Below are 46,157 nucleotides of genomic sequence, written 5' to 3'. Positions count from 1 at the left end.
CAGGCAGGTGTCTCGGCACAATTTGCCGATTGCGGTATCCACGCGTTGCATATGGCCAGTTTTGTGACCGGTCAGGAAGTGACGAAACTCTCGGCTGACACGGTGTCCTGCATTGATGTGCGCACGCTTGAAGACGACGCGATGGTGAATTTCCGCATGGATGGCGGCGCTGTGGGGCGGCTTTGGACCAGTTCCATCGCGATTGGACGGCAACACGGATTGGGTATTCAGGTCTTTGGTGAAACCGGCGGTCTGCGCTGGAGCCAGGAACAGCCCAACCAGCTTTATTACATGCCGCTGGGCCAACGCCTGCAGGTGATTGAACGCGGCGAGGCGAACCTGTCGCCCGAGGCTGATCGCACCAGCCGCGTGACCATCGGCCACGCCGAAGGTATGCCGCTCGCCTTTGCCAATATCTATGCCGATCTCGCCGAAGCGATCCGTGCGCGCAAGGAAGGCCGCATGATGGATCCGGCGGCGAACCTCTATCCGCGCGCCGAGGATGGATTGCGGTCTATGGCGGCGGTCTATGCTGTCGCGGAATCGGGCAAAGCGGACGGCGCGTGGCTGGATGCGCGCCCACCGATGTTCCGGTAAGGTGGATTGAAATCCACCTTACGGCAAGTGGCGCAAAGTGCCCCGTTCCACAATCGAACAATCAAACAGCCGCGCTTCTGGGGTGCGGCTGTTGTCATCCAGAATGGCCTCGATGAGGTCAATTGAGGCCGCGATAATCTGCGCAAAGGGGTTGTGGATCGTGGTCAGGTTGATGTTCGCCCACCCTGCCATTTCCATATCATTCAGCCCGATAATCCCGATATCCTCTGGCACGCGCAGCCCCGCCGACTGGGTCGCCGAGAGCGCCCCGATCGAGAGCACATCATCGCCACAGAAATAGACCTCGGCCGGTGAGCCTGCCGCCAGCAGACGCAGCATTTCCGCCCGCCCCGCGTCAAAAGAATAGTTGCTGGCATAGCTGACCGAGAGATCAAGACCAGAGGCTTCGATCACCTCCGCAAACCCTGCAAAACGGTCCTGCGTCGAGGTCGCAGTCGCAGGTCCGCCCAGAAAGGCCACCCGTTGATAGCCGCGCGCGATCAATGTCTTTGCAGCCAATCGCCCTGCGGCGATATTGTCGATCCCCAGCACGTTCACCTGCGGGTTCGCTGTATGGCGCCCAAAGGAATGGACCACCGGCACACCCGCATCCTTGAACCCTTCAGCAAAACTCGCAGGCAGGGTGGATGAGGCCACGATCACCCCGTCCACCGAATAGGCCCGCAGCATGCGGATCGAGGCCTCGGGGCTGACCTCATCAGTGAGATTAACCAGCAAAGGACGCAAGCCCCGCGCTTGCAGGCCTTTGGTGAACAGATCAAAAACCTGAAGGAAAACTGGATTGTGGAAATTGTTTGCCACCAGTCCGATCATTTTGGTCCGGCCCGTGGTCAGCGAAGACGCCAGCGCATTGGGGCTATAGCCCAAAATCGCCGCTGCCTGTTCCACCTTCGCGCGCGTCTTGTCCGACACAGAAGCGCCCGCGGTAAAGGTGCGCGACACAGCCGAGCGCGACACGCCCGCAAGCATCGCGACGTCTTTGAGCGTGATTGCCCCTCTAGCGGCCGCCCTTGGCATCTTTCTCCGCTTCTGCGGCAACTGCCGCCCAATCCGTCGTCGCGAATTTCCAGATCGCGATCCCGCCAAGCGCCACAAACAACAGTGCCCAGAGCGGCGCGCCATTGGCGAATTCAACCATGGCCCAAAGCAGTGGCAGAACAACGGTCACAACCCTGCGCCACAAAGGCAAAAAGAACGGGACCCCGAGATCAAAGAAACCGGGTTTAGGGCGATCACGCGGCACGCGCAGGCCCCCGCGTGGTTTTCACGCAAGTCGCTTCCCGCGTCGGGCGCAAAGCCTGCTGCATCAGATCTTGTGTGTTGTATATCAGGTACATGAGACGCGGCTTTCCCCCAAGCTGCGCGATACTGTAACTTCAAACATAAGAAATGCAACCGGTTGCACAGTCATGCATCAAGCATCGGGAGCGAATTTCTGATTGTGCTGCCACACCCCTGTGCAGCATAACACTTGCATGCATTTGACACGTCCTCGTATCTTTGGCCTGATTGCCGTGATCGCCACGCTTCTGGCGTTAGCAGGCTCTGTGTCATTTCCGGCGCTTGAGCGGCATTACATGCGCCAACAAGCCGAGACAGACGCCGTCCCGCTGCAACTGGCCGTCGAGGGCCTGCGTGCCGCTGTCGACAGATATGCCCCCCTGCCCGCTTTGATCGCTGAACGCAGCCTATTGATTGACCTGCTCAATCGTCCGGATGACGCAGCACTTGTGGCGGCCGTGAACGAGGACCTGCGCCAAACGGCGGCCACTGTACGGGCCAGCGACGTCTATCTGATGGATATCTCGGGCCTCACCATCGCGGCTGCAAGCTATCGCGAAAGGGGCAGCTTTCTGGGACGTAACTTCAACTACCAGACCTATTTTAACCAAGCGCTCAACGGCGCTTTGTCCAGCTTTTCGGTTTACGGCACGACCACAGGTGAACGTGGCTATTTCTACGCAGCCCCCGTCGAGGACGGCGAACGCATCGTCGGTGTTCTGGCGGTCAAATTCAACATCTCTGCCTTTGAAAGCATCTGGCGGGGTGCAAATAGCGAGTTTATGATCGCCGACCGCAATGACTTTGTTTTCATGGCCTCGCGCCCTGATTGGCATTTTCGTGCGATGCGCCCGCTCAGCGACGCCACCTTGCGACTGATTGCGCAAAACCTGCAATATCCTATCGACCGGATCGAACTTTTGCCGATCACAGTGCAGCCCCTTGATGAGGGTGCCCGTCTGGTCACAATCGAAGGCACGACGCGTGAAACCTATATTCTGACGTCGCAGCACCTTTCTGATCTTGACTGGACGATGTCCTCGCTCTCCCCTCCCGGTCCTGCCACGCTGGCTGCTTTGCGCACATTGTTGATTGCAGGCCTGACAGGGCTTTTGCTTCTCGGCGCTCTGCTTGCCTATCTTCTCAAACAAGCGCGCCAGACCGAGGCCTTTGCGCGGGAAACCGAAGCCAAGCGCCTGCTAGAGGCCGCTGTCGCAGAACGCACCACCGATCTTGAAGCCGCCTTGGGTGATCTGCGCCAAACCCAGACCGATCTTATTCAGGCGGGCAAGCTTTCCGCGCTGGGGCAAATGTCGGCTGCGCTCAGCCATGAATTCAACCAGCCGCTGGCGGCGGTGAAAGCCTATGCCGACAACGCGGGCGCATTCCTTGCGCGCGGTCAGGTTGCCGAGGCAACAGACAATATCACGCGTATCTCGAAAATGGCGGACCGGATGGCCACGATCTCGGCGCATTTGCGCAATTTTGCCCGCCGTCCGCAGCAGGCAACCGGTCCCTTGCTCTTGAATGCGGTCGTGCAGGATGCACTGGCGGTGATCGAGATGCGGCTGGCGTCAGAGGGTGGCGAAATCGCCTATACGCCGCCCAAATCAGAAATCTGGGTCATTGGCGGGCACGTACGCTTGCAGCAGGTCATCGTCAATCTGATCAACAACGCGCTCGACGCGATGGAGGGTCAACCCAAACGGGTCGTGGACTTGCGCATCGACAACACCAGCCTGCAGGTCCGCGACACCGGCCCGGGGATCGAACATGACGCGATCGCCAATATCTTTGATCCTTTCTTTACCACCAAAGCCCCCGGCAAGGGGCTCGGGCTCGGCCTGTCGATCTCCTTTAATATCGTGAGCGATTTTGGCGGAACACTCAGTGCCGCGAACCATCCTGACGGGGGCGCGATCTTTACGGTCACATTGCAACCGGCAACCCCTATGGAAGTGGCCGCGCAATGAAGCAGACCGTGATATTTGTCGACGACGAGGAAGAGTTGCGTCACGCGACCAGCCAAACGCTAATGCTGGCCGATATTCCAGCGGTTGTTCTTGATAAGGCGGAACTGGCACTGGCGCAGATCAGCCGTGGCTTTGAAGGGGTGTTGGTGACAGATATCCGCATGCCGGATCAGGACGGGCTTTGGCTGATGCGCAAGGTACTTGAGCTTGATCCAGAATTTCCGGTGATCCTGATCACCGGCCACGGCGATGTGAACCTTGCAGTGCAGTCGATGCGCGAAGGGGCCTATGATTTCATCGAAAAGCCCTTTGCGCCCTCAAGGCTGGTCTCAACGATCCACCGCGCGCTGGAAAAGCGGCGACTGACCATTGAGAACCGCGCGCTCAAACGCGAGGTTGGCGGGCGGGACAAGCTAGAGGCGCGCTTGATCGGGCGCTCGGATGCGATGGTGGCATTGCGCAAACAGATCCGCACGATTGCCGCCACCGACGCCGATGTGCTGGTCACAGGTGCCACAGGGGTGGGTAAGGATATGACCGCTCATGCGTTGCATGATCTGTCTGCCCGTGGCCCGCACCCTTTCGTGCATATCAACTGCGCCGCCCTGCCCGTCGATCTGGTGGAAAGCGAGCTTTTCGGGCATGAGGCCGGGGCCTTTCCCGGGGCAATGCGCGCACGCTTCGGGAAATTCGAGTTTGCCCGCAAAGGCACTATCTTTCTTGATGAGATCGACAGTCTGCCCGTCAGTGTACAGGCGAAACTGCTCCATGCCATTCAGGCACGCCAAATCACGCGGCTGGGGGCGAATGATCCTGTCGATCTTGATATCCGCATCGTTGCGGCCGCCAAAACAGACCTCTCCGAGGCCGTCGCTGCGGGCAATTTCCGCGCGGACCTGCTTTACCGGCTGAATGTTGTCACGCTCCATGTGCCAACGCTGGATCAGCGGCGTGATGATATCCCGTCACTCTTTCTCAATCTCGCGGCCCAAGCTGCGGCGCGGTATTCAAAACACGCCCCTGATGTCCCCGCGGACGTCTTGGCGCGGATGGCAACGCAGGACTGGCCGGGCAATGTACGTGAATTGCGCAATGCTGCGGATCGCTTTGTGCTGGGGCTTGATCCGACCGCGACAACCGCACCTGAAATGGAAACGCAATCGCTCGCCCAGAAGATGGCCGATCACGAGCGTGCGCTGATCATGGCCACCCTGACCGCGCAAGGCGGCAGCCTTAAACAGACCTATGAGGCGCTGGGGCTGTCGCGTAAAGCCCTCTACGAGAAGATGCAGAAATATGGCCTGTCCAAGGCCGACGCAGACCAAGGCGACTGAAATGCACCCGTTTCGACACATGCCTTAGGCCGTTTGTCCCCTTGGCGACCCATCCATTTTGATAATTTTTAACTGTTATCGCAAACATACCCACTGAAACCTTGTATTGGCCGCGCCAGACGGTGGAAGTGCTCGCCATGCGATCTACTTGCGCGCAACGTGCTTGAGATCACGGCCTGGTCATGGAGAGATCAGGATTAATTTGTGGAGGAAAACCCTATGAAACTAGCAGCGCTTATCGCGACAACTGCTTTGACAGCAACTTCAGCTTTTGCCGATGCACACGAGGACCGGACAGGTTGGCCAGAGAGCTTTACCGTCGGCACAGCATCCCAGGGCGGTACATTCTTTGCCTATGGTTCCGGCTGGGCGAACCTGGTGGCCGAAGAACTGGGCATCACAGGTGGCGGTGAAGTCACCGGCGGCCCAATGCAGAACATGGCGCTTGTACACACAGGCGACGCACAGTTCGGCATGACAACAATGGGTCCAGCGGCTGAATCCATCGCCGGTACCAACCCGATTGCACCTGGTCTGCAAATGACCAACGCCTGTGCGATGTTCCCGATGTACCAGACACCGTTCTCGGTGACGACACTTGCCTCATCCGGCATCTCATCCATCTCGGAAATCCCTGATGGCGCACGTATCGGCTTTGGCCCTGCCGGTTCAACATCCGACACATACTTCCCGCTCATGATGGAAGAACTGGGCGTGAACTTTGAGCGCCGCAACGGTGGTTGGGGCGACCTTGGTGGCCAGTTGCAGGATGGTCTGCTGGACGTGATCGCCTTTGCGGCCGGTGTCCCTGTACCTGCTGTTTCCCAGCTGGAAGTACAAACTGACGTGAACATCATCGAGTTCACCGAAGAAGAGCAGGCAGCAATCATGGCCGCCTTCCCTGTGTCGGCATTTGAAATCGGCGCTGACACATACACAACGCTGGAAGCACCGGCACGTTCGGTTTCCATGTGGAACTTTGCGATTGCAAACTGTGAGCTGCCAGCATCCTTTGTCAAAGCAGCCGTGGATGTCGTTATGTCCGACAACGAGCGTATGGTGAACATCCACCGTGCCGCCCGTTCCACACTGCCAGAGAACTGGGACAAGAACGCAGGCGTTCTGCCATGGCACCCAGGTGCAGCCGAGTGGTTCATCGAGAACGCTGGCGCAGACATCCCTGCCGATCAGATCTTCGGCAACTAAGCCGTGATCACCACGGGGCTGCTTTTTCAAGCAGCCCCGTGACACGCAATTCATTCGATAAATTGATGCAGGCTCGATGTCCGTCAGGGCAACCGATCAGCATGCGAGGACCACATAATGACGACCGACCAAACACTTGACGATCAATCGGATGGCCCCGTTCTGGCCGAAGGGGTCGACGAAGAACCGGTTGAGCATAACCGGCGGATATTTACGGGACGCACATATCTGGTTGTCGCGGCTATCTCGGCCTTCTATGCGCTGTTTCATATGGCCGCTTTGAATGGCTGGTCGATCAATGCCTGGACCGGAATCGATATCCCTCTCCTGCCCGTTTTCCCGATGGAGACATGGAATTTTCGCATCGTCCACGTGGCGGGTGCGTTGATCCTCGGCTTCACGCTTTATTCCGCGCGCGCCTTCCCTGATGAGGACGCCGATACGCATAGCCCGCTGGATTATCTTGCTTATCTGGCTTTGCTCCCTGCCCTTTACGCCTGCTGGACCGCGCTTGGGTTCGCAGCGGACATCCAGGGTGGTGTCATGTGGAACGGCATTGATGAAGGCATCCGCAATGCGGAAATCTATCACTATGGTTATCCGCTGATCGCGGCGACTGCTGCCGGTATCGTTCTGGGGTGGGTCCGTCCACGCGTGCGCGGCACCATCGCCCCTGCCGATCTGGTGCTGAGTGTCTGCGGCATCGCCGTCGCGATGTATCTGATCACGATCTTTGGGACCTTGATGCGCAACTCGACCGGTACGCCTTTCGCACCCATCGGTATGAGTATTGCTGCGGTTGCAGGCACCGCGCTGATTATGGAACTGACCCGTCGTGTGGCCGGTATGGCGCTGATCATCATCTCTGGCGTCTTTCTGGTCTACGTCTTTGTGGGCGACCTGCTGCCGGGGTTCCTGAACGCCCCCGATATCACGTGGCAGCGCTTCTTTAGCCAGGTTTACACCGACGCGGGTATCCTTGGGCCAACGACGGCTGTGTCCTCGACCTATATCATTCTGTTCATCATCTTTGCAGCCTTTCTGCAGGCGTCCAAAGTGGGCGACTATTTTGTGAATTTCGCCTTCGCTGTGGCTGGCCGCGCACGCGGTGGCCCTGCGAAAGTGGCGATCTTTGCCTCTGGCTTGATGGGAATGATCAACGGCACCTCTGCGGGGAACGTCGTGGCGACAGGCTCGCTCACCATCCCGTTGATGAAAAAGGTCGGTTACAAACCAACCACCGCAGGCGCAGTTGAGGCTGCCGCTTCGACCGGCGGCCAGATCATGCCACCGATCATGGGAGCCGGTGCCTTCATCATGGCCGAGATTACGGGTATTCCTTACACCGATATCGCGGTCGCCGCGATCATCCCCGCGATCCTGTACTTCGTGTCCATCTACTTCATGGTTGATTTCGAAGCCGCAAAGCTGGGCATGCGCGGGATGCGCGAAGATGAGTTGCCGAAACTGAAGCAGATGGTTCGTCGAGTATTCCTGTTTTTGCCGATCATCATTCTCATCGTCGCGCTCTTCATGGGCTACTCGGTGATCCGCGCAGGGACGCTCGCAACAGCCTCGGCCGCTGTGGTCAGCTGGTTCACACCTTACCGCATGGGTCTGCGCTCGGTCACCAAGGCGTTCGAGTTGGCAGGCGTCATGTCGATCCAGATCATCGCAGTCTGTGCCTGTGCCGGTATCATTGTGGGTGTGATCTCACTCACAGGTGTTGGCGCGCGCTTCTCGTCGGTGCTGTTGAACATCGCCGAAGCGAACCAGTTGCTGGCACTGTTCTTTGCGATGTGCATCGCGATCCTGCTGGGGATGGGGATGCCGACAACCGCGGCCTATGCTGTCGCCGCCTCTGTTGTGGCACCGGGTCTGGTGCAACTGGGTATCCCGATGCTGACCGCGCATTTCTTTGTGTTCTACTTTGCGGTTGTCTCTGCGATCACGCCGCCTGTGGCCTTGGCCAGTTATGCCGCTGCCGGTATTTCGGGGGCGAACCCGATGGCAACATCCGTGGCGTCGTTCAAAATCGGAATCTCGGCCTTCATCGTGCCTTTCATGTTCTTCTACAACGGGGCAATCCTGATGGACGGCACATGGGTGGAAGTGATCCGCGCAGGCATTACGGCGGTCTTCGGGGTGTTCCTGCTGTCCTCGGGTGTCCAAGGCTGGTGGGTTGGCAACCGCGCGGCAGCGCCGATCCGGTTTGGCCTGCTGATCGCCGCACTTTGCATGATTGCGGGTGGCTGGCTGACAGACCTGATCGGCATAGGTGGCGCTGTTGCCCTGTACCTGATGGCCAAAGTCTCGCAGCCCAAGGTCGCGGCATAAGCTGACAAAGCTCATGACTACAAAGAGGGAGCGGCGCAAATGTCCCGCTCCCTTTTTTTATTTTTGCAACAGACCTTTAAACATGTTTGTGAAGGCATACATGGACACCACCAATGAAGAACGGGAGCGTCCCATGTCCGCCAGAACACGCCACGCTGCGATCACAGCGATCCGTTCAAACAATGGCCATTACACTTGCGCGACAAATAAAACGTCCGGCGCGCATCGCGTAAAGAAATGACCACAGATCTGGAAATCCGCTTTGATTGAACTCGGCACCTACGAGCTTTTTGTCCTTGCCGCTGGCGCCATGGCATTCGGCATTTATCTCTTGATCAAAGGTGGTGACTGGACGGTTGATGCCGCGGTGTTTGTCGCCGAACGCACGGGTCTTTCGCCGCTTTTTATCGGGGCGACAATCATCTCTTTCGGCACCTCGGTGCCCGAACTTTTCACCTCTGTCATGGCCAACCTGCAAGGCTATCCCGGCATCGCGCTTGGCAATGTCCTTGGGTCGAACGTCGCGAATATCCTGTTGGTCCTAGGGGCCACCGCTTTCGTGTTCCAAGTCACGGCAAAGGCACGGGATTTGCGCAAAGACCTTGGCATGATGCTCGTGGCGACGACGATTATGGCATATGGCATGCTCACGGGCGGCTTTAGTCAAATCTTCGGCCTGATCATGTTCACCATTCTCGCCGCCTTTGTGTTCTACCAGTACAAAACCGACAGCATCCCGCTGCAAGAAGATGACGACGACGATGACGACACCCCCGGCATCACCACGATGAAAGGCGCTATTGTCATTCTTCTGGCGGGTCTTGCAGCCCTTGGTGTCGGCTCGGAATTGCTGGTCAAAGGGGCCGTGCAAACGGGGTCTGCCATTGGCGTGCCCGAAGCGATTATCGGTCTGACTGTCGTGGCTTTTGGCACATCCCTGCCCGAGCTTTCGACCTGTATCGCCGCCGCGCGCAAGCAATCGGTCGGCCTTATTCTTGGCAATATCATCGGCTCGAACACCTTTAACATCCTGTCGATCATCGGCCTGACTGCCATAATCGCACCATTGGATGTCGATCCGGTTCTGCTTGGGGCGGATCTTTGGATCACAGTGGCAGTTACTGTTCTCTTCACGCTGTGGATGCTGACAATCGGCCGTTTGAACCGCACCACCGGTATCATCATGATGGTGGCCTATGTGATCTTTGTCGCAGCACAATATCTGACGCCATAACGAAGAAAGCCCCATATCATGAGCAACGCAGAAATCGGTCTGATCGGACTTGGCACGATGGGTGCGGCCCTCGCACTCAACATTGCCGACAAGGGGTTTGACATCGCCGTCTGGAACCGGACGACGGAAACGACCCGCGCGTTTCATGACGGCGCCGGTGAACTTGCAGACCGCATCACGCCGACCGAAACGCTGGAAGATCTCGTCCGCGCGCTCAAATCACCGCGCGCGATCATCCTGATGGTGCCTGCCGGTGCGCCGGTCGATGACCAGATCAAGGCCCTACGCCCGCTGCTTGATGACGACGATATGATCATCGACGCAGGCAACGCGAATTTCCACGATACAAACCGCCGTATGCAGGAAGCAGGCGACCTGCCCTTCCTTGGCATCGGGGTGTCGGGGGGCGAGGAAGGTGCACGTTTCGGACCTTCCATCATGGGTGGCGGTAAGAAGGAACATTGGGACCGTGTCGCGCATATTCTGCAAGCGATTTCCGCCAAGCATAAAGGCAAACCCTGTGCCACATGGATGGGCGAAGATGGTGCCGGACATTTTGTCAAAGCCGTCCACAACGGGATCGAATACGCCGACATGCAGATGATCGCCGAGGTTTACGGCATTATGCGTGACGGATTGGGCATGGATAACGCAGCCATCGCAGAGACTTTCGCCCAATGGGACAAAGGCCCCCTGCGCAGTTACCTGATTGAAATTTCCGGCAAAGTGGCCGCTGCGGTGGACCCAGAGACAGGCAAACCCATGCTGGATATCATCGTCGATGCGGCGGGCCAGAAAGGCACAGGCCGCTGGACCGTGATCGAGGCGCAGCATCTCGCGGCCGCGATCCCTGCGATTGAAGCGGCCGTTGTGGCGCGCAACCTGTCATCACAACTGGATGAACGCGCCGCGGGCGAGGCGCTTTTTGGTGCCGCTCCGCACCATATCGCCCATGATGTGCTGTCATTGGACACGCTTGAAGAGGCGCTGATTGCCGGCAAGATCCTGTGCTATGCACAAGGGTTTGGCATGATTGAAAAGGCGTCAGACACCTATGGCTGGGCGCTCCCCCTGCCCGCCATAGCCGAGGTTTGGCGCGCGGGCTGCATCATCCGCTCTGATATGCTGGATGATATGGCAACGGCGCTGCGCGATAACCCCGAACGCAATCTGATGATGGCCTCCGGTTTTGCGGACCGGCTCAAGCACACCCACAACGCCTTGCGTGCTGTGGTCGCACAAGCAGCCCTGCACGGGATGGCAGCTCCCGCACTGTCATCGGGTCTGGCCTATTTCGATGCCATGCGGACAGCACGCGGCACGGCAAACATGATCCAGGGTCAGCGGGACTTCTTTGGCGCGCATGGTTTTGCCCGCATTGATGGCGGTGAAGGGCATCACGGCCCTTGGGGGACTTAACCCAAAGCGTACCCTGCCCCGCGCACCGTACGCACCGGATCAGCGCCACCATTTTGCGTCAGCACTTTGCGCAAACGGCCAACATGCACATCTACGGTACGGGCATCGACATAGATATCGCGGCCCCAGACCCGATCAAGCAGCATATCGCGCGACCACACGCGCCGTGGCTTTTCCATAAACGTCGCAAGCAGGCGAAATTCGGTGGGGCCCAGCTTCAACGTCACGTCGTTGCGCGTCACGCGGTGCGTTTCCGTATCCAGCACGATATCATCATAGGATAGAACCTGCCCCACAGTTGCAGGACGCACCCGGCGCAGCTGCGCACGTACGCGCGCCATGAGTTCGGACACGGAATAGGGTTTGACGACATAGTCGTCAGCACCCGTTTCCAGCCCGCGCACTTTGTCCACCTCTTCGGCACGCGCCGAAAGCATGATAATCGGGATTGCGCGGGTCTCATGGCTGATCTTCAGCCGCCGGCAGACCTCGATTCCGGACAGGTTGGGCATCATCCAGTCCAGAACAATCACATCCGGCGCATCTTCGGCGACACAAAGCAGACCTTCTTCACCGTTTTCCGCGCGGGTCACCCGATACCCTTCTGCTTCCAGATTATATCCTAAAACCTCCCGCTGTGCGGCTTCATCTTCAACAACCAAAACATGGGGAAGCTGGGTCATAGGCCTAGCCCTGATCCGTCACATAGGCTGTCTTGTCACTCTTGGGCCGCGCCTCATCAGGCATCTCGCCGGTGACCAGATAGATCACCTGTTCGGCCATGTTTGTGGTCAGATCGCCCATACGTTCGATGTTTTTTGCCATAAAGTGCAGGTGCATACAGGGTGTGATGTTGCGCGGGTCTTCCATCATGAATGTCAGGAATTCGCGGAACAGCGCGTTATACATCTGATCGACTTCCTGATCACGCTGGCGCACGTCTTCGGCCAGTTCCGCGTCTCCGCGCAAATAGGCATCCAACGTGTCCTTGAGCATCTGCTCGACCTCGCGCGCCATGCGCCGCAGGGCCGCGTCAGAGCCATTGACCGAGTTCATTTCGACGAGCACGCTTGTACGCTTGGCGATATTCTTGGCATAATCACCGATCCGCTCAAGCGATGCCGCCAGACGCAGGACTGTAAGAACAGAACGCAAATCTTTGGAAACAGGGGCGCGCAAGGCAATCGTGCGCGCGGCCTCGTCATTGATCTGGATCTCCAGCGCATCAATGCGCTTGTCGCCTTCGCGCACCTCTTCGGCCAGTTCCGTATCACGGTCCGCAAGGGATTTGACAGCCTTGAGGATCGCCTCTTCAACCAGTCCACCCATCTGCATGATCAGCGTGGTTATCCCTTCCAGATCACGGTCATAGGCGGACGAAATATGTTCGTTCATAGCTGTGTCTCCTTACCCGATCCTGCCGGAAATATAGCTTTCCGTCCGCGGGTCCTGCGGGTTGGTGAAAATCTTGTCGGTATCATCGTATTCGACCAGGTTGCCGAGGTGGAAAAACGCGGTTTTCTGGCTCACGCGGGCGGCCTGTTGCATCGAGTGGGTGACGATGACCACCGAGTAGCTCTTGCGCAGCTCGTCGATCAACTCTTCAATTTGCGCTGTGGCAATCGGGTCAAGCGCTGAACATGGCTCGTCCATCAGCAAAACCTCGGGCGCTGTGGCGATGGCGCGCGCAATGCACAGGCGTTGTTGCTGGCCACCTGACAGGCCGGTGCCGGGCTTATCAAGCCGGTCCTTTACCTCTTCCCAAAGGGCGGCCTTGCGCAGGGATTTTTCGACAATCTCGTCCAGCTCGGCCTTGTTGCGGGCCATACCGTGGATTTTCGGTCCATAAGCCACGTTATCGTAGATCGATTTCGGGAAAGGGTTCGGCTTTTGAAATACCATGCCAACCTTCGCACGCAGCTGTACGGGATCAATGCGCGCGTCATAGATGTCTTCGCCGTCAATCAGGATATCGCCCGTAACGCGCGCTGAATCGATTGTGTCGTTCATGCGGTTGATACAGCGCAGAAACGTCGATTTACCGCACCCGGACGGCCCGATAAAGGCGGTGACAGTATTGTCGCCTATCTCGACACTGACATCTTTGATGGCATGTGTTTCGCCGTAGTAGACGTTTACGCCGCGGGCGCTGATTTTTGCATCTTGCATCGTGCTCATCTTTCGGTCCACTGGTATCGTGTCTTTCATATCCGGGCTCCTACCAACGGCGCGCGGAAGTGCGGCGCAGGATGATTGCGGTGATATTCATGGTCAGCAGGAAGATCAAAAGAACAATAATCCCGCCCCATGCTTTTTCAAAGAACGCTTCGTCATAGCTTGCAACCCAGCTATAGATTTGGGGCGGGAATGCCAAGTTCGGATCAAAAAAGCCAGTAACCAACCCGTCAGGGTATGCGCGCGCGACACAACCAACCATACCGATGAAGACATCCGCCTTTGGATCAAGCCCTTCGGCGACAGGGCGGACATCCGACATGCTCAGTCCAAGCGCAGCAGAGACAACAGCAGACAACGCAGCATAGACGCCATAATCATTTGGAAACGCACGCAGATTACGGCGGTCACCTTCGGCAGCGGCTCTAGCGCGGGCGCGTACTGCAAAAAAACCGCGCGCGCCCAGCCCCGACATGACCATCAGGATCAGTGTGTCCGACATTGATTGCCCCTTTTGCCGCGTTTCATCGGAAAGCCCTCGCAAGGCCTAGAAGACCGGACAAATGCAACAACCGCATAACAAGAGAAAATGTTTGGCCCCGGCACAGAGCCGGTTGGCTCTTTGTTCATGGTCACATTTTGCATGACAGTTTTCGGCGTCACAGCCAGACAGGGCCAACACCTTCGCAAAAGCGCTTCAGGCCTGCAGAAGACCCACCGGTTTCACCAACCAGTGCAGGGAAGCAGACGCGAGAGCCGCCTGACCAACGCGCGCCGTCCATGCCACCTTCCCGAAGCTTGGGTGACACTTGTGAAAAGCGTTACGACATCCGTGCCGTTGGCAGAAAAACTGACACGGTGGTCCCCTCTCCAAGCTGGCTCTCGATCGTCATGCGCCCGCGATGCCGGTTGATGATGTGTTTAACAATCGCGAGCCCGAGGCCAGTCCCGCCCACTTCGCGCGACCTGTGATTATCGACACGATAGAAGCGTTCCGTCAATCGCGCCAGATGATGTTCGGCAATGCCATCACCCTTGTCTGTCACGGTGATCTGCACCGCCTCTGCGCGCAGGCGTTGGTGCAACGTGCGCGGCATAAGCGATACTTTTACTTCTTTACCGGTCGCACCGTATTTGATCGCGTTTTCCACCAGATTGGTAAACACCTGCACCAACTGCCCCGCATCACCCGGCACGGTTTCTTCGCTTGCAACAAGATCCAAGGCAACCGTGACACCCGCCGCCGATGCTTGCGGCTCCAACCCCTTGATCACCGACGCCAGCAGCGCGCCCAGTTCCACCTCTTCGCGCGGGCGTACGCGCTCGTCCTCTTCCACGCGCGTCAGTGACATCAGATCATCAACCAGCCTGCGCATCCGGTTTGCCTCATGCGCCATGATGTCCAGAAACCGCGTCCGTGCGACCGGATCATCCTTTGCCGCACAGTTCAGTGTTTCTATAAAGCCCAGCAAGGCTGTCAGCGGCGTGCGCAGCTCATGGCTCACGTTGGCCACAAAATCCCGGCGCATCTGACCCGCCTCCTCCGAGGCTGTCTGATCCTCGAATGTCAGAACGATATCGGTTTGTGCCAAAGCAACGCTCACTCTGTAAATCACATCCTTGGACCCTGACCGTCCGGTATAGCGGACAAAAGCGCCCACCCCGGTCCGCCGTGTCTCGGCGATGGCGGCAAGGATCGCCGGCTGGCGTAGCGCGGTGATATAGTGTTTGCCCAAAAGATCAGGCCCGAGAATCGAATCGACCGTGGCATTTGACGCGCGCACACGTTCATCGTGGCCAATAACCAGTACCGGCATTGGAAAGGCTTGGATTACGGAAACAATCTGGTCTTGCGTCATGACAGGTTCCTACGCTCTTTCTTTATATTCTAAAAGCATGGGGCAAAATGCCTCATAAGAAGGCGATACTGCATTTCAATCCTTAGTTGAAATTCAAAAAGTATTTTGTGTAACTGGGACATAGTCTCACACACTACTACTAACGAAATTTAGATGATCAATTACAAGCGCCAGCCTGCGGCTGCGTATCCAGTACCCGAATTAAAGCTTGCGGATCGCACACTGGTGATCGGCAATTTGGCACGGTGGAGTGCCGAGGGGCGTCTGGTCTGCCCGATTGAGGATGTGCAGTTTACTGATCTATGTAATTTGACAGAAGAACTGCTTTGCACATTCGACCCCGATTTGATCCTGTCACCACTCTTTGCAGGCGGATTTGATGTGATTGACGTCGCACAGCGTTTGACCCAATTAGGCTACCAAGGCCGGTATCGCGCCATTACAGAAAACATGCCGGATGTCGCCATGATCCTCAACGAAGTCCGCACGCAAGCTGAAGGGCTCGACTTCGACCTGTTGTCGCTGCCGCCACCCTGTCAGAAATAGTCAGGACAGTTGCTTGAGGTCACGCCGGAAGCGCGCGGCGTTTTCCTGATAATGCAGGGCTGACATCCGCAATCCTGCAATCGCCTTGGCATCCAGTTCCCGCACCACTTTGCCCGGAGCGCCCATGACAAGGCTACCATCGGGGATTACCTTGTTTTCGGTAATCAACGCACCTGCGCCGATCAGGCAATTGCGGCCGATGACGGCCCCGTTCAGGATCGTGGCACCCATGCCGATCAGCGTGTTTTCCCCGATGACACAGCCATGCAGCATCACCTTATGGCCAATGGTGCAGCCCGGCCCGATCACAAGCGGGGATCCCATATCGGTGTGCATCACCGTATTTTCCTGCACATTTGTCCCTGCACCCACCGTGATCCGCTCATTGTCACCGCGCAGGGTGCTGCCGAACCAAACGGAGGTTTTTTCTTCCAGCACAATATCGCCAATCAAGTGGCAGCCCGGCGCGACCCAGACATCATCCGCGATCTGTGGTGCGACATCACCCAATGCGTAAAGGCTCATGGTCTTTCTCCAAATTCGGTCTGCAAGCTGCGGACGTGATCCACCAATTGCGGTTGCTGCGAGCGGCGCAGACGCTCGGCGCAGATGATCGTCTTGAGCTGCTCTTCGGTCTTATCCAGATCATCATTCACAAGGACATAGTCATAGCCGTCCCAATGGCTGATCTCGTCCCAGCTTTTCTGCATCCGGCCTTCGATCACCTCGGGCGTATCCTGACCACGGCTGACAAGACGGCGGTGAAGCTCTGTAATCGAAGGCGGCAGGATAAAGATCGACAAGACATGTTCCTGCAGCGACGAGTTGCTGATCTGCTGGGCACCTTGCCAGTCGATGTCGAACAACACATCGCGTCCGCTTTCGATGGCTGCCTGCACGGGGGCCTTGGGCGATCCGTAGTAATTCCCGAAAACCCGCGCATGTTCGAGCATCTCTTGTGCCGCAACCTGTGCTTGGAACTCGGTCACCGAGACAAAGAAATAATCCTTGCCGTTCTCTTCACCCTCACGTGGCGCGCGTGTTGTGGCAGACACCGAAAACCGCAGTGTATCATCCCACGCCCGCAACCGCCCTGCCAGCGTGGATTTCCCTGCCCCCGAGGGCGACGACAGGATGATCAGAAGGCCGCGTCGGGTCATGTCTTACTCCACATTCTGTATTTGCTCGCGCATCTGGTCGATCACCGCCTTGAGGTCAAGGCCAATGGCCGTCAGAGGGGCGGCCTGCGCTTTGGCGCAAAGTGTATTGGCCTCACGGTTGAATTCCTGCGCCAGAAAATCAAGCTTCCGGCCGGCAGGTTTGCGTTCATCCAGCAGCGCCCGCGCCGCCGCAACATGCGCTTTCAGGCGGTCGATTTCCTCGGTGACATCCGATTTCACGGCCAGCAAGGCCAACTCCTGGGCGACGCGCCCCGGTTCGACCTCGGCCACGTCTTCAAGCACACGGCGCAATGCCGCTGTCAGGTTGGCCTTCACCTGCGGCGCACGGGCCTCGGCGGCTGCTGCTGCCGCTTCGGTCAATGCAGCAATCTGGTTCAGCTGGTCCCGGATCACCGCCGCGAGCGCGCCACCTTCGCGGGTCCGCATGTCGACGAAATCCGCAACCAAGGGTGCCACGTCCGCGATCAATGCCCCCGCCAAGGCCTCAGCATCATCCTCGGCCTTTGCGGGCATCAAGACACCACGCTGTGTCAGCACATCCGCCGCGGTCGGCTGGCCCAGCGTGACACCCATGGCAAAAGCACGTTCCTGCACCAGATCCAGCGCCTTGAGTACCTCATCAAGATAGGCTTCATCCACGGCAAGCGCGCCTGCGACATCGTCACGCTGCAAACGAAGGTTCACAGTGACATTGCCGCGGGAAAGCGCCTTGCCCAGTGCGGCACGCAACGCAGGTTCCAGCCCCTCGATACCGTCCGGCATCCGCAACCGCACATCCAGACCCCGCGCATTCACCCCGCGCATTTCCCACGCCCAAGAGGCCGCACCCATTGCGCCTGTCCGGCTTGCGAAAGCTGTCATGGATTGTGTCATTGCGTGCACCGACCTGTCATTGTTTGCCTGCACCTAATGCCAATCGGCAAGGCGGAGCAAGGGGCGCATTGCCAGAGAGGCATTAACCACTTTACACTTTCTTAAATGATTTGAGCCCAGAACTTTGATAGAAATGCGATGTGAACGAGTGCTCCGGTGTTTGGAGAAGAAAGAGTAACAATGAGTAAAGATATTTCCGACGACATGACGGAACGCCGACGCAGCGACATGCGCGGGCAGCGTGATCCGATACTGAAGAATCTCGAGCAGTACTGGCAAACCTTGCGGCACGCCCAACGGCTTCCGGCGCGTAACGATGTCGCACCTAGTCAGATCGACGATGCCCTGCCTCATGCCTTTATCCTTCAGCGCGTTGCCCCCGGCATCGCCCGGTTCCGGGTTGCCGGCCAAAGGCTCCATCATCTATTGAAAATGGATGCACGCGGCATGCCGTTCAGCACGATTTTTTTGCCAGAGGCGCAGGATCAAGTGCAGGCCTTGCTGGAATCCGCCTTCAGCTCGCCTGCAATCGTCAGCATTCCGCTGGTCTCACCCGCCACTATTCTGCGGCCTGTGTTACATGGAACGGTCCTGTTGCTGCCTTTGCGCGACAGCGATGACAAAACGACACGCATGCTGGGCGCATTGGTCACTGATCCGGACAATGGCAGTCGCCCAAGGCGCTTCACCATCAATAAAGCGGCGCGCATCCGGCATGACCACATTGGTTTGCGGCTTGCGCCCACACCGTTGTTTCCAACGCCGCCAAGCGAAAGGCCGGACGCGATACGCCCGGCCCTGAGACTGGTTGTCAATAACGGGTGATCAGCCCGCTTTTGCCTGCGCAATTGCTGTACGGCGCGAAGACAATTCTTCGGCCACGAGGAACGCAAGTTCAAGCGACTGGGATGCGTTCAGGCGCGGATCACAGGCGGTGTGATAGCGGCTGGACAGGTCTTCATCTGTCACAGCGCGGACACCGCCGGTGCATTCGGTCACGTCCTTACCGGTCATCTCGAAATGCACGCCGCCGGGAACAGTGCCTTCGGCGTTGTGGATCGCGAAGAATTCCTTCACTTCGCGCAGAACACTCTCAAACGGACGTGTCTTGTAACCGCTGGAGGATTTGATCGTATTGCCGTGCATCGCGTCACAGGTCCAAACGACATTGGCACCCTCTTCCGCGACGGCCTTGATCAGGCGTGGCAGATGTTCACCCACCGACCCCGCACCGAAGCGTGCAATCAGGGTCAAACGGCCCGCCTCGTTGTTGGGGTTCAGCGAGGCCATGAGCGCCTTGAGGTGACCGGAGGTCATCGACGGCCCGCATTTCAGGCCGATCGGGTTCAGCACGCCCTTGCAGAATTCCACGTGGGCACCATCAGGCTGACGCGTCCGATCACCGATCCAGATCATGTGGCCCGAGCCTGCCAGCCATTTGCCGGAGGTCGAATCCAAACGGCACAGCGCCTCTTCATATTCCAGCAGCAGCGCTTCGTGGCTCGTGTAGAAATCCACCGTTTGCAATTCATGGTTCGTCTCGGTCGTCAGACCCGCAGCTTCCATGAAGTCCAGTGTGTCGCTGATACGGGACGCCATATCGCTGTATTTCTTCACTTCATTGCTGTCGGTAAAACCAAGTGTCCACTTGTGGACCTCATGCACGTTGGCAAAACCACCGGTCGAGAAAGCGCGCAGCAGGTTCAGCGTGGCGGCGGCCTGCAAATAGGCCTGCAACATGCGCTCAGGGTCAGGGATGCGGCTTTCGGGCGTGAAATCGAACCCGTTGATGATGTCACCGCGGTAGCTAGGCAATTCGACGCCATCGACTGTTTCGGTCGGCGCAGAGCGTGGCTTGGCCATCTGGCCCGCCATGCGGCCGACCTTTACCACAGGCACTTTTGCGCCATAGGTCAGCACCATCGCCATTTGCAGCATCACCTTGAAGGTGTCGCGGATGCTATCCGCGCCGAATTCCGCAAAGCTTTCGGCGCAATCACCGCCTTGCAAAAGGAATGCCTCACCCCGGCTTACAGCGGCGAGTTCGGCGCGCAGGTTGCGGGCCTCGCCTGCAAAAACAAGCGGCGGATAGCTTGCAAGACGACGTTCAACAGCGTTCAGCGCGGTTTCGTCGATGTACTCAGGCATCTGGACCCGGGGCTTTTTGCGCCAGTCAGATTTTTGCCAGTCAGTCATTGTCTTGCTCCATATCGGGGTCGGTTAGCGTTATCAGCCCAAAGCGTATAGCGCGTGCATACCAGCAGGCCAATGGCAAAATGCACGCCGTGGCGCGGCCTTGCTATGACGACTTTTCCCTTGTCCGCAGGCGTCAAACCTGTTGATGTCTGCAACTGAATACACGACCCAGAAAGAAAACGATGCTCACCGACCCTCAGATCGTCGACGTAGACCATAGTGGCAAACCGCGCCGGTTTGTCTTCGCGCTGATGGCCGATTTTACCATGCTCAGCTTTGCGGCAGCAATCGAAAGTCTGCGCATCGCGAATAGAACCGCGGGAAAAGAGCTCTATTCGTGGATCATCGTCAGCGAAGACGGCGCCGAGATCAGCTGTTCCAACGGCTGCGTTTTTCGCGTCAATCACGGGCTGGACGAGCTTGAGCGCGATGATACGATCATGCTTTGTGGTGGCATTGACGTGCAAAAGGCCACCACAAAGCGGCTGCTGAACTGGCTGCGGCGCGAGGCGCGGCGCGGCGTGACTGTCGCGGGGCTTTGCACGGCGGGCTATACGCTGGCCAAAGCGGGTTTGCTTGATGGCAAGAAGGCCACGATCCATTGGGAAAATCAGGATAGTTTCGCCGAAGAGTTCGAAGAGGTGCAACTGACCAAGTCGATCTTTGTGGTCGATGGCAACAGGATCACCACCGCAGGCGGCACCGCCTCGATTGATCTGATGATCAAACTGATCGCCGACGAGCATGGTGAGGAACTGGCCAATGCGGTGGCTGATCTGCAGATTTATTCTGCAATCCGGACCGATCAGGACACGCAGCGCCTCTCGATCCCGACGCGCATCGGCGTGCGGCACCCGAAACTCAGCCGCGTGATCCAGATGATGGAACAAAACATCGAAGACCCGATCAGCCCCGCGATCCTGGCCCGAGATGTGGGCATGTCCACCCGCCAGCTTGAGCGCCTGTTCCGCCGCTATCTCGCACGCAGCCCAAAGCGTTATTACATGGAACTGCGCCTGCAAAAGGCGCGCAACCTGCTGATGCAGACCGATATGACCGTGATCAATGTGGCACTCGCCTGCGGTTTTGCGTCGCCTTCGCATTTTTCCAAATGCTACCGGTCACATTACGACACCACGCCCTACCGCGAGCGGGGAAGTCATGCAGCCCGGCTACCCGTTTGATCCGATGCGATGGTCCTGAAGCTTCTCAAGATACTACTGCTTATCCTTGGGATCGCCACGCTTGGTCTGACGATTTATGCGCATCTTCTGAATGATACTTATCTGCGGTCAACCGCACTCAGCCTTTTGTCGGTGGTGCTGGCTGCGGCCTATGCCTTTGGGGTGTTCCGGCGCAAACCGGCTGTGAAAGTACCCGTCGCGGCCCCCGCCCGCCAAGTGCCGAAAGACAATAGTGCCCCGCTGCAACGGCGCCCGAACCCTGCGCCGCGCCCTGCCCCGACGGTTAACACTGATAAGAATGAAAGCCTCAAGGATGACGAGCTCTACATCGTTTTCGCGCGTCTTGCGGGGCATAAAACGGGTGATGCTTTCCGCGCCCATGTCCATGAGATCATCCAGAAAAACGCCCTGCCTGAACTGACCGCCGAAGAGATCGACCGGATTGCCGCCGACATCGACCGCCGTGATCTGCGCGGCAAGACCTTCAAGCGCACCCCCGGTATCGCACTTGTGCGGATGCAACGCGCCGATCTTGATGTGGAATATGGCGGGACCAGTTGGCTGGGTGGCCTGCCGACCTTGGGTGATGCGCCTTGGCCACGGGATGAATTCGGACGTGCGATGCATCATCTGGCACAAATTGATCTGGATACAGTCCCCGATCCGCTGTTGCCGACCGGTATGCCACAGAAGGGCGCGCTGGCTTTCTTCATGAATACGGCAACCGATGGGCCGCGTCAGGGCAAGGTGATCTATTCGCCAACGATCGGAAATACCGCCACCGAACCGCCCGGCGATCTGGTGCCGATCTACCACGGACCGGATTGGGGCTATTACGTCAAAGGCCATGCCCGCGAAACAGCCCCAGACACCTTCCCCCGCTGGCCGGTCGAATTCGTGCTCTTGCCCATGACCAACCAGAACAGGGACGATGACGCGCATGAACTCATGGGCGATCTTTTGCCATTTCAGGCCGCAGGAGAGCTTTCACCGCAAAACTACCGGTCAAGCCTGCCGGATTTCGCGCGACCGTGGTTCTGGGACACGGCCTACCGTTTTACAATGTCAGTGCGTTTGGCCCGCGATGACATTCACGATACCCTGCAGAAAGCGAAAAAGCGGGTCCAGCACTACGGGCCAAGCTATCAGGCCGCTGTCGATACCATCCGGCGCGATCAGGATGCGTTTTCCGCCTTTGTTGATGAGGTCAGCATCTGGGCCGTCTCACATGAACCTTGGGACAGGATGAGCCCTGAAGATGCTGCACAGCTCGAAACCTATTTTGCGCAGGTGCGCGACAATGGTGCAGAGCCGGGCCGCTTCAAGCCGTTTTATCAATTCACCCAAGGCGAATTGATCAGCGTCCAAGAGGCGGCAACAGCGACCCTTGTGGCCGCGGCGAATGCACCACCCGAGGTGTATGCGACACTGCCTTTCGAGGTGCGCGACGATATCGACACCCGCTACCGGATCGCCAACATAGGCCGCTGGCACCAGATGTTCGGGCTTGGCTTCAAGATCGGGTCGGCCGCATCAACGCACACACACCACCATCTGCTGCTGCAGTTGCACTCGGACCAGCTTGTGAACTGGATGTGGGGGGACCGTGGTGTTGTGCAGTTCTGGATTAGCGAAGACGACCTTTTGGCGCAGAACTGGGACGCGGTCGACATGACACTGGAAAGTCATTGAACCCGCGAGGGCCAAGAAACGCCCAATTCTGCACCAAAACAGTGAAATTGACTTCCAAATACCTGTGGATAGGGACAATATCCTGTTGTTCCGGCTTTCCTTTTGGAAAGCGGCTGATAAATTAACTCAGGATAAAAAATCCAACTTGGGAGAAACGTAATGAAAAAACTAATGTTGGCGACCTCTGCTGTCGCCATGCTTGCTGGTGGTGCTTATGCCGCCGGTCACGCCGAAGAAGTAAAGATCGGTGTGATCCTCGGCTTTACCGGCCCGCTTGAATCGATCACACCCGCGATGGGTGCTGGTGCCGAAATGGCGATGGCCGAAGTCACTGCATCAGGTGCCCTGCTGGGCGGTGCGACTGTCACATCCGTCCGCGCGGATAGCACATGTATCGACGCGGGTGCCGCAACGGCTGCGGCTGAACGTGTGGTCACATCCGACAACGTTGACGCGATCATGGGCGCAGACTGTTCCGGCGTGACAGGTGCGATCCTGCAAAACGTCGCACGTCCGAACGGTGTTGTGATGATTTCCCCATCCGCAACATCGCCCGGCCTGTCGACAGCCGAAGATGACGGTCTGTTCTTCCGTACAGCACCATCCGACGCACGTCAGGGTGTCATCATTACCGAGATTCTGCAGGACCGCGGTTTCAGCGAAGTGGCGCTGACCTATACCAACAACGACTACGGCAAAGGTCTTGCCGATGCGTTCCAGGCCGCTTTTGAAGCTGCTGGTGGGACAGTCACCATCTCTGCCGCACATGAAGACGGCAAAGCCGACTACTCTGCCGAAGTTGGCGCGCTGGCATCTGCCGGTGGTGAAGTGCTGGTTGTTGCAGGCTACGTTGACCAAGGTGGCTCCGGCATCATCCGTTCATCCCTCGACAGCGGCGCGTTCGACACATTCTACCTGCCAGACGGCATGGTCGGTGCGGTTCTGAACGATAACTTCGGTGCGGAACTCAACGGGTCTTTCGGCGCCTACCCCGGCACCGATAACGCAGGCGCAGGCATCTTTGTTGAGCTGGCTGCAGAAGCAGGCTTTGACGGCACAGGCGCATTTGCCCCTGAATCTTACGATGCTGCAGCCCTGATCATGCTGGCGATGCAGGCTGCTGGTTCGAAAGATCCGGCTGACTACAAAGATCACATCTTTGATGTGGCCAACGCACCCGGCATCGAAATCCTGCCCGGCGAATTGGCCCGTGGTCTGGAGCTGATCGCAGCTGGCGAAGACATCGACTACGTTGGTGCATCCGCAGTTGAACTGATCGGTCCCGGTGAGTCCGCTGGTTCCTATCAGGAAATCGAATTCGCCGATGGCGTCTATTCGACAATCAATTTCCGTTAATCGGTTGATTTGATCCAGAAACGGCGCGGGGCTTACCCCCCGCGCCGTTTTGCAAAAAAGACACGGAAAAACCCGTGCGCAAGGGGATGTGTGATGATTGTCGTCGAAAATGTCGTCAAGACCTTCGGGGGTTTCCGTGCCGTGGATGGCGCGACGCTGACCATAGAAGAAGGTACGATCACAGGGCTAATTGGCCCTAACGGTGCGGGAAAAACCACGCTTTTCAATGTGATCGCGGGCGTTCTTAAACCGACCTCCGGACGCATCACCATGAATGGCGAGGACATCACAGGTCTGCCGCCACATGAGCTTTTCCACAAAGGATTGCTGCGCACCTTCCAGATTGCGCATGAGTTTTCCTCGATGACGGTGCGCGAGAACCTGATGATGGTCCCTGGCGACCAGTCCGGCGAGAAACTCTGGAACACATGGTTCGGCCGCAAGCGTATCGCCAATGAAGAACGCGCGTTACAGGCCAAGGCCGATGAAGTGATCGAATTTCTGACGATTGACCACCTGAAAGAAGAAAAAGCCGGCAACCTTTCCGGCGGGCAGAAAAAGCTGCTGGAACTGGGGCGCACCATGATGGTCGACGCCAAGATCGTCTTTCTCGACGAGGTCGGTGCAGGTGTGAACCGCACCCTGCTGAACACAATCGGCGATGCGATCATCCGCCTGAACAAAGAACGCAATTACACATTCGTTGTGATCGAGCACGACATGGATTTTATCGGCCGCCTTTGCGATCCGGTGATCTGTATGGCGGAAGGCCACGTCTTGGCCGAAGGGACCTTGGAAGAAATCAAGGCCAATGAGCAGGTGATCGAGGCCTACCTCGGCACCGGGTTGAAAAACAAAGACAAGGTAAGTGCGACATGAAATTCCTACTGACCGTTCTTCTGGGGGCCATCTTGGGCTCTGCTGCGACCTTCTATTACATCTATGTCAACCACGCGGATGGGACCGAGCAGGCGCTGATGCGCGAGACGCTTTTGGCCTATGCGCCTTTTCTTGAAGAGTACATCACCCCGTGACCAAGAACCCCTATCAGGATGACCGTGGGAACAAGGACCGGTCGATTACCAAGGCCGGTGGCGGAACGCTCACCGCTGCAAAGAACGACCCGCGCAACAGCCATGGTCAACCAGGTGAGCCGTTTCTGATCGGTGATGCGATGACGGGCGGTTACGGAAAAGGCCCCGATATCCTGCATTCCTGCACGATTGCCGCCGAAAAAGGCGAAATCGCTGTGATCGTCGGCCCGAATGGTGCCGGTAAGTCCACGGCGATGAAAGCGGTGTTTGGCATGTTGAACGTCAATCAGGGTGCCGTGCGTCTTGATGGCGAGGATATCACCCATCTGTCCCCGCAACAGCGGGTTGTGAAAGGCATGGGGTTCGTGCCGCAGACCTCGAACATCTTTACGTCGATGACCGTGGAAGAGAACCTTGAAATGGGCGCTTTCATCCGGCGCGATGATTTCCGCGATACGATGGCGCAGGTCTATGACCTGTTCCCGATCCTCAAGGAAAAGCGCAACCAGGCCGCAGGCGAGCTTTCAGGCGGTCAGCGTCAGCAGGTCGCGGTGGGCCGCGCTCTCATGACACAGCCCAAAGTTCTGATGCTGGATGAACCGACCGCCGGTGTGTCGCCCATCGTGATGGATGAACTTTTTGACCGGATCATCGAGGTTGCGCGCACCGGTATCCCGATCCTGATGGTGGAACAGAACGCCCGCCAAGCGCTTGAAATTGCGGATAAAGCTTATGTTCTGGTACAGGGCCGCAACGCCCACACCGGCACCGGTAAGGAACTGCTCGCGGACGAACAGGTCCGGCGCAGTTTCCTGGGTGGATGAAGATGGCAGCCGTTCTTTGCGCGACGCTTGCCGGGCCCGCCTGTGCCGATACCGTCATCTGCGACTTTTCCGGTATGCCTGTAGGCTTTGCGATTGATGCGTCACAGTTTGCGCCCGCACAGGATGCATCTGACCCACCGCGCCGCCAAGTGACCACGGTGCAGATGGGTGACACCGACTTTACCGCAGAGCCGTTCATCATCGGCGATACCCGCGGGTTCTGGACCACACAGGAAGATGGCGCCGAGGTCCTGCTTGTGATGCAGCCGGATGGAACCGCCGTCTACTCCGATACACGCAACGTCACGCCGATGGCGGGCACATGCGAGGTGCTGCAATGACCCATATTTTGAATACCGAGGATCGTTTCTCATGGATTTTCTGAACGCGATTGTCGCCTTTGCGAACTTCGTCTTTGTGCCGGGCCTAGCCTATGGCGCGCAGTTGGCCATCGGCGCGCTGGGTGTCACGCTGATTTACGGCATCCTGCGGTTTTCGAATTTCGCACATGGCGACACGATGGCCTTTGGCACCGCAATCACCATTCTGATGACGGGCCTGTTGACGACGGCAGGGATCACCTTTGGCCCGCTGCCCACCGCCCTTCTCGCCCTGCCCGTTGGCATCGGTGCCACTATCCTGCTTTTGTTGGGGATTGATCGGGGTGTCTATAAATTTTACCGCGATCAAAAGGCCTCGCCCGTGATTTTGGTGATCGTGTCGATGGGTGTGATGTTCGTGATGAACGGCGTCGTGCGTTTCATTATCGGCGTGCGGGACATCAACTTTGCCGATGGCGAGCGTTTCATCATCACCGCCCGTGAGTTCCGCGACATGACCGGCCTTCAGGAAGGTCTGGCGATTAAGACCACACAGGCCATCACAGTCGTTGTCGCCTTTATCGTCATGGCGCTGTTGTTCTGGTTCCTCAATAAAACCCGCACCGGCAAATCCATGCGCGCCTTTTCGGATAACGAAGATCTGGCCCTTCTGTCGGGCATCAACCCCGATTGGGTGGTCAAGGTCACTTGGATGATCGTCGCGGCCCTCGCCACCACCGCGGGTGTGCTTTACGGGCTGGACAAGTCTTTCAAAGCCTTCACCTATTTCCAACTTCTGCTGCCGATCTTTGCCGCAGCGATTGTGGGTGGTCTGGGCAATCCGCTGGGGGCGATCGCCGGTGGTTTCGTGATTGCCTTCAGCGAGGTCACCATCACCTATGCCTGGAAGAAGGTGCTGACGTACCTCTTGCCTGACAGCCTCGCCCCCGATGGTCTGGTGCAGCTCTTGTCCACCGATTACAAATTCGCCGTCAGCTTCGCGATCCTGATTATCGTGCTGCTGTTCAAACCGACGGGCCTCTTCAAGGGACAATCCGTATGAGCACTACAGTCAAAGATACCGCCCTCTTCGGCCTTGTCGCCGTCCTATTGATCGGGACCGGCCTGATCCAGGGTTGGAATTCTGCCCTTCTGATCCTGAACATGGGGCTTATTTCGGCCATCATGGCGCTGGGTGTGAACCTGCAATGGGGCTTTGCGGGGTTGTTCAACATCGGTGTCATGGGCTTTGTGGCGCTTGGCGGCCTCGCCGCTGTGCTGGTCTCGAGCGAGCCTGTCCCCGAAGCATGGCAGGCCGGCGGTCTGCGGATTTTTGCAGGTCTAGCATTGGGTGCTTTGACCGTGGTTGCCGCGGTCATGGCGCAAAAGCGGCTTGAGGGGCGCACGAAAACCATTGTCACGCTGGTGATTTTGGTTGGAGGATTCTTCCTCTACCGCGCTGTGTTTGATCCCGCGAAAGAAGCGATCGAGGCGGTTAACCCCGCTGTCAGCGGCAACCTTGGCGGTCTGAACCTGCCCATTTTGTTGTCTTGGCCCGTGGGTGGTCTGCTGGCCGCTGGTGCGGCTTGGATTATCGGCAAAACGGCCCTTGGCCTGCGGTCTGATTACCTGGCGATTGCAACGCTTGGAATCGCGGAAATCATTATTGCTGTGTTGAAAAACGAAGACTGGCTGGCACGCGGCGTGAAGAACGTCATTGGTCTTGACCGTCCCGTTCCGTTTGAAATCGACCTGCAACAGGACCCTGTTTTTGTGGAACGCGCCGCAAGCGTCGGGCTTGATCCGGTTCTGGCGTCGACACTTTACACGAAAATGGCCTATGCCGTGCTCTTTACCATTGTTCTGCTGATCCTGTTGTGGCTGGCGCAACAAGCACTCAAAAGCCCGTGGGGCCGCATGATGCGCGCGATCCGTGACAATGAAACCGCCGCCGAGGCCATGGGCAAAGACGTGACCAAACGGCATTTGCAGATCTTTATCCTTGGCTCTGCGGTTTGCGGGATCGCCGGTGCGATGATGACCACGCTGGATGGTCAGCTGACACCAGGCAGCTATCAGCCGCTGCGCTTTACTTTCCTTGTCTGGGTCATGGTGATTGTTGGCGGGTCCGGTAACAACTTTGGTGCGGTGCTGGGTGGTATGCTGATCTGGTGGCTTTGGGTGCAGGTGGAACCGCTTGGTCTGGGCCTGATGAATATCCTCAGCAGCGGGCTTGAGGATGGAAGCGCCATGAAAGACTGGATGATCGAATCTGCGGCCCATATGCGTTTGCTGACCATGGGTCTGGTGCTGCTTCTGGTGCTGAGGTTCAGCCCGCGCGGGCTGATCCCAGAACGCTAACTTGTCCTTGCTGTCTGCCCTGCTACAACGGGGCAGACCTGAACACCCCGAGGACCATATGGCGTTTGTTTTTCGCTGGCTCATCCGGCTTGCCACTGCCCTGATCATTCTAGGCGTCGCTGCGATTGCGCTGGTTTATTATTTCGCGTCACGCTCGCTGCCGGATTACAACGCCAACCGCGCGGTGGCAGGGATTGCGGCACCTGTGGAAATCGTCCGCGATAACGCCAATGTGCCGCATATTTTCGGTGAAACCGACAATGACGTCTATTTCGCGCTGGGATATGCCCATGCGCAGGATCGTCTATGGCAGATGACAATGCTGCGGCGCACAGCACAAGGGCGGTTGTCCGAGCTCTTCGGTGAACGCACACTCGGCATTGACGAGGTGCTGCGGCGCTTTGATCTTTATACGACGGCCGTGGCCTCGGTGAACGTGCAGACCGCCGAAACCAACGCCGCTTTGGGGGCCTATGCACGCGGCGTCAATGCGTGGCTGGCCGAGGTGAACAAAGGGGCGCTGGGGCGTGGCGCGCCCGAAATGTGGCTTTTCAATCATGCGATCGCACCTTGGCAGCCTGCGGATTCCATTGCGATCCTGAAACTGATGGCACTCGACCTGACCTCGAACCTTGAGGATGAGGTCTTGCGCGCTCGCACCTCACTCTTGCTCGAAAACGACCGCCTGCGCGACATCCTGCCCGACGACCCCACCAGCGCCACTGCCGCCCTGCCGGAATACGCAAGCCTGATTCCCGGTGTACCGACCTACACCCCCAACATGCGGCTGGCCTATGATCCGCTCTCGCCACTGAAACCCGCAGCGCTGTCAGGGGCCTCCAATGCATGGGCGGCCAGCGCATCACGCTCGGCCACAGGCTCAACACTGCTGGCAAACGATCCGCATCTGGGCCTGACAGCCCCCTCCATCTGGTATCTCGCACGGCTCGAGCTTGAAACAGGTGGTATCATCGGCGGCACCATTCCCGGCATGCCGCTTGTCCTGACCGGGCGCAGCGATGTGCTTGGATGGGGACTGACGAGCGCCTATGTCGATGATCAGGACGTGATGGTCGAAGAGGTCAATCCCGATAACCCCGAAGAATACCGTACCCCGACAGGCTGGGCGCCGTTTCGGACCCGCGATAGTATCATCAACATCAAGGATGCCCCTGCCGTCACGCTCCGCCTGCGTTGGACGGCAAACGGCCCTGTCATGCCGCGCAGCCAGTATGATCTTGGCACAATTACCCCGCCGGGGCACGTCACCGCGATCTCGTGGACCGCGCTGTCGGACCGCGACACCTCTATGTCCGCAGCCTTTGCAATGAACCATGCGCGCACCGTGGAAGAGGCCATCACCGCTGGTGCCGATTTTATCGCACCAGCCATGAACCTGACACTGGCGGATCGTAACCGGATCGCGATGAAAACGATCGGCGCGATCCCTGCCCGTGATGCGGCCCACCAAAGCCAGGGTCGCCTGCCCGCCTTTGGCTATCTGCCTGAAAACCGCTGGCAAGGGCGGTTTCCTTATCGCGACAACCCCGAATTCCTTGACCCGCCGGGCGGGATTTTGGGGAACACCAATAACAAGACCGTGGACCGGCCCTTTCCGTTCCACGTCACCCATAAATGGGGCGACACCCAGCGGATCAACCGCTGGCGGCGTTTGATGCAGGCGCGCGAGGTGCATACCCGCGACAGTTTCATAGAAACCCAGCTTGATACGGTCAGCTTTGCCGCACGCACGCTGTCTACGCTGATGGGCGCGGATCTGTGGTTCACCGGCGATGCTGCCGCCGAAGGCACCCCCGAACGCCGCCGCCAGATTGCGCTGGACCTTTTGTCAGCGTGGAACGGCGAAATGAACGAACACCTGCCGGAACCGCTGATCTATGCAGCCTGGACCCGCGCATTCCAGCAACGCCTGATCCGCGACGAATTGGGGCCATTGGCCGAAGAGTTCACCCATGTCGAGCCGGTGTTCATCGAACGCGTGTTCCGCGATATCGACGGGGCCGGTGTGTGGTGCGATGTGATCCAGTCCGCGCCGGTTGAAACCTGCACCGATATCGCACGGCAATCGCTGGATGATGCGCTGGTCTGGATCACCGAGAATTATGGCACGGCGATCGAGGCCGTGCGCTGGGGCGACGCCCATGTGGCAACCCACGACCACCCCGTTCTGGGCAACACGCCGATCCTTGAATGGATTGTGAATATCCGCCAATCCACCAGCGGTGGCGATCACACCCTGCAACGGGCCAAGACATCAGGCATCGACCCGCATCCGTTCCACAACGTCCACGCGGCAGGCTATCGCGGTGTCTATGATTTCGCCGATCCCGATAGTTCGGTGTTCATCAACTCCACAGGGCAGTCCGGCCACCCGCTGTCACGGCACTACGACAATCTGGGCGAGCTGTGGCGGCGCGGCGAATATATTCCGATGTCACTGGACCCCGATCTGGCACGGGCGGCGGCCGTGGGTGTGACCGTGTTGCGTCCGGAGGAGTAAGCATCATGCAGAGTTGCTGCGATTGTCGGCGTCAGCCATCTCGCTAACAGCAAGCGTCATGGTTTGTCAGTTGATCTTTGCTGCTTGTGATAGGCCTCTGCATCCCCGTATTCCAAGAACTCGGGATAGTAGCGATGTACGCCTGCCATCCGTCTTGCGTGTTTGATCGGGCACCAGTATTTTTCTGTGCGTCCCGCGATCTCAACAGAGTAGGCCAACAAACCATTGCCGTAAGAGCAGTACATACAGTTCAGTTTTTCCAGCCCGTTCAGATAAGAAAGATGCCTGCGATCAAAGGTGATAAAGTCGGCGCGACGCACCTTTTCGATCTTGTAAACCGGAAAACAGATTGCCTGATATAGTGTCACGAATAAATCGAGCAAAACAAACGGGATTATTACGGAGTAAATGACAGGTGCCGTTACGACGACAAGCGGGCGTGCACCGGCCACATAGGACAATAACTTTCGCTTGAGCATCTGGTGCCGTTGCAAAACTTCGCGCTCGAATATGACCCGCCCCCTATCGGTATGGTAGCGAAATTCACGACGACGGCGCTCGAATTTTTGTTCAAGCTCTTCTTCCATGCTGCGGATACGGTCCACCAATTCGCTAATGCTATCAGTCATTCTTCACTCCCGGTGTTCAAACGTTCCTAGCTTAAGGATGTCGGCCAACTATGACCACGACTATTGGAAGAAGGGCCCACGATAGGCCCGGTAGATTTCACAGGTGACGGCCTGTTGCTTCACAAAGCGCGGCGGCGTCTTGCAAGCCGGCCCTTGACCTACAACCGCTTGAACCGCTCTTTCTGCAACTGCGTCCAGAACACCGTCAGCGCGTAACCCGTCTCGGTCTGCACCTCTTTCGTCACGATCCCCGCATCAAAGAGCCATGCGCGTTTGCGCCCTTCAGCGAAACTCAGCGTCAGCTTTTCCTCGTTTCGGGGGTCTTTGAGCTTGTCGGGGATCGCGGCCAAGAGCGTGTCCAGCCCCTCACCGGTGACCGCGGAAATCGCATAAAGGTCATCCATCCGCGCTGCCTGTGTCAGCACCGCAGCACGCGCGTCACCTTCCAGCAGGTCGGTCTTGTTCCAGACCTCGATGATCGGGGCCTCTTCGGCCACGCCAAGGCTTTGCAGAATGGCACGCACGTCCTGTGCCTGTTCCTCGGTCTGTTCATGGCTGATATCGCGGACGTGCACAATCAGGTCCGCGTCAAGCACCTCTTCCAGCGTGGCACGGAAGGCCGCAACCAGTTCGGTCGGCAGATCAGAGATGAAACCAACCGTGTCGGACATGATGATTTCGTCACCTGTCGGCAGAACGATCTTGCGCATGGTCGGATCAAGGGTAGCAAAGAGCATGTCCTTAGCAAAGACTTCGGCCCCTGTCAGACGATTGAAAAGCGTGGATTTGCCCGCGTTGGTGTAGCCCACCAAAGCCACAATCGGGAACGGCACCTTGGCGCGGGACGCGCGGTGGAGTTCGCGGGTTTTCACCACTTTTGCCAACTGCTTGCGCAGGCGGTTGAGCTGTTCGTCAATCGCACGGCGGTCAGCCTCGATCTGGGTTTCACCCGGACCACCCACAAAACCCAAACCGCCGCGCTGGCGTTCAAGGTGGGTCCATGCACGCACCAGACGCGTGCGCTGGTAGGACAGGGCGGCCATTTCCACCTGCAATACACCCTCGGAGGTGCGCGCGCGGTCGCTGAAGATTTCCAGAATAAGTCCGGTGCGATCAAGCAGTTTGACGCCCCATTCCTTTTCCAGATTGCGCTGCTGCACAGGGGTCACGGGGCCGTCGATCAGGACAAGCTCGATTTCGGCGTCATGAAACACCTGCTTGAGCTCTGCGATCTTGCCTTTGCCGAATAGTTTGCCGGGCTGGATTTTCGGCAGGCGCACGATGGTGCCGCCAATCACATCCAGATCCGGCAAGGCCGCGGCCAAGGCCAATCCTTCCGCCAACGCAGGTTCAGCCGCGCGGCGGTTCTGGTCGTTCTTTAGTTCGGGATGCAGTACCCAAGCCCGTGTGACGGGGCGATCATGTTCGAGCAAAGTTACTCTTCACCTTCATAAAGGCTGATCGGTTGCGCCGGCATGATCGTGGAAATCGCGCTCTTGTAAACAAGCTGCGATTGTCCGTCGCGGCGCAACAAGACGCAAAAGCTATCAAACCAGGTAATCACGCCTTGGAGTTTCACACCGTTCACGAGGAAAATCGTGACGGGTACTTTTGTTTTGCGCACATGATTAAGGAATGCGTCTTGCAGATTTGCTTTGTCGGCAGCCATCGCCAAACCCTTTTTTCTTTTTCTTGCGGCCGCGGACCGGCCCCCCAGTGTTGTCAGGCCCAGTATGTCGCGCCTGATCTGGAGTTTCCACCCCCTATTTACACATTAAAAGAAGCGCTTAGCGCTGCCAGATTTCAGGATTGAAGAGCGCGATAATCGCCAGCGTTTCCAACCGTCCCAACACCATTGCAAAGGCCAGAATTACCTTGGCGGCATCGGGTATGCCCGAATAGGCAATCGGCGTTTCTGCTGCGACCGAGGCCAATGGCCCAGTGGTCGACAGCGCCGAAACCGCCAGCACCATCGAGGTTTCAAACTGCACACCTGTCAGCGAAAGAGCCAACATCACCACGGCGATACTGATGGCGAACAGCATGAAAAACACCCAAGAGATATAGGCGCCCTGTTTGCGGATACGGCGCGCGTCCTTGCCTCCGCCACCAACAGAGGATGGATGCAAGAGGCGTTCCTGCTCACGTTCACCATGGCGGTAGAGCGCGTAAATCCGCAAGAGTTTGACACCACCCGCCGTTGTCGCAACACCGCCCCCGATCAGGGCAAGACCGATCAGGAACAGCCCCGGCGTGTTCAGGCCGGACCATTCTGTCGCGCCACCCCAGAAATGCGATTCAAATCCGGTTGTCGTCAAGAAAGAGGTCACCGTGAACAGCGCCCCCCAGAGCGCTGATGCGACTTCCTGCAAACTGGCAGCGTCCTCGCGCTCAGCGGCGCCGAAAAAATGCCGCAGAAACAAAAGCGCGGTGACCGTGCCGATCAACACAAGCGCGATGCGGAACTCGGGATCGCGACGCAACCCGCGCTCATGCTCGCCGATCAGGCCACGACTGAAAGTCAGGCGGGACAGGGCAAAGATGAAGAAACAGAAGATCAACAGCTCACCCCAGAAACGCGAGGCCGCAAAATAGAGCCCCCCGATAGGCGAAATCCCCGAGGTCGAGAGCGTCGACATGGCGTGGATCAATGCGATGTAGGGAAATTCACCCGCAATCACGAGGCCGATCCAAAGCAGCGTTGTCAGCCCGATGTAAATCGGCGTCAGCGCCAGCGTATAGCGCACAAGCCGTTCAGACGGATCAGCAATATGGCCAATCTGTGAAAATCCGCCACTGGTGCCACTATTCGCGTTGCCGGTCGCGCGCACCTCAAACCCGCCAAGGTTCATAGGCGCAAAGATCGACACAGCCGTGACCCAGACCAGCAAACCACCCAACCAGCCCACCAAACCGCGCCAAAGATGCTGCGACGGTGTCAACCGGCCTGCAGTGTCATAGACAGTGGCACCCGTGGTCGTGAAACTCGACACCATTTCAAACCACGCATCCAGAAAAGTTGTGTTGCCGACGGCCACGTGAAACGGAATAGCAAACATGATCGGCAAAGCCGTAAAGGCCGCAAAAAGGCCCAACAACTGGCTGCGGGCCACGCTGCGGGGCGCATAGCCTGCGGTGGCCAGACCGATCATCAGCGTGATGATCGAAAACAGGATAAACCCGTAAAAGAACACGCGCATCGTATCGAAGTCTTCCATCACCGCGCCATGCGCCGCCGGCACGATCATCGACGCCGCACCCAGACCCATCAGGATCACGAAAAATGGAAGCCGGACGATCCAAGCCATCAGAAGAAGTCTATCGAGACCTGCAAGAGGCGTTCAACTTCGGGCACGTCTTCGGACATTGCAAAAATTGTAATCACGTTGCCCTCTTCAATACGCGTCTCACCCGTGGGGCGCACGATCTTGCCTTGCTGCATGACCGCGCCGATCAATGTGCCTTCGGGAAAGTCGATATCCTTAATCTTCTGGCCTGCAATCGGCGATGTTCCCAGCACTTGCGCCTCGATCACTTCGGCCTCGGCATCCCCGATCGAGTAGACCCCGCGCACACGCCCATGGCGAATGTGACGCAGGATCGAACTGACGGTCACCGCACGGGGGTTGATGTAAGCATCAATATCCAGTGGGGCCATGAGCGGAACCAAGGTAGGGTCGTTGACCAATGAGATCGACATTTTGCAGCCCATCTCTTTGGCGCGCACAGCCACGAGCAGGTTTGTCTTATCATCATCCGTTACGGCAAGTACCGCGTCAGCGGATGAAATATTCGCCTCTTCCAGCAAACCGCTGTCCAACCCGTCGCCATGCAGCACGATTGTCCGGTCAAGCGCATCCGCCGCGCGTTCGGCATTTTCGCGGTTTTTTTCGATCACTTTCACACGCACGCGTTCCGTGCGGGCTTCAAGCGCTTGTGCAACACCAAGCCCGACATTGCCACCGCCAATGATGACGATACGCTCTTGTTTTGATTGGGTTTTGCCAAAAATTTCCAGCGTACGTGTCATATCTTCGGTGTCCGTGAAGATATAGCATTCATCATCGGGGAAAATCTGATCACCGGGGGATGGCACAAAAAGCGTCCCGTCGCGCCGGATGCCGACCACGACGGCGCGCAGTGTGGAGAAAAGATCGGTCAACTGGCGCAAAGGCGTATTAATAACAGGGCAATCGTCCTCAATCATGATCCCGAGCAGTTGCGCACGCCCTTCCAGAAAGCTTTCGGTGTCAAAAGCCGCAGGTGCCGCCAAGCGCTGCAAAGCGGCTTCTGCCACTTCGCGTTCGGGGGAAATCACCACGTCGATGGGCAGGTGATTGCGGCGGTAAAGATCGGCATAGGCCGGATCAAGATAGTTCTGGGCGCGCAGACGGGCGATCTTGCGCTGCACCGAAAACACCGAATGCGCCACCTGACAGGTGACCATATTGACCTCATCGGAATGGGTGGCCGCAATGACCATATCGGCATCCGCCGCACCCGCGCGGTCCAGCACATCAGGATAGCTTGCAAAGCCTGCAATGCCCTGCACATCCAACGTATCCGTCGCACGGCGCACCAGTTCAGGGTTGCTGTCTACAACTGTGACATCGTTGTTTTCGCCGGACAAATGGCGGGCAATTTGCCAGCCGACCTGCCCTGCACCACAGATGATGACTTTCATTCGTCTTCGCCTTCAATATAGGCCACGCGGCCACCGGCCTTGTTCGTTGTCACAACGCCTAACGATTTCAGCTTCCGGTGCAAGGCCGAACGTTCCATGCCCACAAAGGCCGCCGTCCGGCTGATGTTGCCACCAAAGCGGTTGATTTGGGTCAGCAGGTACTCGCGCTCGAATAATTCGCGGGCTTCGCGCAAAGGCAATGTGGCAAGACCACCAGACAGCACGATCCGGCCTTCCTCGCCGCCGCCATCCTCGCTGTTCGGCAGTTCTTTGGCACTGATATCACCGGTATTTTCTCCAAGGATAAGAACACGTTCCACCACGTTCTTCAACTGCCGAACGTTGCCCGGCCAAAGCATGGTCTGCAACAGCGCGCGCGCATCCTCTGCCAGTTTGCGCAGTGGCAAGCCTTGCAACTTGTTGCAGGTCTCAATGAAATGCTCGGCCAGAAGCGGAATATCCTCGCGGCGTTCCTCCAATGATGGCACGGCAATCGGCACAACGTTCAGACGGTGGTATAGCTCTTCGCGAAACATCCCCGCAGCAATTGCAGCAGACAGATCGCGGTTAGTGCTGGAAATCACCCGCAGATCGACCTGCACCTTGTCGTTGCCGCCGACGCGCTGAAAGCGCTGTTCGACCAGCACCCGCAGGATTTTTGATTGCGTTCCCAGTGGCATATCCGCAATTTCATCGAAATAAACGACACCGCCATTCGCTTCTTCAAGCAAACCCTGCTCAATGCCGCGCCCTGCGTCTTCACGGCCGAATAGCACTTCTTCCATGCGCTCGGGTTCAATCGAGGCCGAGTTCACCACCACAAAGGGTGCCGAGGCGCGGTTGGAATTGGCGTGGATATAGCGTGCCGCGATTTCCTTGCCCGCCCCTGCAGGGCCGGTCAGCATCACGCGGCCGTTGGATTTGGTCACCTTGTCCAGTTGCGATTTCAGGGTCCGGAAGGCCGCACTGTCGCCCAGCATCTCGGCACTCTGGCTTTCACCACGCCGCAGTTGCACGTTTTCGCGACGCAGGCGCGAGGTTTCCATCGCGCGGCGGATTACCACCAAAAGCTGGTCGATATTGAAGGGCTTTTCGATAAAGTCGTAAGCGCCCTGCTTGATCGCCGCGACCGCAATTTCAATATTGCCGTGGCCCGAAATAATCACGATCGGGATCTCGGGATGGTCGCGCTTGACGCTCTTGAGAATATCAATCCCGTCCATATTGCTGTCTTTCAGCCAGATATCGAGGATCATCAGCGCGGGCTGCTCGGCTGCGATCTGCGCCATACATTCATCGGATGTTCCGGCCAGCCGCGTGGTGTAGCCTTCGTCGATCAGAATTTCCGAAATGAGTTCGCGAATGTCGCGTTCATCATCCGTGATCAGAATATCGCCCATAATTTACCTCATGCTGGAATTTTGGGGGCACGCGCGGCTTGCACCGATGCGGGCAGTTGAATAATGGCGCAGGCCCCTGCGTGATCGTAGCCTGCAAAGACTTCGGCATCTGTCAGTGTCAGCGTACCGCCGTGTTCTTCGATGATCTTCTTGACGATAGGCAGGCCAAGACCTGTCCCCTCGCCGCGCGTCGTCACGTAAGGCTCGAACAGGCGCGCGCGATCTTCCGGCAGGCCGATCCCGTTGTCCGAGATTTTAATCGTTACTGTATCCTTGTCCTTGGACATACGGAGCTGGATTTCAGGGCGATAGCCCTCTGCCCCATGACGGCTGATATAGGTTTCCGTCGCCTCTCCTGCATTCTTGAGAAGGTTCGTCAGCGCCTGCCCGATCATGGTGTCATCCATATCGACCAGAACCTGTTCTTCGGGGATTTCGGCGGCAAAATGCACATCGGGCTGGCCTGCAATCTGCAAGGACAGCGCATCATGCACCAGTTGCGTCATGTCATTGATATGCAATTCCGGTTCCGGCATGCGGGCAAATTTGGAAAACTCGTCCACGATGCGCCGCAGATCATTGGTCTGGCGCACAATCACGTCTGTCATCTGTTCCAGCTTGTCCGCATCATGGCCAACCTGACTATGGAATTTCCGCTTGATCCGTTCCGCCGAGAGCTGGATCGGCGTCAGCGGGTTTTTTATCTCATGCGCAATCCGGCGCGCCACGTCGCCCCAAGCGGCCATACGCTGGGCACTGACCAGATCGGTCACATCGTCAAAGGCCACAACATAGCCCTCCAGCGTCCCGTCCACATTGCGGCGCTGCGCCATCCGCACCAGCAGGCTTTCCTGTTGGCCGTTGCGGATCAGGTTGATCTGGCCCTGCACGCTTTCACGGTCGGTTTCGCAAACCTGCGTAAAGAGATCGGCAAATTCGGGCACCGCGACCGAAAGCGCCGTTTCTTCGGGGTGATCACCCACGGACAACAACCGGCTAGCGGATGGGTTTACAAAGGTCACGCGGCCATAGGCATCAAGCCCGACAACCCCCGAGGTGACCGACCGCAACACCGAGTCAAACAAACGACCCCGCCGTTCGGTCCGCTGGTTTGTCTCGATCAGCTGGTCGCGCTGTCCTTTCAGACGGCTCGTCATCTGGTTGAAGTAATGACCCAGTTGCGAGATCTCGTCATCGCCGTCATCTTCGATCACGCGCACATCAAGATCACCCGACCCGACACGTTGCGACGCCGACACCAGGCGCCCTACAGGCGTTGACAGGCGCTCGGCAAAGACCAAACCGCCCCAGATCGCGCCAAGGATCAGGATAAAGCCGAATCCCAGATAGAGCAGGCCGAACTGGAACAACAGTTGCCCACGCGCGTTCTGAAGCTCTTCGTACTGGGCCACCGTTTCGGTCGTGTCATCCAGCAGGGTCAGCACGTTGCCGTCCACAGGGCGCGTGACGTAGAGATACCTGTCGCGGAACGCCATAAGCGGGATCAGCGCGCGGAATTCGTTGTTGGCAAAGTCCTGAATTATCGCAAGGCCAGTCTGATCCGCGATTGTGAAATCCTCGGCCGAGGGGCGTTCATAGCCAAATTCATAGGACCGCGCGCCACGGGCTGCGATCGTGCCCAAGCCGTCAATCACAAAGGCCTCGCTCAGGCCCCGCTCGACCTGTGCCTGCACGTCACCCAAGGCGCGCCGCACCTCGCCATCGTCCATAAAGAGGTTCGCTTGCCGTTCACGGTTCAGATAGGCCGCCAGATCAAGCCCGTCGCGTGTCAGCTCTTGGCGGTGCTCTTCTTCATAGGCCTGTGCCGTCGTCAAAGACGTCCGCAACACATTGCCCACAGGTTCCGAAAACAACCCGTCGAGGGCAATCGAAATCAGCGTGACGGAAAAGACTGCCACCAGCACGATGGGGACCAGCGCCGAGAGCGCAAAGACCCCTGTCAGACGCAGACTGAGCCGCGAGCCTGCCGACTTGGCACGCCGCGCCGAGACCATCCGTGCGACCTGCCGCATGACCAGGGCCGCCACGACCAGCACATAGATAAAGTCCAACAGAAGGACCAAACGCAACGACGTTGACGACGCCCCGCGATCCAGCGGTCCGACGACAATATAGGTCAGCACGGCCAGCAGCGGGCCTGCCACCACAAGGCCGATCGTGAACGCCGTTTGCACATGGCGCTGGCGGAACCAGCGACCAAGTCGCGTCATATTCAGGCCCAGTAGGGAACGCCGCACGCGCAATGCCCTGTTATTGTGGTGAGGTCGCCCCCACGGTACCGCCATTCGCTGTGGTCTTTCTGCTACGCTGACGTAGCAGTGCCACGGTTCTGTTGCGGTTTTACATCAATTTGCGGCGGCGTGTCACGCGGATATCGAGATCGGTGATCTTCTTGCGGAGTGTATTGCGGTTTATGCCGAGCAAATCCGCGCATTTGGCCTGATTTCCGCCCGTTGCATCCAGTGCAATCTCGATCAGCGGGCCCTCAACCTCTTTCAGGATTCGGTTATAGAGCCCCGGAGGCGGCAGAACCCCGCCATGCAGATCGAAATAGCGGCGCAGGTGCTTGTTCACGCTCGCACTCAGCTTGTCGCCCTCGCCGCCTGACCGCAGCGGTTCGATTGCGGGCTGGTTGCCCAGGACCAGTTCCACCTCGGCACGGGTGATTTCATCCTCGGAGGCGGTAAAGACCAAACGGCGCACGGCGTTTTCCAACTGCCGCACGTTGCCGGGCCAGCTATAGGCGCGGACCAGATCAAGGGCCGCGTCACCAAAGCGGCGCAACGGCGCGCCATCACGTTCGGCGCGGGCCAGAAAATGCTCGGCCAGCAGCGGGATATCATCCACACGCTCGCGCAGTGACGGGACATCCACAGTAACACCGCCCAGCCGGTAAAACAGATCCTCGCGGAATTGCCCGTCTTCCATACGTCCCATCAGGTCGGATTGCGATGTGGCCATGATCCGCGGCGCGTTGTCGCCCAGCGTGTCCAGCATCCGCACAATCCGGCCCTGCGCCTCTTCGGACAGGTCACTGACCTCATCAAACAGGATTGACCCGCCCTTGGCGCGGCTGAGCACAGTGGACGGCCCATCCATCCCCTCCAGATCAGAGGCCGACACCACAACAAACGGCAGGCTGCGCCGGTCGGAGAAATCATGCACCGCGCGCGCGATCAGCGATTTACCCGTCCCGCTTTCGCCGGTGATCAACACCGGCAGTTGCGTGTTCATCACCCGCGCGACAAGCCGGTAGAGGCCCTGCATCACCGGCGTGCGCCCCACCAGCGGCAGATCACCGCCCTGTTCGGTTGCATTCACATCGGGGGCGCGTGTCGTGGGGGCGCGGCGCTTGATCTCAAGCGCCCGCGCGGCGCGTTTCATCAGGTCAGGCAGATCAAAGGGCTTGGGCAGGTAATCATAGGCATCCGCCTCGGCGGCCTGAATGGCGGTCATAATGGTGTTCTGCGCAGAAATCACGATCACAGGCAGACCGGGGCGCGCCTCTGCGATCTTGGGCAACTGCTCAAGGCCGTTACCATCGGGCATGATCACATCCGAGATTACCAGATCGCCTTTGCCCTCATCGACCCAGCGCATCAGTGTGACAATCGAGGATGTCGCATGCACCTTGCAGCCCGCCCGCGTCAACGCCTGGGTCAATACCGTCCTGATCGTGCGGTCGTCATCGGCAACAAGTACTGTCCCGTCCATTCTTATTCTCCTGCTTCATAGTCTTTGGGAACCACCGGGAGCGAGATCCGGAAAACCGTGCGCCCGGGCACGCTATCCACCGAAATCCATCCACCGGCGTCACCGATCAATTTTGACACCAGCGCCAACCCGAGCCCTGTTCCGTTTTCCTTGCCCGATACGAAAGGTTCAAAAATATCTTCCGCAATCTCGCGCGGCAGGCCGGGGCCATCGTCAATAATCTCAACCTGCAATGGCAGGCGGGCATGGGTGCCATCTGACCGGTGCACACGCAACGAGGTGTCATAGAATGTATGCAGGGTGATGGTACCCGCTTCCTTGCAGGCCTCCGAGGCATTTTTCAGCAGGTTCAGGAACACCTGCAAAAGCTGGTCCCCATCCGCCAGCGTTTGTGGCAGGGAGGGATCATAGGCTTCGACAAACAGCATATGAGCGCCAAAACCAACCGCCGCTGATTGGCGTGCGCGGTCCAGAATATCGTGGATATTGATCGGTTTGAGGACCGGTTTACGCAGGTTTCCGAATTGTTCGACCTGTTCGAGCAGTTTCACAATCCTGCGGCTTTCCTCGACGATCAGATCCGTCATCTCCTGATCTTCAGGGGATAGTCCCATAGACAACAGTTGTGCCGCGCCTGTGATGCCTGCCAGCGGATTTTTGATCTCGTGGGCCAGCATTTCTGCCATCCCGATCGCCGATTTTGCGGCTTTGCCGGACGAATGGTTCTGGTTGATCCGGCTGGCAATCTCGCGCGGGCTGATCATGACGATCATCTGGTCATCACTGCCTTGCAGTGGTGCGAATTGCAGATTGCACAGCATCGGCGGGCGCTCGCCGCTGCCGACATCCACATCATTCACAAAAAGCGATGTCCGGTTTTCTCTTGCGCGGCGATAAGGCGCCTCAAGCGGCGCATCAATCATGACCTTTTCCCAAAGTCTCTCGCCCACAAGCGACTTGGACGACAGGTTGAGAAAACTTTCCGCTGCAGGGTTACTCATGACGATCACGTCATCGCAATCAAGCATCAGCGATGGTACCGGCAAGGATGACCAAAGGGCTTGTCCCAAAATCATGCCGCCACCTGTAAATCCAAAGCCTCAGGTAGGTCGCGCAGGACATTTGCAGGTGCTACCTGGGTCAGGACCGCCTTGCGCAAAGCGGGCGGCGTGCCCGCATCATCCATGTACCACCCCAAATGCTTGCGCGCGACCTTGCGCCCCAATTCGGGGCCATAGAAGGAAAGCATCGCTTCATAATGGCCGCAGACCATATCAATCAGATCATGGCCCTGCGGCACAACAGGTTCCGCCAGACCGTGCAGCGCGGCAGAGACCTGCGCGAGGACCCAAGGCCGCCCTTGCGCCCCGCGTCCGATCATCACGCCGTCGGCACCAGACAGACGCAAGGCTGCGCGCGCGGTGTCCGCATCCACAATATCGCCATTGGCAATCACCGGGATTGTCACAGCGTCCTTGATCTGCCGGATCGCGGCCCAGTCGGCAGCGCCTTTGTAAAACTGGCAGCGTGTCCGCCCGTGGATCGTGACCAGCTTGATCCCCGCCTCTTGGGCCCTGCGGGCCACATCGGCTGCATTCAGGCTGTCGTGATCCCAGCCAAGGCGCGTTTTCAGCGTCACGGGGACATCAACCGCATTCACCACCGCCTCGATCAGGCTGAGCGCATGATCGGGTGTGCGCAAAAGCGCCGACCCCGAATAGCCGTTCGTCACCTTCTTGGCCGGGCAGCCCATGTTGATGTCAATGATCGCGGCACCGTTTCCCGCCGCCATGCGCGCCGCCTCGGCCATCCAATAGGCCTCGCGTCCGGCGATCTGGACGGCCGTGCCCTCTTGGTCATAGCCCAGTTCGGCGCGTTCGCGCACGCCGGGTTTGGCCTGCACCATTTCCTGGCTTGCCACCATTTCGCTGACAACCCAGCCCGCCCCGAACGAGGCGACCAGTTGGCGAAACGGCAGATCTGTGATTCCCGCCAAAGGCGCCAGCGCCACAGGCGGCGTCAAAGCCACATCGTCCAAGACCAATTGTTCGGTTATTGCCACAGAGATAATCATTCGCTTACAGGTTAGGCGTTGCCGTACATCTATGAAGATTTGCGGCCACCTTCAATGAAACTCGCCCCAATTATCCCGATTAATCGGCGTTTGCTTAATTTTTGTGCAAATAGCTTGCGTAACTGTCGAATTGCACCGGCGCGGTCTGGGGCCTAAACCTGTGGTAACTAAAGGACAGGTCAAAGATGACAGTAGCGGCAATCATCGTAGCGGCGGGGCGCGGCACACGTGCGGGTGGCGACATTCCAAAACAGTGGCAACGGATCGGTGACCGCCCTGTGGCCGCCTATGCCATGGACCGTTTTGCCAGTCACCCCGCGGTCACACAGCTGATCCTTGTGTTGCATCCCGATGACGTTGACACAGCCCTCTGGCCGCGCGACCCTGAGGCCACCGTGGTGACGGGTGGTGCCACCCGTGCTGCATCGGTTCGGGCGGGGCTGGCGGCAACAGAGCCCGGGATCGAGACCGTGCTGATCCACGACGCGGCCAGACCGCTGGTGACCGACGCCGTGATTGATCGCGTGCTGGACGCCCTTGCAACCCATGTCGGTGCTGCCCCTGCGATTGCGGTGACGGATACGCTCTGGCATGGCACAGACGGCACAGTCGCGGGTGTGCAGGACCGCGCGGGCCTCTACCGTGCGCAGACGCCCCAAGGTTTTCACCTTGCACCGTTGCGGGACGCACATGCCGCGAGCACCGGGCAGGAAACCGATGATGTGGCCGTTGCCCGCGCGGCAGGGCTGGACGTTGCGATCGTGGCAGGCGATGAAGCGAACATAAAGATCACCACGCCCGAGGATTTCGACCGGGCCGCAGAGCTGATGAGGCGCAACCCGATGACTTCCACCCCCGATATCCGCTGTGGCAACGGCTATGACGTGCACCGCTTTGGTTCTGGCGATCATGTCTGGCTTTGTGGCGTGCAAATCCCCCATACCCGCAGCCTTCAGGGCCATTCCGATGCGGATGTGGGCATGCATGCCGTCACAGACGCGATCTATGGCGCGCTGGGCAAAGGTGATATCGGCCAGCACTTCCCGCCCTCTGACCCGCAATGGAAAGGCGCCGCGAGCCGTATTTTTCTCGAACACGCCGTGGCGCTTGCCGCGTCGCTGGGGTTCCGCATTGGCAATGCCGACTGCACCCTGGTCTGCGAATTCCCCAAAATCGGCCCGCATCAAGACGCCATGAAGGCCGTCATGTCCGCCTATCTGGGGATCGAAAGTGACCGGATCAGCGTCAAGGCGACGACCTCAGAAAAGCTGGGCTTTACGGGACGCGAGGAAGGCATTGCCGCCATCGCCACCGTGACGTTGATCAAGCCATGACACATCTGATTGCCACCTTCTTTTATGTGGGCCACATCCGCCCTGCCCCCGGCACATGGGGGTCGCTTGCCGCCCTGCCCGCAGGTTGGGCGATTTACACGCTCTTCGGCCCTTGGGGCCTTATCGCGGGGATCGTGCTGTCCTATGTGCTTGGCGTCTGGGCCACGGGTGTCGAGACCAAAGGAAAGGACAACCACGACCCCTCCGAGATCGTGATCGACGAGGTTTGCGGCCAATGGATCGCCCTTCTGCCGCTGGCTTTCGGAGCGGCACGTACGGACGTTGATATTCTTCTGCTCTGGCCCGGTTGGGTTGCCGCATTCGCGCTGTTCCGGCTTTTCGATATCACCAAATGGGGCCCAATCGGCTGGGCCGACCGGATGCACGGCCCCACAGGTGTGATGCTGGATGATGTGATTGCCGGAATTTTTGCAGCGATCGGCGTGCTGATCCTCGCGTGGATTGCGCATCAGGGCTTTCTGGCGCAGGTCAATCCGGCATGACATCGGCCGCCGCTCTCTTGGTTGCCGCCAAGGCCAAAGGCGTGATGCTGGCCACCGCTGAAAGCTGCACAGGCGGGATGGTCAGTGCCGCAATCACCGATATAGCCGGCAGCTCGGCCGTATTTGACCGGGCTTTCATCACCTACACAAACGATGCAAAAACCCAGATGCTGGGGGTGCTGCCTGCAACGCTGGACGCTTACGGCGCAGTCTCGGAGGAAGTCGCGCGCGAGATGGCGGACGGCGCGCTGCGCAACTCTGACGCTGATATCGC

The 46,157-nt window shown here is 58.2% G+C and carries 43 protein-coding genes; 22 read left to right on the top strand and 21 right to left on the bottom strand.

Annotated elements, in window-relative coordinates; translation table 11 throughout:
• Positions 1–597 (top strand): Gfo/Idh/MocA family protein (locus VGP75_RS01570; protein WP_327541974.1); only part of this gene is annotated, 597 nt, incomplete at its 5' end.
• A gap of 18 nt (positions 598–615) precedes the next feature.
• Here the strand turns inward: VGP75_RS01570 and VGP75_RS01565 are convergent.
• Together VGP75_RS01565 and VGP75_RS01560 are read right to left on the bottom strand one after the other, a co-directional pair.
• A complete protein-coding gene (locus VGP75_RS01565) occupies positions 616–1,635 on the bottom strand; it encodes a LacI family DNA-binding transcriptional regulator (protein ID WP_327541973.1) in 1,020 nt (339 codons plus the stop codon).
• Positions 1,616–1,861, bottom strand: a complete 246-nt coding sequence (locus tag VGP75_RS01560; RefSeq protein ID WP_327541972.1) for a hypothetical protein — start codon at positions 1,859–1,861, stop codon at positions 1,616–1,618. The genes VGP75_RS01565 and VGP75_RS01560 overlap by 20 nt, the downstream gene beginning before the upstream one ends.
• Positions 1,862–2,093: 232 nt before the next feature.
• Between VGP75_RS01560 and VGP75_RS01555 the strand changes: the two genes are divergently transcribed.
• The 6 genes from VGP75_RS01555 (at position 2,094) to gnd (ending at position 11,402) form a co-directional block, all read left to right on the top strand.
• Entirely contained in the window at positions 2,094–3,872 is a 1,779-nt protein-coding gene (locus tag VGP75_RS01555; RefSeq protein ID WP_327541971.1) for a sensor histidine kinase, read from the top strand.
• Complete coding sequence (locus VGP75_RS01550) at positions 3,869–5,206, top strand: sigma-54-dependent transcriptional regulator (protein WP_327541970.1); 1,338 nt, start codon at positions 3,869–3,871, stop codon at positions 5,204–5,206. Before VGP75_RS01555 ends, VGP75_RS01550 begins: the two co-directional genes overlap by 4 nt.
• Positions 5,207–5,425: 219 nt before the next feature.
• The gene (locus tag VGP75_RS01545; RefSeq protein ID WP_327541969.1) at positions 5,426–6,412 is read left to right on the top strand and encodes a TAXI family TRAP transporter solute-binding subunit; all 987 of its coding nucleotides are present in this window, start codon (positions 5,426–5,428) and stop codon (positions 6,410–6,412) included.
• A 117-nt stretch (positions 6,413–6,529) separates the two neighbouring features.
• The gene (locus VGP75_RS01540; protein ID WP_327541968.1) at positions 6,530–8,749 is read left to right on the top strand and encodes a TRAP transporter permease; all 2,220 of its coding nucleotides are present in this window, start codon (positions 6,530–6,532) and stop codon (positions 8,747–8,749) included.
• Positions 8,750–9,011: 262 nt separating this feature from the next.
• Positions 9,012–9,983 (top strand): calcium/sodium antiporter, encoded by a 972-nt coding sequence (locus VGP75_RS01535; protein WP_327541967.1) that lies wholly within the window; start codon positions 9,012–9,014, stop codon positions 9,981–9,983.
• Between the two features lie 18 nt (positions 9,984–10,001).
• The gene (gene gnd, locus VGP75_RS01530) at positions 10,002–11,402 is read left to right on the top strand and encodes an NADP-dependent phosphogluconate dehydrogenase (protein WP_327541966.1); all 1,401 of its coding nucleotides are present in this window, start codon (positions 10,002–10,004) and stop codon (positions 11,400–11,402) included.
• Here gnd and phoB read toward each other — a convergent pair.
• The 5 genes from phoB to VGP75_RS01505 all read right to left on the bottom strand — a co-directional run bounded on the left by phoB (position 11,399) and on the right by VGP75_RS01505 (position 15,436).
• Positions 11,399–12,085 (bottom strand): phosphate regulon transcriptional regulator PhoB, encoded by a 687-nt coding sequence (gene phoB / locus VGP75_RS01525; RefSeq protein ID WP_327541965.1) that lies wholly within the window; start codon positions 12,083–12,085, stop codon positions 11,399–11,401. The genes gnd and phoB overlap by 4 nt on opposite strands.
• 4 nt (positions 12,086–12,089) lie before the next feature.
• On the bottom strand, positions 12,090–12,797 hold the full coding sequence (gene phoU / locus VGP75_RS01520; RefSeq protein WP_327541964.1) for a phosphate signaling complex protein PhoU: 708 nt from the start codon (positions 12,795–12,797) through the stop codon (positions 12,090–12,092).
• Between the two features lie 12 nt (positions 12,798–12,809).
• Positions 12,810–13,571 (bottom strand): phosphate ABC transporter ATP-binding protein PstB, encoded by a 762-nt coding sequence (gene pstB / locus VGP75_RS01515; RefSeq protein ID WP_327541976.1) that lies wholly within the window; start codon positions 13,569–13,571, stop codon positions 12,810–12,812.
• A 49-nt stretch (positions 13,572–13,620) separates the two neighbouring features.
• Positions 13,621–14,079 (bottom strand): phosphate ABC transporter permease family protein, encoded by a 459-nt coding sequence (locus tag VGP75_RS01510; protein WP_327541963.1) that lies wholly within the window; start codon positions 14,077–14,079, stop codon positions 13,621–13,623.
• Positions 14,080–14,398: 319 nt separating this feature from the next.
• Positions 14,399–15,436 carry a sensor histidine kinase gene (locus VGP75_RS01505; RefSeq protein ID WP_327541962.1) on the bottom strand — a complete coding sequence of 346 codons (1,038 nt, stop codon included), beginning with the start codon at positions 15,434–15,436 and terminating at the stop codon, positions 14,399–14,401.
• A 153-nt stretch (positions 15,437–15,589) separates the two neighbouring features.
• Between VGP75_RS01505 and VGP75_RS01500 the strand changes: the two genes are divergently transcribed.
• Positions 15,590–15,982 carry a hypothetical protein gene (locus tag VGP75_RS01500; protein WP_327541961.1) on the top strand — a complete coding sequence of 131 codons (393 nt, stop codon included), beginning with the start codon at positions 15,590–15,592 and terminating at the stop codon, positions 15,980–15,982.
• Here VGP75_RS01500 and VGP75_RS01495 read toward each other — a convergent pair whose 3' ends face one another.
• From VGP75_RS01495 to VGP75_RS01485, 3 genes are read right to left on the bottom strand one after another with little or no spacing between them, the layout of a single operon-like run.
• Positions 15,983–16,507 carry a gamma carbonic anhydrase family protein gene (locus VGP75_RS01495; RefSeq protein ID WP_327541960.1) on the bottom strand — a complete coding sequence of 175 codons (525 nt, stop codon included), beginning with the start codon at positions 16,505–16,507 and terminating at the stop codon, positions 15,983–15,985.
• Complete coding sequence (gene gmk, locus VGP75_RS01490; RefSeq protein ID WP_327541959.1) at positions 16,504–17,142, bottom strand: guanylate kinase; 639 nt, start codon at positions 17,140–17,142, stop codon at positions 16,504–16,506. Before gmk ends, VGP75_RS01495 begins: the two co-directional genes overlap by 4 nt.
• A gap of 3 nt (positions 17,143–17,145) precedes the next feature.
• Positions 17,146–18,024 (bottom strand): YicC/YloC family endoribonuclease, encoded by an 879-nt coding sequence (locus tag VGP75_RS01485; RefSeq protein WP_327541958.1) that lies wholly within the window; start codon positions 18,022–18,024, stop codon positions 17,146–17,148.
• A 192-nt stretch (positions 18,025–18,216) separates the two neighbouring features.
• On the opposite strand from VGP75_RS01485, the gene VGP75_RS01480 reads away from it, so the two are divergent.
• Positions 18,217–18,861 (top strand): PAS domain-containing protein, encoded by a 645-nt coding sequence (locus tag VGP75_RS01480; RefSeq protein ID WP_327541957.1) that lies wholly within the window; start codon positions 18,217–18,219, stop codon positions 18,859–18,861.
• Here VGP75_RS01480 and VGP75_RS01475 read toward each other — a convergent pair whose 3' ends face one another.
• A complete protein-coding gene (locus tag VGP75_RS01475) occupies positions 18,862–20,232 on the bottom strand; it encodes a class II 3-deoxy-7-phosphoheptulonate synthase (RefSeq protein ID WP_327541956.1) in 1,371 nt (456 codons plus the stop codon). It lies immediately after the preceding gene.
• A gap of 182 nt (positions 20,233–20,414) precedes the next feature.
• Between VGP75_RS01475 and VGP75_RS01470 the strand changes: the two genes are divergently transcribed.
• From VGP75_RS01470 to VGP75_RS01425, 10 genes are all read left to right on the top strand, one after another.
• On the top strand, positions 20,415–21,416 hold the full coding sequence (locus VGP75_RS01470; protein WP_327541955.1) for a GlxA family transcriptional regulator: 1,002 nt from the start codon (positions 20,415–20,417) through the stop codon (positions 21,414–21,416).
• Positions 21,417–21,425: 9 nt separating this feature from the next.
• Positions 21,426–23,108, top strand: a complete 1,683-nt coding sequence (locus VGP75_RS01465; protein WP_327541954.1) for a DUF1963 domain-containing protein — start codon at positions 21,426–21,428, stop codon at positions 23,106–23,108.
• 159 nt (positions 23,109–23,267) lie between these two features.
• Positions 23,268–24,464 carry an ABC transporter substrate-binding protein gene (locus VGP75_RS01460; RefSeq protein WP_327541953.1) on the top strand — a complete coding sequence of 399 codons (1,197 nt, stop codon included), beginning with the start codon at positions 23,268–23,270 and terminating at the stop codon, positions 24,462–24,464.
• Between the two features lie 93 nt (positions 24,465–24,557).
• A complete protein-coding gene (locus VGP75_RS01455; protein WP_327541952.1) occupies positions 24,558–25,343 on the top strand; it encodes an ABC transporter ATP-binding protein in 786 nt (261 codons plus the stop codon).
• Positions 25,340–25,498, top strand: a complete 159-nt coding sequence (locus VGP75_RS01450) for a hypothetical protein (RefSeq protein WP_327541951.1) — start codon at positions 25,340–25,342, stop codon at positions 25,496–25,498. Before VGP75_RS01455 ends, VGP75_RS01450 begins: the two co-directional genes overlap by 4 nt.
• Positions 25,495–26,322, top strand: coding sequence for an ABC transporter ATP-binding protein (locus tag VGP75_RS01445; protein ID WP_327541950.1), 828 nt, complete (start codon positions 25,495–25,497; stop codon positions 26,320–26,322). The genes VGP75_RS01450 and VGP75_RS01445 overlap by 4 nt, the downstream gene beginning before the upstream one ends.
• A gap of 2 nt (positions 26,323–26,324) precedes the next feature.
• Entirely contained in the window at positions 26,325–26,663 is a 339-nt protein-coding gene (locus VGP75_RS01440) for a hypothetical protein (RefSeq protein WP_327541949.1), read from the top strand.
• Between the two features lie 31 nt (positions 26,664–26,694).
• Positions 26,695–27,705 carry a branched-chain amino acid ABC transporter permease gene (locus VGP75_RS01435; protein ID WP_327541948.1) on the top strand — a complete coding sequence of 337 codons (1,011 nt, stop codon included), beginning with the start codon at positions 26,695–26,697 and terminating at the stop codon, positions 27,703–27,705.
• Positions 27,702–29,003 (top strand): branched-chain amino acid ABC transporter permease, encoded by a 1,302-nt coding sequence (locus VGP75_RS01430; protein ID WP_327541947.1) that lies wholly within the window; start codon positions 27,702–27,704, stop codon positions 29,001–29,003. The genes VGP75_RS01435 and VGP75_RS01430 overlap by 4 nt, the downstream gene beginning before the upstream one ends.
• A 58-nt stretch (positions 29,004–29,061) precedes the next feature.
• On the top strand, positions 29,062–31,524 hold the full coding sequence (locus tag VGP75_RS01425; protein WP_327541946.1) for a penicillin acylase family protein: 2,463 nt from the start codon (positions 29,062–29,064) through the stop codon (positions 31,522–31,524).
• 56 nt (positions 31,525–31,580) lie between these two features.
• Here VGP75_RS01425 and VGP75_RS01420 read toward each other — a convergent pair whose 3' ends face one another.
• The 10 genes from VGP75_RS01420 to dusB all read right to left on the bottom strand — a co-directional run bounded on the left by VGP75_RS01420 (position 31,581) and on the right by dusB (position 44,046).
• Complete coding sequence (locus VGP75_RS01420; protein WP_327541945.1) at positions 31,581–32,153, bottom strand: hypothetical protein; 573 nt, start codon at positions 32,151–32,153, stop codon at positions 31,581–31,583.
• Positions 32,154–32,311: 158 nt separating this feature from the next.
• A complete protein-coding gene (gene hflX, locus VGP75_RS01415; protein ID WP_327541944.1) occupies positions 32,312–33,586 on the bottom strand; it encodes a GTPase HflX in 1,275 nt (424 codons plus the stop codon).
• 2 nt (positions 33,587–33,588) lie between these two features.
• Entirely contained in the window at positions 33,589–33,822 is a 234-nt protein-coding gene (gene hfq / locus VGP75_RS01410) for an RNA chaperone Hfq (RefSeq protein ID WP_007204924.1), read from the bottom strand.
• Between the two features lie 118 nt (positions 33,823–33,940).
• Entirely contained in the window at positions 33,941–35,461 is a 1,521-nt protein-coding gene (locus VGP75_RS01405; protein WP_327541943.1) for a TrkH family potassium uptake protein, read from the bottom strand.
• A complete protein-coding gene (trkA, locus tag VGP75_RS01400; RefSeq protein ID WP_327541942.1) occupies positions 35,461–36,837 on the bottom strand; it encodes a Trk system potassium transporter TrkA in 1,377 nt (458 codons plus the stop codon). Before trkA ends, VGP75_RS01405 begins: the two co-directional genes overlap by 1 nt.
• On the bottom strand, positions 36,834–38,237 hold the full coding sequence (gene ntrX / locus VGP75_RS01395) for a nitrogen assimilation response regulator NtrX (protein ID WP_327541941.1): 1,404 nt from the start codon (positions 38,235–38,237) through the stop codon (positions 36,834–36,836). Before ntrX ends, trkA begins: the two co-directional genes overlap by 4 nt.
• 8 nt (positions 38,238–38,245) lie before the next feature.
• Entirely contained in the window at positions 38,246–40,468 is a 2,223-nt protein-coding gene (locus VGP75_RS01390; protein ID WP_327541975.1) for a sensor histidine kinase NtrY-like, read from the bottom strand.
• A 130-nt stretch (positions 40,469–40,598) separates the two neighbouring features.
• Positions 40,599–41,972 (bottom strand): response regulator, encoded by a 1,374-nt coding sequence (locus VGP75_RS01385; RefSeq protein WP_327541940.1) that lies wholly within the window; start codon positions 41,970–41,972, stop codon positions 40,599–40,601.
• A gap of 2 nt (positions 41,973–41,974) precedes the next feature.
• Positions 41,975–43,048 (bottom strand): two-component system sensor histidine kinase NtrB, encoded by a 1,074-nt coding sequence (locus tag VGP75_RS01380; RefSeq protein ID WP_327541939.1) that lies wholly within the window; start codon positions 43,046–43,048, stop codon positions 41,975–41,977.
• Positions 43,045–44,046 carry a tRNA dihydrouridine synthase DusB gene (gene dusB, locus VGP75_RS01375; RefSeq protein ID WP_327541938.1) on the bottom strand — a complete coding sequence of 334 codons (1,002 nt, stop codon included), beginning with the start codon at positions 44,044–44,046 and terminating at the stop codon, positions 43,045–43,047. The genes VGP75_RS01380 and dusB overlap by 4 nt, the downstream gene beginning before the upstream one ends.
• A gap of 185 nt (positions 44,047–44,231) precedes the next feature.
• On the opposite strand from dusB, the gene VGP75_RS01370 reads away from it, so the two are divergent.
• The 3 genes from VGP75_RS01370 to VGP75_RS01360 all read left to right on the top strand — a co-directional run.
• Positions 44,232–45,380 (top strand): bifunctional 2-C-methyl-D-erythritol 4-phosphate cytidylyltransferase/2-C-methyl-D-erythritol 2,4-cyclodiphosphate synthase, encoded by a 1,149-nt coding sequence (locus VGP75_RS01370; protein WP_327541937.1) that lies wholly within the window; start codon positions 44,232–44,234, stop codon positions 45,378–45,380.
• Complete coding sequence (locus VGP75_RS01365) at positions 45,377–45,883, top strand: phosphatidylglycerophosphatase A family protein (RefSeq protein ID WP_327541936.1); 507 nt, start codon at positions 45,377–45,379, stop codon at positions 45,881–45,883. Before VGP75_RS01370 ends, VGP75_RS01365 begins: the two co-directional genes overlap by 4 nt.
• A partial coding sequence (locus VGP75_RS01360) for a CinA family protein (RefSeq protein WP_327541935.1) occupies positions 45,880–46,157 on the top strand: 278 nt, incomplete at its 3' end. The genes VGP75_RS01365 and VGP75_RS01360, both read left to right, overlap by 4 nt.

It is taken from the genome of Yoonia sp. (assembly GCF_036007805.1).
Lineage (GTDB): Bacteria > Pseudomonadota > Alphaproteobacteria > Rhodobacterales > Rhodobacteraceae > Yoonia.
Note: the sequence above shows the minus strand (reverse complement) of the source record. Positions and strands in the feature narration are given on the sequence as shown.

What these genes read in the sequence shown, in the direction of transcription:
- VGP75_RS01565 (WP_327541973.1), bottom strand. Translation starts at nt 1,635, where the DNA reads ATGCCAAGGGCGGCCGCTAGAGGGGCAATCACGCTCAAAGACGTCGCG.
- VGP75_RS01555 (WP_327541971.1), top strand. Translation starts at nt 2,094, where the DNA reads ATGCATTTGACACGTCCTCGTATCTTTGGCCTGATTGCCGTGATCGCC.
- VGP75_RS01550 (WP_327541970.1), top strand. Translation starts at nt 3,869, where the DNA reads ATGAAGCAGACCGTGATATTTGTCGACGACGAGGAAGAGTTGCGTCAC.
- VGP75_RS01545 (WP_327541969.1), top strand. Translation starts at nt 5,426, where the DNA reads ATGAAACTAGCAGCGCTTATCGCGACAACTGCTTTGACAGCAACTTCA.
- VGP75_RS01540 (WP_327541968.1), top strand. Translation starts at nt 6,530, where the DNA reads ATGACGACCGACCAAACACTTGACGATCAATCGGATGGCCCCGTTCTG.
- gnd (WP_327541966.1), top strand. Translation starts at nt 10,002, where the DNA reads ATGAGCAACGCAGAAATCGGTCTGATCGGACTTGGCACGATGGGTGCG.
- phoB (WP_327541965.1), bottom strand. Translation starts at nt 12,085, where the DNA reads ATGACCCAGCTTCCCCATGTTTTGGTTGTTGAAGATGAAGCCGCACAG.
- phoU (WP_327541964.1), bottom strand. Translation starts at nt 12,797, where the DNA reads ATGAACGAACATATTTCGTCCGCCTATGACCGTGATCTGGAAGGGATA.
- pstB (WP_327541976.1), bottom strand. Translation starts at nt 13,571, where the DNA reads ATGCAAGATGCAAAAATCAGCGCCCGCGGCGTAAACGTCTACTACGGC.
- VGP75_RS01510 (WP_327541963.1), bottom strand. Translation starts at nt 14,079, where the DNA reads ATGTCGGACACACTGATCCTGATGGTCATGTCGGGGCTGGGCGCGCGC.
- VGP75_RS01505 (WP_327541962.1), bottom strand. Translation starts at nt 15,436, where the DNA reads ATGACGCAAGACCAGATTGTTTCCGTAATCCAAGCCTTTCCAATGCCG.
- VGP75_RS01500 (WP_327541961.1), top strand. Translation starts at nt 15,590, where the DNA reads ATGATCAATTACAAGCGCCAGCCTGCGGCTGCGTATCCAGTACCCGAA.
- VGP75_RS01495 (WP_327541960.1), bottom strand. Translation starts at nt 16,507, where the DNA reads ATGAGCCTTTACGCATTGGGTGATGTCGCACCACAGATCGCGGATGAT.
- gmk (WP_327541959.1), bottom strand. Translation starts at nt 17,142, where the DNA reads ATGACCCGACGCGGCCTTCTGATCATCCTGTCGTCGCCCTCGGGGGCA.
- VGP75_RS01485 (WP_327541958.1), bottom strand. Translation starts at nt 18,024, where the DNA reads ATGACAGCTTTCGCAAGCCGGACAGGCGCAATGGGTGCGGCCTCTTGG.
- VGP75_RS01480 (WP_327541957.1), top strand. Translation starts at nt 18,217, where the DNA reads ATGAGTAAAGATATTTCCGACGACATGACGGAACGCCGACGCAGCGAC.
- VGP75_RS01475 (WP_327541956.1), bottom strand. Translation starts at nt 20,232, where the DNA reads ATGACTGACTGGCAAAAATCTGACTGGCGCAAAAAGCCCCGGGTCCAG.
- VGP75_RS01470 (WP_327541955.1), top strand. Translation starts at nt 20,415, where the DNA reads ATGCTCACCGACCCTCAGATCGTCGACGTAGACCATAGTGGCAAACCG.
- VGP75_RS01465 (WP_327541954.1), top strand. Translation starts at nt 21,426, where the DNA reads ATGGTCCTGAAGCTTCTCAAGATACTACTGCTTATCCTTGGGATCGCC.
- VGP75_RS01460 (WP_327541953.1), top strand. Translation starts at nt 23,268, where the DNA reads ATGAAAAAACTAATGTTGGCGACCTCTGCTGTCGCCATGCTTGCTGGT.
- VGP75_RS01455 (WP_327541952.1), top strand. Translation starts at nt 24,558, where the DNA reads ATGATTGTCGTCGAAAATGTCGTCAAGACCTTCGGGGGTTTCCGTGCC.
- VGP75_RS01450 (WP_327541951.1), top strand. Translation starts at nt 25,340, where the DNA reads ATGAAATTCCTACTGACCGTTCTTCTGGGGGCCATCTTGGGCTCTGCT.
- VGP75_RS01440 (WP_327541949.1), top strand. Translation starts at nt 26,325, where the DNA reads ATGGCAGCCGTTCTTTGCGCGACGCTTGCCGGGCCCGCCTGTGCCGAT.
- VGP75_RS01435 (WP_327541948.1), top strand. Translation starts at nt 26,695, where the DNA reads ATGGATTTTCTGAACGCGATTGTCGCCTTTGCGAACTTCGTCTTTGTG.
- VGP75_RS01430 (WP_327541947.1), top strand. Translation starts at nt 27,702, where the DNA reads ATGAGCACTACAGTCAAAGATACCGCCCTCTTCGGCCTTGTCGCCGTC.
- VGP75_RS01425 (WP_327541946.1), top strand. Translation starts at nt 29,062, where the DNA reads ATGGCGTTTGTTTTTCGCTGGCTCATCCGGCTTGCCACTGCCCTGATC.
- VGP75_RS01420 (WP_327541945.1), bottom strand. Translation starts at nt 32,153, where the DNA reads ATGACTGATAGCATTAGCGAATTGGTGGACCGTATCCGCAGCATGGAA.
- hfq (WP_007204924.1), bottom strand. Translation starts at nt 33,822, where the DNA reads ATGGCTGCCGACAAAGCAAATCTGCAAGACGCATTCCTTAATCATGTG.
- VGP75_RS01405 (WP_327541943.1), bottom strand. Translation starts at nt 35,461, where the DNA reads ATGGCTTGGATCGTCCGGCTTCCATTTTTCGTGATCCTGATGGGTCTG.
- trkA (WP_327541942.1), bottom strand. Translation starts at nt 36,837, where the DNA reads ATGAAAGTCATCATCTGTGGTGCAGGGCAGGTCGGCTGGCAAATTGCC.
- ntrX (WP_327541941.1), bottom strand. Translation starts at nt 38,237, where the DNA reads ATGGGCGATATTCTGATCACGGATGATGAACGCGACATTCGCGAACTC.
- VGP75_RS01390 (WP_327541975.1), bottom strand. Translation starts at nt 40,468, where the DNA reads ATGACGCGACTTGGTCGCTGGTTCCGCCAGCGCCATGTGCAAACGGCG.
- VGP75_RS01385 (WP_327541940.1), bottom strand. Translation starts at nt 41,972, where the DNA reads ATGGACGGGACAGTACTTGTTGCCGATGACGACCGCACGATCAGGACG.
- VGP75_RS01380 (WP_327541939.1), bottom strand. Translation starts at nt 43,048, where the DNA reads ATGATTTTGGGACAAGCCCTTTGGTCATCCTTGCCGGTACCATCGCTG.
- dusB (WP_327541938.1), bottom strand. Translation starts at nt 44,046, where the DNA reads ATGATTATCTCTGTGGCAATAACCGAACAATTGGTCTTGGACGATGTG.
- VGP75_RS01370 (WP_327541937.1), top strand. Translation starts at nt 44,232, where the DNA reads ATGACAGTAGCGGCAATCATCGTAGCGGCGGGGCGCGGCACACGTGCG.
- VGP75_RS01365 (WP_327541936.1), top strand. Translation starts at nt 45,377, where the DNA reads ATGACACATCTGATTGCCACCTTCTTTTATGTGGGCCACATCCGCCCT.